Source organism: Rhizobium sp. C104, from assembly GCF_022354505.1.
In the GTDB taxonomy this organism is placed as follows: domain Bacteria; phylum Pseudomonadota; class Alphaproteobacteria; order Rhizobiales; family Rhizobiaceae; genus Rhizobium; species Rhizobium redzepovicii.
In genome coordinates this window covers 172,934-230,604 of sequence record NZ_CP092348.1, presented here as the reverse complement: position 1 = coordinate 230,604, position 57,671 = coordinate 172,934, and the positions used below count along the sequence as shown (strand labels likewise).

At 57.6% G+C, this 57,671-nt stretch carries 49 protein-coding genes and 3 pseudogenes (1 of these 52 cut by a window edge); 25 read left to right on the top strand and 27 right to left on the bottom strand.

The annotated features are described in order from the left end of the window. Nucleotides 1–70 precede the first annotated feature (70 nt). Both MF410_RS02185 and MF410_RS02180 read left to right on the top strand, forming a co-directional pair. On the top strand, nucleotides 71–1,051 hold the full coding sequence (locus MF410_RS02185) for an NAD(P)-dependent oxidoreductase (RefSeq protein ID WP_097626443.1): 981 nt from the start codon (nucleotides 71–73) through the stop codon (nucleotides 1,049–1,051). A gap of 48 nt (nucleotides 1,052–1,099) precedes the next feature. Further along, on the top strand, nucleotides 1,100–2,089 hold the full coding sequence (locus MF410_RS02180) for a substrate-binding domain-containing protein (protein ID WP_097626441.1): 990 nt from the start codon (nucleotides 1,100–1,102) through the stop codon (nucleotides 2,087–2,089). 59 nt (nucleotides 2,090–2,148) lie between these two features. Here MF410_RS02180 and MF410_RS02175 read toward each other — a convergent pair whose 3' ends face one another. Beyond that, complete coding sequence (locus tag MF410_RS02175) at nucleotides 2,149–3,027, bottom strand: LysR family transcriptional regulator (protein ID WP_097626439.1); 879 nt, start codon at nucleotides 3,025–3,027, stop codon at nucleotides 2,149–2,151. Between the two features lie 131 nt (nucleotides 3,028–3,158). Here MF410_RS02175 and ampC point away from each other — a divergent pair, with 131 nt between their 5' ends. Together ampC and MF410_RS02165 are read left to right on the top strand one after the other, a co-directional pair. Next, a complete protein-coding gene (gene ampC / locus MF410_RS02170) occupies nucleotides 3,159–4,313 on the top strand; it encodes a class C beta-lactamase (protein WP_097626437.1) in 1,155 nt (384 codons plus the stop codon). 316 nt (nucleotides 4,314–4,629) lie between these two features. Then, complete coding sequence (locus tag MF410_RS02165; protein WP_097626434.1) at nucleotides 4,630–5,586, top strand: NAD-dependent epimerase/dehydratase family protein; 957 nt, start codon at nucleotides 4,630–4,632, stop codon at nucleotides 5,584–5,586. Between the two features lie 381 nt (nucleotides 5,587–5,967). On the opposite strand, the gene MF410_RS02160 is transcribed toward MF410_RS02165, so the two are convergent. The 5 genes from MF410_RS02160 to MF410_RS02140 form a co-directional block, all read right to left on the bottom strand. Next, entirely contained in the window at nucleotides 5,968–6,993 is a 1,026-nt protein-coding gene (locus MF410_RS02160; protein ID WP_239620127.1) for a glycosyl transferase family 2, read from the bottom strand. Between the two features lie 82 nt (nucleotides 6,994–7,075). After that, on the bottom strand, nucleotides 7,076–7,288 hold the full coding sequence (locus MF410_RS02155; protein WP_239620403.1) for a glycosyltransferase family A protein: 213 nt from the start codon (nucleotides 7,286–7,288) through the stop codon (nucleotides 7,076–7,078). A gap of 37 nt (nucleotides 7,289–7,325) precedes the next feature. Then, on the bottom strand, nucleotides 7,326–8,516 hold the full coding sequence (locus tag MF410_RS02150; protein WP_097626430.1) for a glycosyltransferase: 1,191 nt from the start codon (nucleotides 8,514–8,516) through the stop codon (nucleotides 7,326–7,328). Next, nucleotides 8,516–9,817: an ABC transporter ATP-binding protein gene (locus MF410_RS02145; RefSeq protein ID WP_097626428.1), complete on the bottom strand. Its 1,302-nt coding sequence runs from the start codon at nucleotides 9,815–9,817 to the stop codon at nucleotides 8,516–8,518. Before MF410_RS02145 ends, MF410_RS02150 begins: the two co-directional genes overlap by 1 nt. After that, the gene (locus MF410_RS02140) at nucleotides 9,814–10,662 is read right to left on the bottom strand and encodes an ABC transporter permease (RefSeq protein WP_097626426.1); all 849 of its coding nucleotides are present in this window, start codon (nucleotides 10,660–10,662) and stop codon (nucleotides 9,814–9,816) included. The genes MF410_RS02145 and MF410_RS02140 overlap by 4 nt, the downstream gene beginning before the upstream one ends. Nucleotides 10,663–10,777: 115 nt before the next feature. On the opposite strand from MF410_RS02140, the gene MF410_RS02135 reads away from it, so the two are divergent. Then, on the top strand, nucleotides 10,778–13,816 hold the full coding sequence (locus MF410_RS02135) for a trifunctional glycosyltransferase/class I SAM-dependent methyltransferase/polysaccharide deacetylase (RefSeq protein ID WP_097626424.1): 3,039 nt from the start codon (nucleotides 10,778–10,780) through the stop codon (nucleotides 13,814–13,816). 95 nt (nucleotides 13,817–13,911) lie between these two features. On the opposite strand, the gene MF410_RS02130 is transcribed toward MF410_RS02135, so the two are convergent. Continuing rightward, nucleotides 13,912–14,853: a glycosyltransferase gene (locus MF410_RS02130; RefSeq protein ID WP_239620124.1), complete on the bottom strand. Its 942-nt coding sequence runs from the start codon at nucleotides 14,851–14,853 to the stop codon at nucleotides 13,912–13,914. Between the two features lie 1,650 nt (nucleotides 14,854–16,503). On the opposite strand from MF410_RS02130, the gene MF410_RS02125 reads away from it, so the two are divergent. Further along, the gene (locus tag MF410_RS02125; RefSeq protein ID WP_012558648.1) at nucleotides 16,504–16,710 is read left to right on the top strand and encodes a hypothetical protein; all 207 of its coding nucleotides are present in this window, start codon (nucleotides 16,504–16,506) and stop codon (nucleotides 16,708–16,710) included. Between the two features lie 481 nt (nucleotides 16,711–17,191). Here the strand turns inward: MF410_RS02125 and MF410_RS02120 are convergent, their stop codons facing one another. From MF410_RS02120 to MF410_RS02095, 6 genes are all read right to left on the bottom strand, one after another. Beyond that, nucleotides 17,192–17,440 carry a hypothetical protein gene (locus MF410_RS02120; protein ID WP_003590747.1) on the bottom strand — a complete coding sequence of 83 codons (249 nt, stop codon included), beginning with the start codon at nucleotides 17,438–17,440 and terminating at the stop codon, nucleotides 17,192–17,194. A gap of 102 nt (nucleotides 17,441–17,542) precedes the next feature. Further along, nucleotides 17,543–18,250, bottom strand: a complete 708-nt coding sequence (locus MF410_RS02115; protein ID WP_097626420.1) for a TfuA-like protein — start codon at nucleotides 18,248–18,250, stop codon at nucleotides 17,543–17,545. Further along, nucleotides 18,247–19,437 carry a YcaO-like family protein gene (locus MF410_RS02110; RefSeq protein ID WP_179867134.1) on the bottom strand — a complete coding sequence of 397 codons (1,191 nt, stop codon included), beginning with the start codon at nucleotides 19,435–19,437 and terminating at the stop codon, nucleotides 18,247–18,249. The genes MF410_RS02115 and MF410_RS02110 overlap by 4 nt, the downstream gene beginning before the upstream one ends. Nucleotides 19,438–19,600: 163 nt before the next feature. Then, entirely contained in the window at nucleotides 19,601–20,026 is a 426-nt protein-coding gene (locus MF410_RS02105) for a helix-turn-helix transcriptional regulator (RefSeq protein WP_003590742.1), read from the bottom strand. Between the two features lie 170 nt (nucleotides 20,027–20,196). Further along, nucleotides 20,197–20,829 (bottom strand): class I SAM-dependent methyltransferase, encoded by a 633-nt coding sequence (locus MF410_RS02100; RefSeq protein ID WP_097626416.1) that lies wholly within the window; start codon nucleotides 20,827–20,829, stop codon nucleotides 20,197–20,199. Between the two features lie 228 nt (nucleotides 20,830–21,057). Further along, a complete protein-coding gene (locus MF410_RS02095) occupies nucleotides 21,058–21,405 on the bottom strand; it encodes a hypothetical protein (RefSeq protein WP_165503943.1) in 348 nt (115 codons plus the stop codon). Here MF410_RS02095 and MF410_RS02090 point away from each other — a divergent pair. Next, a pseudogene (locus tag MF410_RS02090) lies at nucleotides 21,302–22,187 on the top strand (DUF6030 family protein). The gene MF410_RS02095 and the pseudogene MF410_RS02090 overlap by 104 nt on opposite strands. A 27-nt stretch (nucleotides 22,188–22,214) precedes the next feature. Here MF410_RS02090 and MF410_RS02085 read toward each other — a convergent pair. Next, nucleotides 22,215–22,523 (bottom strand): hypothetical protein, encoded by a 309-nt coding sequence (locus MF410_RS02085; RefSeq protein ID WP_239620119.1) that lies wholly within the window; start codon nucleotides 22,521–22,523, stop codon nucleotides 22,215–22,217. A gap of 270 nt (nucleotides 22,524–22,793) precedes the next feature. Between MF410_RS02085 and MF410_RS02080 the strand changes: the two genes are divergently transcribed. The 12 genes from MF410_RS02080 to MF410_RS02025 all read left to right on the top strand — a co-directional run bounded on the left by MF410_RS02080 (nucleotide 22,794) and on the right by MF410_RS02025 (nucleotide 34,063). Further along, on the top strand, nucleotides 22,794–23,867 hold the full coding sequence (locus MF410_RS02080) for an endo-1,4-beta-xylanase (protein ID WP_097626410.1): 1,074 nt from the start codon (nucleotides 22,794–22,796) through the stop codon (nucleotides 23,865–23,867). Nucleotides 23,868–23,898: 31 nt separating this feature from the next. Beyond that, entirely contained in the window at nucleotides 23,899–25,050 is a 1,152-nt protein-coding gene (locus MF410_RS02075; RefSeq protein ID WP_003590733.1) for a glycosyltransferase, read from the top strand. Then, nucleotides 25,050–25,556: an acyltransferase gene (locus MF410_RS02070; protein ID WP_003590730.1), complete on the top strand. Its 507-nt coding sequence runs from the start codon at nucleotides 25,050–25,052 to the stop codon at nucleotides 25,554–25,556. The genes MF410_RS02075 and MF410_RS02070 overlap by 1 nt, the downstream gene beginning before the upstream one ends. After that, nucleotides 25,553–26,455: an exopolysaccharide glucosyl ketal-pyruvate-transferase gene (pssM, locus tag MF410_RS02065; RefSeq protein ID WP_239620117.1), complete on the top strand. Its 903-nt coding sequence runs from the start codon at nucleotides 25,553–25,555 to the stop codon at nucleotides 26,453–26,455. The genes MF410_RS02070 and pssM overlap by 4 nt, the downstream gene beginning before the upstream one ends. 150 nt (nucleotides 26,456–26,605) lie before the next feature. Further along, nucleotides 26,606–28,108 carry a lipopolysaccharide biosynthesis protein gene (locus tag MF410_RS02060; protein ID WP_003590726.1) on the top strand — a complete coding sequence of 501 codons (1,503 nt, stop codon included), beginning with the start codon at nucleotides 26,606–26,608 and terminating at the stop codon, nucleotides 28,106–28,108. A gap of 31 nt (nucleotides 28,109–28,139) precedes the next feature. Beyond that, nucleotides 28,140–29,171, top strand: coding sequence for a polysaccharide pyruvyl transferase family protein (locus MF410_RS02055; protein ID WP_097626406.1), 1,032 nt, complete (start codon nucleotides 28,140–28,142; stop codon nucleotides 29,169–29,171). A 12-nt stretch (nucleotides 29,172–29,183) separates the two neighbouring features. After that, nucleotides 29,184–30,005, top strand: coding sequence for a galactosyl transferase (locus tag MF410_RS02050; RefSeq protein WP_097626404.1), 822 nt, complete (start codon nucleotides 29,184–29,186; stop codon nucleotides 30,003–30,005). Between the two features lie 83 nt (nucleotides 30,006–30,088). After that, nucleotides 30,089–31,033 (top strand): glycosyltransferase family A protein, encoded by a 945-nt coding sequence (locus tag MF410_RS02045; protein ID WP_097626402.1) that lies wholly within the window; start codon nucleotides 30,089–30,091, stop codon nucleotides 31,031–31,033. Between the two features lie 24 nt (nucleotides 31,034–31,057). Continuing rightward, the gene (locus MF410_RS02040; protein WP_097626400.1) at nucleotides 31,058–31,942 is read left to right on the top strand and encodes a glycosyltransferase; all 885 of its coding nucleotides are present in this window, start codon (nucleotides 31,058–31,060) and stop codon (nucleotides 31,940–31,942) included. Next, complete coding sequence (locus MF410_RS02035; RefSeq protein ID WP_097626398.1) at nucleotides 31,939–32,922, top strand: glycosyltransferase family 2 protein; 984 nt, start codon at nucleotides 31,939–31,941, stop codon at nucleotides 32,920–32,922. The genes MF410_RS02040 and MF410_RS02035 overlap by 4 nt, the downstream gene beginning before the upstream one ends. A gap of 209 nt (nucleotides 32,923–33,131) precedes the next feature. Continuing rightward, nucleotides 33,132–33,590 (top strand): glucuronosyltransferase, encoded by a 459-nt coding sequence (locus MF410_RS02030; protein ID WP_097626396.1) that lies wholly within the window; start codon nucleotides 33,132–33,134, stop codon nucleotides 33,588–33,590. After that, a complete protein-coding gene (locus MF410_RS02025; RefSeq protein ID WP_097626394.1) occupies nucleotides 33,587–34,063 on the top strand; it encodes a glycosyltransferase in 477 nt (158 codons plus the stop codon). The genes MF410_RS02030 and MF410_RS02025 overlap by 4 nt, the downstream gene beginning before the upstream one ends. A 93-nt stretch (nucleotides 34,064–34,156) precedes the next feature. Here MF410_RS02025 and MF410_RS02020 read toward each other — a convergent pair whose 3' ends face one another. The 4 genes and pseudogenes from MF410_RS02020 to MF410_RS02005 all read right to left on the bottom strand — a co-directional run bounded on the left by MF410_RS02020 (nucleotide 34,157) and on the right by MF410_RS02005 (nucleotide 40,212). Further along, complete coding sequence (locus MF410_RS02020; RefSeq protein WP_097626392.1) at nucleotides 34,157–34,852, bottom strand: SGNH/GDSL hydrolase family protein; 696 nt, start codon at nucleotides 34,850–34,852, stop codon at nucleotides 34,157–34,159. 154 nt (nucleotides 34,853–35,006) lie between these two features. Beyond that, nucleotides 35,007–36,315, bottom strand: a pseudogene (locus tag MF410_RS02015) (HlyD family type I secretion periplasmic adaptor subunit). 15 nt (nucleotides 36,316–36,330) lie between these two features. Then, nucleotides 36,331–38,100, bottom strand: a complete 1,770-nt coding sequence (locus MF410_RS02010) for a type I secretion system permease/ATPase (RefSeq protein WP_097626388.1) — start codon at nucleotides 38,098–38,100, stop codon at nucleotides 36,331–36,333. A 492-nt stretch (nucleotides 38,101–38,592) separates the two neighbouring features. Beyond that, nucleotides 38,593–40,212: a right-handed parallel beta-helix repeat-containing protein gene (locus MF410_RS02005; protein WP_131711328.1), complete on the bottom strand. Its 1,620-nt coding sequence runs from the start codon at nucleotides 40,210–40,212 to the stop codon at nucleotides 38,593–38,595. Between the two features lie 686 nt (nucleotides 40,213–40,898). On the opposite strand from MF410_RS02005, the gene MF410_RS02000 reads away from it, so the two are divergent. Then, complete coding sequence (locus MF410_RS02000; RefSeq protein WP_097626384.1) at nucleotides 40,899–41,609, top strand: Ig-like domain-containing protein; 711 nt, start codon at nucleotides 40,899–40,901, stop codon at nucleotides 41,607–41,609. 120 nt (nucleotides 41,610–41,729) lie between these two features. Here MF410_RS02000 and MF410_RS01995 read toward each other — a convergent pair whose 3' ends face one another. The 5 genes from MF410_RS01995 to MF410_RS01975 all read right to left on the bottom strand — a co-directional run bounded on the left by MF410_RS01995 (nucleotide 41,730) and on the right by MF410_RS01975 (nucleotide 48,464). Next, entirely contained in the window at nucleotides 41,730–42,434 is a 705-nt protein-coding gene (locus MF410_RS01995; RefSeq protein WP_097626382.1) for a hypothetical protein, read from the bottom strand. Next, a complete protein-coding gene (locus MF410_RS01990; RefSeq protein WP_097626380.1) occupies nucleotides 42,434–44,710 on the bottom strand; it encodes a polysaccharide biosynthesis tyrosine autokinase in 2,277 nt (758 codons plus the stop codon). The genes MF410_RS01995 and MF410_RS01990 overlap by 1 nt, the downstream gene beginning before the upstream one ends. 47 nt (nucleotides 44,711–44,757) lie before the next feature. Continuing rightward, nucleotides 44,758–45,459: a sugar transporter gene (locus MF410_RS01985; RefSeq protein ID WP_097626378.1), complete on the bottom strand. Its 702-nt coding sequence runs from the start codon at nucleotides 45,457–45,459 to the stop codon at nucleotides 44,758–44,760. Between the two features lie 82 nt (nucleotides 45,460–45,541). Then, nucleotides 45,542–46,753 (bottom strand): polysaccharide biosynthesis/export family protein, encoded by a 1,212-nt coding sequence (locus tag MF410_RS01980; protein ID WP_097626376.1) that lies wholly within the window; start codon nucleotides 46,751–46,753, stop codon nucleotides 45,542–45,544. 286 nt (nucleotides 46,754–47,039) lie between these two features. After that, nucleotides 47,040–48,464: an O-antigen ligase family protein gene (locus MF410_RS01975; protein WP_097626374.1), complete on the bottom strand. Its 1,425-nt coding sequence runs from the start codon at nucleotides 48,462–48,464 to the stop codon at nucleotides 47,040–47,042. 304 nt (nucleotides 48,465–48,768) lie between these two features. On the opposite strand from MF410_RS01975, the gene MF410_RS01970 reads away from it, so the two are divergent. Together MF410_RS01970 and MF410_RS01965 are read left to right on the top strand one after the other, a co-directional pair. Then, nucleotides 48,769–49,368, top strand: coding sequence for a transglutaminase-like cysteine peptidase (locus MF410_RS01970; protein WP_097626372.1), 600 nt, complete (start codon nucleotides 48,769–48,771; stop codon nucleotides 49,366–49,368). Nucleotides 49,369–49,635: 267 nt separating this feature from the next. After that, nucleotides 49,636–50,961 (top strand): UDP-glucose/GDP-mannose dehydrogenase family protein, encoded by a 1,326-nt coding sequence (locus MF410_RS01965; protein WP_003590689.1) that lies wholly within the window; start codon nucleotides 49,636–49,638, stop codon nucleotides 50,959–50,961. 96 nt (nucleotides 50,962–51,057) lie between these two features. On the opposite strand, the gene MF410_RS01960 is transcribed toward MF410_RS01965, so the two are convergent. Continuing rightward, complete coding sequence (locus MF410_RS01960; protein WP_097626370.1) at nucleotides 51,058–51,852, bottom strand: metallophosphoesterase; 795 nt, start codon at nucleotides 51,850–51,852, stop codon at nucleotides 51,058–51,060. A gap of 642 nt (nucleotides 51,853–52,494) precedes the next feature. Between MF410_RS01960 and MF410_RS01955 the strand changes: the two genes are divergently transcribed. Continuing rightward, nucleotides 52,495–52,746, top strand: coding sequence for a KTSC domain-containing protein (locus tag MF410_RS01955; protein WP_003590684.1), 252 nt, complete (start codon nucleotides 52,495–52,497; stop codon nucleotides 52,744–52,746). An 80-nt stretch (nucleotides 52,747–52,826) separates the two neighbouring features. Here MF410_RS01955 and MF410_RS01950 read toward each other — a convergent pair whose 3' ends face one another. From MF410_RS01950 to ung, 3 genes and pseudogenes are all read right to left on the bottom strand, one after another. After that, the gene (locus MF410_RS01950; protein WP_097626368.1) at nucleotides 52,827–53,432 is read right to left on the bottom strand and encodes an alpha/beta hydrolase; all 606 of its coding nucleotides are present in this window, start codon (nucleotides 53,430–53,432) and stop codon (nucleotides 52,827–52,829) included. 11 nt (nucleotides 53,433–53,443) lie between these two features. Then, entirely contained in the window at nucleotides 53,444–54,376 is a 933-nt protein-coding gene (locus MF410_RS01945; protein WP_097626366.1) for a VOC family protein, read from the bottom strand. 130 nt (nucleotides 54,377–54,506) lie between these two features. Continuing rightward, a pseudogene (ung, locus tag MF410_RS01940) lies at nucleotides 54,507–55,213 on the bottom strand (uracil-DNA glycosylase). A gap of 234 nt (nucleotides 55,214–55,447) precedes the next feature. On the opposite strand from ung, the gene MF410_RS01935 reads away from it, so the two are divergent. Then, complete coding sequence (locus tag MF410_RS01935; RefSeq protein ID WP_097626362.1) at nucleotides 55,448–56,872, top strand: phosphomannomutase; 1,425 nt, start codon at nucleotides 55,448–55,450, stop codon at nucleotides 56,870–56,872. 37 nt (nucleotides 56,873–56,909) lie between these two features. Continuing rightward, nucleotides 56,910–57,671, top strand: partial view of a mannose-1-phosphate guanylyltransferase/mannose-6-phosphate isomerase gene (locus MF410_RS01930; RefSeq protein ID WP_097626360.1) — the 5' portion only. 666 nt of this gene lie beyond the right edge of the window; the window shows 762 of its 1,428 coding nt (coding positions 1–762); the start codon lies at nucleotides 56,910–56,912; its stop codon lies beyond the right edge, outside the window.

The window sequence follows — 57,671 nt, the reverse complement described above, 5'->3', positions numbered from 1 at the left end:
CTATTTTGTACGACAAATACAGATTGACGCCGGAAACGCGGGCATATTAGCTGTTACTGGGGAGAGAGGTATGCTGATCCTTGTCACCGGGGCTACGGGCAAGGTCGGGCGGCGCTTCATTACTGGGCTGCTTGACGAGCCGCGATTTTCCAAAGCACGCATTCGCGCGCTTTGTCATAATCGTGTGTTCGAGGAGACCGACCGCATCAGTGTGGTGAAGGGCTCGATCGCCGACAGCAATGTCGTGGCAGCGGCAATGGACGGCGTCACCCATGTCGTGCATCTCGCCACCTGCAAGGAAATCCCGGCCGACGTGATGGATATCACCGTCAAGGGCCTGTTCTGGCTGCTCGAGGCATTCCGCGCCAGCCCCACGGCCAAGCAGTTCATCCTGATCGGCGGCGATGCCGGGATCGGACATTTCTTTTATCGCCATGACGGGCCGGTGACCGAAAAGACGCCGCATCGCGCCTATCCCGGCTGCTACGCGCTCTCCAAGGTGCTGGAAGAAGTGATGCTCGAGCAGTTCGCCATCCAGTATGGCATCAACACCTGCTGCCTCAGGGCGCCCTGGATCATGGAGAAGGACGATTTCAAATACACCCTGTCCTTCGGCGACGATGTCTTCGGCGGGCCGGACTGGAAGACGCTGGTGCCGGCTGATGATGCCGAGCGTTACGCGCATGATGGCACGGTGCCGCTGTTGCGCGATGCCGACGGGCGGCCGCTGAAGCGCAATTTCGTGCATGTCGACGATCTCGTCGCGGCAATCCTTGCGGCAATCGACAATCCGCGCGCCAAGGGCGAGCTTTTCAACATCTCGATGGATCGGCCCGTCGATTATGGCGAGGTCGCCGCACACCTTGCCCGCACGCGCGGGCTCGGCTCGGTCGATATTGCAAGCCAGTTTCACTCGAACTGGATGGACAACAGCAAGGCCAGATATCTCTTGGACTGGAAGCCGGTCTACGATCTGGAAAAGCTGATCAATTCGGCTTGGGACCACCAGCGTTCGAAGGAGGAGCCTCGGGTCGTCTGGTATCCAGGTTGATGACGCGGCGGGTGCAGAAGCGCTCGTCTTTTTCAATGGGAGGAAGCTATGAGGAAGGCATTATTGCTTACAGCTGCAGTTATGGCGCTGACGGCCGGACAGGCCTTGGCCGCCAAGAAGCAGCTGGTCATCGTCGTCAAAGGCCTCGACAACCCGTTCTTCGAGGCGATCAACCAGGGTTGCCAGAAGTGGAACAAGGAAAACGCATCGGCCGAATATGAATGCTTCTACACCGGCCCGGCATCGACCTCCGATGAGGCCGGTGAGGCGCAGATCGTCCAGGATATGCTGGGGAAGGCCGATACCGCGGCAATCGCCATCTCGCCGTCGAACGCCAAGCTGATCGCCCAGACGCTGAAGACCGCCAATCCGAGCGTTCCAGTGATGACGCTCGATGCCGATCTTGCTGCCGACGACGCGGCGCTGCGCAAGACCTATCTCGGCACCGACAACTATCTGATGGGCGCCAAGATCGGCGAATACATCAAGAAGGCCAAGCCGAAGGGCGGCAAGATCTGCACCATCGAAGGCAATCCCGGCGCCGACAACATTCTGCGCCGCGCCCAGGGCATGCGCGATACGCTGAGCGGCCAGAAGGGGCTGGCGGCACTGAAAGGTGAAGGCGGCTGGACGGAGGTTGCCGGCTGCCCGGTCTTTACCAATGACGACGGCGCCAAAGGCGTGCAGGCGATGACCGACATCCTTGCCGCCAACACCGACCTTGATGCCTTCGGCATCATGGGCGGCTGGCCGCTGTTCGGCGCCCCGCAGCCCTACCGCGACCTGTTCAAGCCGATGGCCGACAAGATCGCCAAGAACGAGTTCGTCATCGGCGCCGCCGACACGATCGGCGACGAAGTGGCGATCGCCAAGGAAGGCCTGGTCACCGCGCTGGTCGGCCAGCGGCCGTTCGAAATGGGCTACAAGGCGCCAACCGTGATGATGGACCTGGTCGCCGGCAAGAAGGTCGACGATCCGGTGTTCACCGGGCTGGACGAATGCACCAAGGATACCGTCGACACCTGCATTCAGAAGTGACCTCGGCATTCCATCAATGATGCGGCTCGGAGCGCCCACGCACGTGGGCGCTCCGATGATCATACAGCGCTCACCTGCGCACCGATCCAGTCCGAAAATGCCCGCATCGCCGTCGTGACCGGCCGCGACTGCAGGCGCGTCAGCCAGTAGCTGCCGAGCGATATGGCGGTAGCGAAAGGCTGGACGATCGCGCCTGAGGAAAGATGCCTTGTGAACATCGATGGCGGCGCGAGCGCGACGCCGAGCCCCTGAAGGGCCGCCTCCATCATGCCGACAGAGGAATCGAAGACGATGCCGGCATTGACCTGCGCCGCCGGGGGAACGCCTGCCGCCTGAAACCAGCTGCTCCACTCATCCGTCCGGTAACTGCGCAGCAGCACCGCCCCGGCAAGATCTTCAGGCGATTGCAGATGTTCCGCCAGCTTGGGGATGCAGAGCGGCGAGAGCGGCGCTTCGAACAGGCGCTGCGCCTCCGTTCCATGCCATGAACCGCTGCCGAAGCGGATGGCGAAATCCAGCCCTTCGGCGGCCGGATCGACCCGGTTGTTGTTGGTGGACATGCGGAGATCGATAAAGGGATGCCGGCGCCGGAAATCCGCAAGCCGCGGCAACAGCCAACCGACAGCAAATGTCCCGACTACGCCGAGGAACAGCAATTCGCGCACCTGCCCGGCTTCGATCCTGTCCAGCGTCGTCGCCATCTGGTCGAACGAAGCCGTCACTGTCGGCAGCAGCGCTTCGCCCTCGGCGGTGATTTTCAAGCCGCGGGGAAGACGCTGGAACAGCGCCACCCCCAATCGCGTCTCCAAGCCTTTGACCTGCTGGCTGACCGCCGCCTGAGTGACGCAGAGCTCGATCGCCGCACGGGTGAAGCTCAGATGCCGTGCGGAGGCTTCAAAGGCGCGCAGGCCGTTCAAGGGGAGGAATTGCCGAACCATGTGAGCCCTAGATTTTCTTGTGGCTGCTGCGAGATATCATCATTTGTGATTGCAAAATAGCGCCGTTAAACGTCGTCCCCATGCGCTTTTGCGCTTGTTTTTGCTGCCATGTCGATTGGAGGATGACGGTTATGAAAAGCATCGGGATGAGAATTTTATCGGCCTTTTTGCTCTCGGCCGGCGCCGCCACAAGTGTTTTTGCCGCCGACGAGACCAAATTGAAGGCGATCACGGATGCGGCGATCAAGCCGATCATGGACAAATACGCCATCCCCGGCGTTGCCGTCGCCATCACCGCCGACGGTCAGGACCACATCTTCAACTATGGCGTCGAATCCAAGGACACCGGCAGGCCGGTGGCGTCGACCACGCTCTTCGAACTCGGATCGATCAGCAAGACCTTCACGGTGACGCTAGCATCCTACGCGCAAGCGAGCGGACAACTCTCGCTGTCGGACAAGGCCGGCAAATTTCTGCCTGGAATGAAGGGCAAGCCGTTCGGCGATATCGCCTTGATGCATCTCGCCACCCACACGGCGGGCGGATTTCCGCTACAGCTTCCCGATGAGATCAAAACCGAAAAACAGCTGCTCGGCTATTTCAAAGCCTGGCAGCCCTCCTATGCGGCTGGAACGCAGAGAAGTTATGCCAACCCCAGCATCGGCATGCTCGGCTATATCGTCGCGAAAGCCATGCATGGGGATTTTGCGGCTTTGATGCAGGACAAGCTGTTTGCCGGGCTCGGCTTGAAACGCACTTATATCGATGTGCCGAAAGCGTGGCAGGCCGATTATGCTCAAGGCTATAAGCGCAGCGGCGAGCCCGCTCGGATGACACCGGCCGTTCTCTCATCCGAGGCCTATGGCGTCAAATCCACTGCGGGCGACATGATCCGCTTCGTCGGCGCCAATATGGGCCTAGTCAAGCTCGACGAAAAACTGCAGCAGGCGATCACCAACACCCATATCGGATATTTCACAGCAGGGGCGATGACCCAGGATCTCATCTGGGAGCAATATGCCTATCCCGTCGCGGTGAACGACTTGCTGGAGGGCAATTCGCCCGCGATGCTGAAGACCATGCCGGTTTCGGAACTGCGACCGCCGATGCAACCGCGCGACGATGTGTGGATCAACAAGACCGGCTCGACGAACGGCTTCGGTGCTTATGTCGCCTTCATCCCCAGGGAGCGGCTCGGCATCGTCATCCTGGCCAACAAGAACTATCCCAACGAGGATCGCATCGCCGCAGCCTATCAAATATTAACAGCGCTCTCGGCAGACTGATCGGAAAACAGGCCGAGCGCCCCGCCTCAGACGCAACTGCAACAGTTGAAATCGTGCACCCGGCTACCGACGATGGAGCCAGACCTTAGCCTGATGCGCCAGCCAGGGCCCTCGTGATATAAAATGGGTTGCCATCGACGGGGCCCACCCTTCCGCAAGTTTCCGATGTCGAATCCGGCGACACTACTTTAAGTAACACGTGTAAATAATTAAGATTAATAAGCGAGTATTTTCTAGAACATTTCTAATCAATTGCCACGCCTTAAAGGTGATGCTAATAAACACTCACCTTCTTAACGTCACAAGGCGCGATGCAATGAAAAGCGTATTGATTTCTGGCGGGGCTGGATTTATTGGCTCGCATTTGTGCGACCGGCTTTTACTTAGAACAGATGTCGAAAAACTGGTTGTTGTTGACAATCTCTGGACCGGACTTTTCGACAATATCGCCCACATCAGGGATCCCCGCTTCCACTTCGTGAAGTCGGACGTCGAGACGTTGCGCAGCTCAGAAAAATTCGATGAAATCTACCATCTTGCCTCCCCGGCATCGCCGCCATGGTATATGAAGGAGCCGAAGCGGACGATTTCCGCCAATCTTCTCGGGGCATTCCGGCTGCTGGAGCTTTTGAAGAAAGGTGGACGTTTCGGCTTCACCTCGACCTCCGAAGTTTATGGTGACCCGCTGGTGTCGCCGCAGCCGGAATCCTATAAGGGCCAGGTGGACTGCACCGGACCGCGCTCGTCCTACGACGAGAGCAAGCGCTGCACGGAATCGCTGCTTTTCGAAATGCAGCGCACCGAGGGGCTCGACCTCAAGGTCGTCCGTCCTTTCAACATTTATGGTCCGCGCACACGGTCCGATGACGGCCGCGCCGTCTCCAACTTCATCACCCAGGCGCTGGCGGGCCGGCCGATCACGGTATTCGGCGACGGCAAGCAGTCGCGCAGCTGGGGTTATGTCGATGACGTCGTCGACGGTTTCGCCCGCTATTTCTGGATCAATGAAACCGACTACAAGGGACCTCTGAACGTCGGCAATGATCGCGAGATTTCGGTGCTCGAAGTCGCGCAATATGTGTCCAAACTGGTCGGCGGCGTGCCGATTGTCTTCGAGCCGTCACCGCCGCAGGACCCGACCAACAGGCGGCCGGACCTGACCAACGCCAATTACGTCATGCCCGAGTGGTCGTGCAAGATCAGCTACGAGCAGGGCGTGGCCATGACGCTTGACTGGTTCAGGGACCAAATGAAAGCGCACGCTGCAGAATAACGAGCATATGCTGGTGGATTTTGGCTCGACCTATGATCTCAATAGGTCGAGCTACGCTACTTTAACGCTCCTGGCGCGGCCCCATCCGGCGAGATTGGCGAGGCACATTCGCCAAAAACCCACCCTCTCGTTCCAACTGCACCGGCCGATCCGGCAAAGCCGTTCACAATATTCGGCACCGACCATGACACTCCGATGGCTCACGCATTCAGTGATCTCGCTGATGCGCATGTGCGGGCGCTTGAGCGGTTTGTTGATGGACTTGACTCGGCGGCCATAAACCTTGGGACCGGACGTGACGTATCCCTGCCCCGCGGCGGGCGCATCGGCAGGCCCGGTAGGGCGTCTGAACCTGGCGGTCGGCTGTAGCAGCGTCGGTCGCTACGATTTACTCGTATTGTCATAGAGTGCTGAACGCAGTTTCGCCTGCATCCACTGGAGGTGCTGTTCGATCATATGCACGTGGAAACTCGGGTTATTGAGAGTATTCAACGTAAAGTCGGACAAATGCGGGGTAACGTTGAACGGCTGACCCCGCCATTCGGCAAGCGCCACAGGAAGATATTTATGTATTGCCTGGCGGTTCAGCCACGGACGGAAATGCCGTGCGTCCCACGGTTCGGCGCCGATCCGATGACCCATGTCACAAACGTGTACCGTCCCAATCACGATGCGAGCAGCGAGGGGTCGGCGTTCCGCCAGCACAGCTTCGGCTGCCTCAATGCCTTGGTCCAGATTGATCTCGAGCACGTCGATTTCATCAGTGAAACCTGTCGGATCCGGCGGAAGCCGCCAATCCTCACCCAACACTTCAGCGGCGCCGCGAAGGTAATGATATCCATTGCACTGTCGCTCTACTTTTTCATAGAGCCTGCGGAGGCCCGCCTTTTCCAACATTTGGAGGACGCGGGGGCCAGCCTTGACGAGGGGGTCGAGGACAGAACCGGCGCGGGTAGCGATGGTCCTTTGCAGACGCCTCTTCCACCCTTTTCTTCCGGTAAACCGATGGATCGCGAGCAGCCGCTGTATGTCGGGGTGCTTACGAGCCATCAAGGCATCGGAGCGTCCCTCTTGATACCTGCGCACCATCTTTCCGGTGAGTGTCGTCGTTTGATGTTCGAGATGATAACCCAATGCCTCGGGAGCAAAACGAATTGGAACTCCTTTTTTGATCAGGCGCAGACCAAATTCGAAGTCCTCTCGTGCACGGGCGAATTGAGGATCGAGCCCGCCCATTGCGTGAAATAGTTCTGCATTCAGCGAAAGGTTTCCTGTCAGCACATCGGTAAAGGCGAACTGATGTCCAGGGCGGGACACGCGTTCGAAGTGCCTCGTCCACCACGCGCGCGCGCTGAGGCGGAAGCGATCCTTTGCAATGTGCGGAAGTGGCGGGTACGGCCCCATCACGACGCCCCCAGGGTGGCGCTGATGTTCAACGGCATGCGCCCGAACGAAGTTTTCCCGGGCTCGATGTCGTCATCAAGGAAGATCAATAAACGGCCGCTCGCGACCTGCGCCCCGCATTGCGGGCGAGTGCCGGACCGACGCCCGGCAACGACAGGGTCCGAAGCGGAACGCGGGTGCGAAGCGACGAGAGCATTGTCGACGTGTCGTCCTCACACCCGTCCGCCACAACCAGGACTTCGAACGCTGGGGTCCCATCTCGCTGAGCGTCGAGCCTGCTTAAAATCGATCTCAGCATAGCAGCACGATTATGCGTTGGTATGATAACGCTGATGTCAACCACGCTTATGCCCTGCCTCCCCTGCTCGCGCCCTCGCCCGCGCCCTCAGATATCGAACCGGGCCGCTCACAGCACCTCTGACCTGCGTTAAGGCGTCGTTGTAAGGCAGGCTGAATTGGTGTGTCCGTCGAGGTTGAAACAATCGCCGAAGAAGCCTGCTGTACGAACGAAACATACGAGGGATCGCACGCGGGTTTCCCTCGAACAGGAGGGCCTTCGTCAAGATGGCGAACGATGCAACCTCGTAGCCATACATCTGCTGCTGCAGTTCCTTGCTTGAGCGACGATGGCGGTGCCAGTTCAGAGCCTCGGGATCGTAGATGATCCGATATCCGGCTTCGAGCACACGCCGGAACATATCTGTGTCGCCACCAGCCAGACTGAGCGTTCCAGCGTCGAGAGCCTCGTCGAACCACCCCACCGCGTCAACGATCGTTCGGCGCAATGCCATGTTGACACCGGCACCCGCATGCCATCCGGTGAATGGGTCCAGGTTATAGGCATCATAAACCTGACGCCTGAAACCACGGCAAAAACCGCCAAAATGCTGAAAGGCGATCTGCGAGTCCGTTTCCAGCTCTGCCGCCATGGTAAGACCGGTTACGGCCAGCACGAGGGGGTCCTCGAAATTGCGAAGCAAGGTTCTAAGCCATAGCGGGTCCGGAACCGCGTCGTCGTCGATGAAGGCGACGACGTCTGCTTCTGTGTTGCGTAGGGCAGTATTGCGCGCGACGTCAAGACCAGGACGCGGTTCGCGCAGATATCTCACAGTGTCGAAGCGCCCGACTAAATCTCGCGTGGCCTCGTTCGATGGGGCATTGTCGACGACCAGAATATCGGCCTTATCGGGCATAGCCAAAAGCCCGGTGAGGCACCGCTCCAGATCCTCGGTACGATCGCGCGTGCAGATCACCACGGACGCTTTCGGCAGCTGACTTGGAGTCGGCGACGGATCAGGGAGGGCCAGCCGATGCCTCAGCCAAGCTTCGAAGACCGACGAACTGGCCGCAGACAGAATCCGGTCCTTAATTGGCATCTTGCCGCCATCGCTGTCGAAAGCGATCACAGCCTGGCCGCACGGACGACCGGCCACCCGGATCAGCACAAGTGCACCCTGATAGTCATCGGTCGGTTCAAAATCTGGCGGAAGGTCAAGAATGTCGATGTCTCGAACCGCAAGGCGCATCAGGAGTTCCGATCCAAGCTGTGCTGACCCAATAAGCCGTGGTCCGGCGAGGTCGCGGTGGGGCGCGACTGCACCTGCTGCCACTGTGTCGGAGGATTCAGCATACCCTTTCTTGGGCCGGGGCCGGTCACGGCGAGAGGATAGACTTCGGCGTGATAATCGTAAACTTGCTGCCAGTCCGCCGAAAAAAGGCCCACCGTAACGCGATAGTCGCCCGGCGCCAGGTCGACACGATTGAGCGTTGTTTCGATGCGCACCGTGTCCGTGTCTACGACAGGGGCGAATTCGGCCAACTTGCTGTCGGTCTCGAAGCAGCACGTATCGTCCGCCGCGTAGATGCCGATGACGATAACCGCGTTGCGATCTCTGGTAGCGCCAACATAGGTCAGTGAAATCGACAGCCGGTCGCCCACAACGATGGTACTTGTCGGCGTGCTTTGCTCGTTCAGCAACACGACGGCTGTGATCTGGAGTTCGCCATTGCCGAACCGGCTGACCTGCGGCACAAGTTCGACGGGCAGTTTCGTCACGGCGAACGGTTCGTGCTGGACGCTCGCGACCTTCGCCTCGACAGCCGAGGTATAAAGCGGGAGCATTTCGTCGATTGGTCCGTAGCCCACGACGCGTCCGCCTCTCAGGAACAGCACGTGATCACAGATTTCCCTTACCTGCGAGACGTCGTGAGACACGAAGAAGATAGTGGCGCCGCCGTTCAGTATCTCCTTCACTCTTGCAATGCACTTCTGCTGGAAGGCTTGGTCGCCGACGGCGAGGGCCTCATCGATAAGCAAGATATCCGGGCGCACATGGACTGCCACGGCGAATGCCAGGCGCATGCGCATCCCGGTGCTATAACTGCGAACCGGGTTCTCAACGGCCGCCTCCAGTTCGGCGAAGGCTACGATCTCGTCAAACCGCTCAGCAACCTCGGTCCGCCGCATTCCCGCGATAACACCCAGCAGGAAGATGTTCTCGCGCCCCGTCAAATCGTCGGTCAGGCCCGCCCCGATGTCGAGCAAGGCACCAATTCGACCCCTCACCTTGATCTGCCCTTCGTCGGGACGACCAACGCCGCCGATCAGACGCAGCAAAGTCGACTTCCCGGCACCGTTTAGTCCGACCACGCCGACAGCTTGCCCAGGCGCGACCGCAAAGCTGATGTGGCGCAGGCCCCAAAAACTTTTCGACTGTACCACGGACCGTCCGGACAAAAGGTAACCCTTCAAGGTGGTGGAACGTGCACCCCCTTGCGGACGGTAGCGCTTGCCGACGTCGTGGACGGTGATGGCGCCTTGTCTCATAGTTCATCCACAAGGCGTGCGCTGCCACGCTCGACCAGACAAATGCCGGCAATGAGCATCGGCAAAGAAACCAGCGCAGTCTTCCAATAGATATCAACGGGAGGCCAAGCGTGTTCGACGAAAATGGCGCGGTAACCCTCGAGAATCCAGGCCATCGGGTTCCAGGTGTGAATTAACGCCATCGGTTCACTGGCCTTAAGTGGGCTGTAGAACACGGGTGTCAGGTAAAAACCCAGCATCAAAATTACGCCTACCAAATGTTGAGTATCCCGGAAGTGGACATGCGCAACCGCAACAAGATAGGACAGGCCCATCATAAACAGCGCTTGCGCAAGGAAGACGAGTGGAAGTGCGACGACGCTCAAAGTCGGGGCCCCGGTCTCCATAAACGAGATGATGAAGAGGAGTGGCAGAGCGAGTAGAAGGTGCACTGCCTGTGTGATGACTGCGACAACAGGAAGTATCCCGATCGGAAAGCCCGGCCGGCGCACCAGTTCGCTGCTGCCGGTTATGGAGGTCGTCGCTGCGGGCACCGCAGTGCTGAGCCAACCCCAGGCCAACACGCCGGAAAAGACGAAAGTGGTGTAATGGGGAATATCTAGCGGCAGGACCTTGCGAAAGAGCAGCGAAAAAACCAGCAACTGGCTCAATGGCCGCATCAAGGACCAGCCGAGGCCAATTGCGGACCGTTGATATCTCATCTTCAGATCGCGTGTCAGAAGTTCCAACAGCAAATCGTTCCATTGCAGACAGATGTGGATCAAGGGCTTCCACTGATCACGACGCCAGTATTGGTCCCGTCGCTTCGCGCGATCAAGCGCATCATCCTTGAGATGTTCAGGCATTTAGGCTCACTCTTGCCACCGGTTAAATACACCTTGCCTCAAAGTAGTAAAGATCATCATACTCGCGAACTGACAGGGTACACTAGCGTGATCGTTATCGTAGGAAGCAACAATTATGCCGATGGTTTCCATCATTACACCGGCGCATGAAGCGGAAACAACGATTTCTTCGACTTTGGAAAGCCTGATAGCGCAAAGTCATGCCAACTGGGAATGCTTCATCATTGACGATGGCTCAACCGATCAGACCGCTGAGATCGCGGACCGTTTCGCGGCTGGGGATACGCGCTTCCATGTGCTGCGGCAGGAGCAGAGCGGCGTTTCAGCTGCTCGCAATGCGGGACTGGCACAAGCGAAAGGCGACTGGGTCGTCTTTCTCGACTCCGACGACGCGCTGGCACCCTTCCATCTCGAAACCATGCTGAACCACACACGAACTTTGCCGCAGGCCGACATTCTGCATTGCGGTTGGCGCCGTCTGAAAAATGGCGCTCCCTGGTGGCAGTCTCACCCCGCAGTAAAAATGGACAATCCGTTTGCCGAAGCAGCGCGCTATTGCCCTTTCGCGATCCACGCCGCCTTGCTTCGCCGGTCCCGGCTTGCAGAAATCGGCGGCTTCGATCCAGAGATGACGATGTGCGAGGACTGGGACCTGTGGCAGCGCCTCGCTCGAGCTGGCGCCGAATTTGCGCCGGTCGAAGGCCTGATGGCTGACGTTGGCGTAGAGGCCGGTTCGCTGTCGTCAAACAGGCTTAAGCATCTCGATTTTGGTCTTAAAGTGATCCGGCGCGGCCACCATTCCGATCCGCGCATAGCCTATCCGGTGCCGGCGCTCGCCCAGGGAATCACAAAAGCTGGGCTGGGAATGGCGTGCTGGTATCTTGCGATCTGGCTTGTCGGCGCCTCAATAGGTCAGGGCGACAATCCTGGCGAACTGCTTGAGCGGGTGGCAGAGCCTATCCCGCCTGACGCCGACGTTTACACGCTCTGCGCAATAATGATAGACGGGATTGTGGTCGGCGCCTTCCCCGACGAGCCGATTTGGCCCGGACTTTGGTCGAAGATCCAGGGCAAGCTTCCGGACCTAGAGGCTTGGCTCAATCGGCATGCTCCCCAAGAAGCTTTTGGCTCCCTGTTAATCCGTGCACTGGAGCGAAAGATCGCTGACCAGCTGCCAGCCAACCTGCCCGCCACGATCGGAACAACAAGAATACAGCCAATTGATTTGGATCGACCTATCGTCGACCTTATCTTGCCCGGCATTGAGCGGTTGCGCTGTTGCATCTGGCGAGGTTCGACGCTGCTCGGGCAACTGGAGTTTGTTGTCTTCGGAGCAATCGAAGCGGATGCTATACGAAGCCGACTTCGGACGGTGTTCGGCCCGGAGGTCGACGATCTGACGCACCCGTTGTCAGAAGATGGCTTCGTCAATCTTGCTGATGAGGAGGACCGGCGCGCCCCCTCCGCCAGCATGGCAGCGCGAAGCAACAGCGGAGCAGCTCAAAAGACGCTGAAGCTCATGGCGAAAATATCATATTGGACCGGAGCTAAGGCCGTAACGGGTTGGTGGAACAGGAAGGAGCCGACGCCAACACCTGTCGACGCGATATCAGGCATGGCGCATGCCGGGCGCGCCGAATTCGATCGAATCGTTGAAGAGGAAATCCAGCGGGCGGTTGCAGCCTCAACGCAGATCTCCAGGGAGACGCCGTCGAAAAAAACCGGCCCAGTCGGCGATGAGGTGCCGAGATACGATACGGAGGCGTACTGGGAGGAGCTGTTTTCCCAGGTCGACCCTTGGGATTACCAAAACAACTATGAGACTGTGAAATATCTTCAAACACTCTCGGTGTTGGACGATCGACGCTTTTCAAACGGCCTCGAGCTGGCCTGCGCGGAAGGAACCTTTACACGGATGTTGGCCTCCCGCGTCGACAACCTGCTGGCGACCGACATTTCGGCGTCGGCAGTCGCTCGAGCGGCCTCGCTTCAGGACCATGATTCCGCGGTAGCCTATCGGCAGTTGGATCTTTTGAATGACGAGCTGGAAGGGCCTTACGATCTCATCGTCTGCAGTGAAGTTCTGTACTATTTCGAGAACAGAGAAAAACTCCGGCAGATAGTCGATAAGATTGCGGGCAGTCTTCGCACCGGTGGTTGGTTCGTTACTGCCCACGCCAACCTTCTGATTGATATGCCGCATGAGACAGGATTCGGGTGGCCGCATGAATTCGGTGCGGTCGGCATAGGCGAGATGTTTGACCAGCATCCGGATTTAACTCTCTCGGTCGAAGCCAAAAGTCCGCTCTATAGAATCCAAAGGTTCGAGAAGGTGGAACACGGGGGTTTCCTTGAGCCGACACGCGTGGAAGTAAACACAGCGCAGCCTTTGCCTCTTCAGGTCGCCAGCCAGGTACGCTGGAGAGCGGGACAAGTTGTGGAAGCCGCCGCCGACTGGAACGATGTCCCGATCCTGATGTATCATCAGGTTTCGGACGACGGTGCTGAACAGCTGGCACGATACCGCCAGTCTCCGGAGGCTTTCGAAACTCAACTGGCATTCCTGCGCGATGCCGGATGGCGCGGGATGACTTTGGACCGGCTGCTTGCTTGTTTCGACGAAGGTGCCAAACCGCCAGAAAAGACATTAGTCCTGACCTTCGACGACGCTACGCGCGATTTCATGACGCATGCCCTCCCACTGCTACATCGATACGGCTTCCCATCCTCACTCTTTGTCCCAACCGGGAGGGTCGGCGGCTCTGCAATATGGGATTCGGCCTATGGATCGCCGGCTCCACTGCTAACGTGGGAGGAACTTGCGGCAGTCGCAAACAGCGACGTGACGCTGGGTGCCCACGGTGTCCGGCACGTGCGCCTCTCTGCCCTGGCACCGGAGAGCCTGTTGCGAGAGCTTGCTGGCTCCAAAGCTATGCTTGAAAAACGCCTGGGTCGAGAAGTGCTGGCGGTCGCATATCCGTACGGCGACTTCGACCCCGCTATCCGGGACATAGCCGAACAATGCGGTTACCGGATTGGGTTAAGCTGCGTCGGTGGCACGGTGCGGGCGGATGCCGATAAACTCGCATTGAAAAGACAGGAGGTTTTTCGCGGGATCACCCAGTCAGAGTTCGCAAATCTGTTAGTTGGCTGAGACAAGAATGGGGTAGTCCACCGTCCAACCCGCATCGTACTTTGTTCCCAGAGCAAAGCGATGATTGGGATTTGGAGAGAAATTAGGTTCCTGCTTCAGCCATGATCGAGCCTTTTTTTGAGGTTCGCCATTGCCTTTGCTCTCGCGTCGACCACAAGCATCTCGGCAGCAATGGGCTTGTCATATCGCGACATGGTAGCCACAAGTCCGATGAGCGCGCGGTATTGGCCTTGTTCAACCGCCCTCTGGGCGAGCCACCGGCCACAGCGGCTTAAGCCTGCCCGGATCGCAAGAACCTTTTCCGGGTGCCTCTTTAGCATTTCATCCGCGACCAAAATCCAGGACCGAAGCATTCGCGTCAAATTTGCTGACATGTTGTCGGGGGTTTGGCGATAACCGACAAGATAATCTGGAACCACTGCAAAATGCGAGAGTTCAGCGGCCAGGCAGTAGAAGAGATAATCTTCACATCCCTGCGCCTTGCGCTGTTGGAGCGAGGAGTCAAATCCTCCTGTCGCGTCGAGGACAGTCCGCCGTACGAGTGGCGAGCTTCCATTTCCAATGAAGTTTTGAGCAAGTACGCCGTCGAGCGCATCTCCCTCGACGGAAACTTCATTGCTCCGGTAAATAACGTAATTGTTGTGATCTATCATAGCGTACCAAGTGTAGACCAGTCCGACTTGTGGGCCTCCTGACTCCAATGCCGCCAACTGTCGCTCAATTTTATCGGGTGACCAGAGGTCATCAGCATCTAGGAATGCCACCAGGTCGGCGGAGGTAGAGCGCCAACCCGCATTTCTAGCAGCAGCGACCCCTGAATTTCTTTGCTTCAATACTCGCACGCGCGGATCGATTTTAGCGATTTCATGCGCAATAGCCAGGGTATCGTCCTTCGAACCGTCGTCCACCACGACGATATCGAGCGCGCGATGCGTTTGATTGCGAACGCTGCTGATTGTTTCAGCCAGAGTTCCTTCCGCGTTGTAGGCCGGGATTACAACAGCAACAGTTACTTCACTTCCTGCCGATTTCTTCAAGCTCTCAACTCCGAAGTCCACGCGATCGCAAAGAGGTTACACCAGGATGGACGTTTGAGTTTCCATAAATGGACTAATGGTTATACGACAACGATATTTCTAGCCAGCACCTGTTGGTAGTCGATAGATTGCCGCTACAAAAGCGACGCGGCCGCCAAAAAGACGGTTACCATCTACCTGTGAGGAAGCTGATCTGTATCCATCCCGCCTCGCCGAGACGCCGGCCGGGGCAACGGTACTCCGTTCCGCATCGCTCAGGCCTCGCATCTGCGGTGGATCAAACGGTATACTCAGTCGCGCGATCGGCGTTCTCGCCGGCTGAGGCCGCCCGAAATGCGATCCACAGACCTCTCGACATCATCAAGTTGATACAGGAGGTCGGTTGCGGATCCGGTGCTGCTGGCTTACCGCGTGCACAAAGGCAAAGTCGCCGGCTGCTCTTAGAAATGATGGATGGTTGAGAATGCTCGTCGGGGTGAGCTTTCCATTTGGCGACCCTTGAAGGATACTATGCTCGGAGAACACAATTAAAGTAATTGTATAATTACCCCAATAAAAATCTTAGACAAGATCGAATTTAGCTGCAATCATACCTACGCACTGTGCAAGCATTTCTACCGGAGGACCCGCCACCCACCCCGGCGGGTTCTCTGCTTTGCTTCCCGGACGCTTGCCGCAAATGCGATTGCTGTTGCCTTTGTATCGGCATAGAAAATATTGCTTTGAATAATGGTATCGCCCGGCAGAGATCTGCCTGATGAGATAAACTCACATTCTTCTAACTGTAGACTGGAGGCCCGCCGCCAGCGCGGGCGATATCGGCAGCTATATTTCAAAGGCGATCCCGACGCCTACCTATGCATCGATGTAATTTTACCAACAACCGATGTCACACAGTCGATATCGACACATGTTAGCCACTAATAAACCGCAAGAACCGCAGTACAATACATAGCGCGATTATATACGCATAAAATTTAAGCCATCTTTTAATTGATATTTAAATACAACCTCCATCTGAAACTTATTATTTAACCTTTTGATAAAAATTTTCTTGATCACTCCGATTAGCGGCCGCAGGTTATTCTGTCTCTAATTACTGCCGTCCTCGGGTTCCAGTGTTTATCAGGGGGCAAAAAGTCAGCTGAAGCCGCTTCCCACCTCGGGTTTCAGCCGCCCCGCAAACTTCGCGGCTACACCGGATGAGGATCATACTTGATGGCTCGGCAGTCACGGAGATGACCGCACGCCGGAGCGTTGCCGGTGCCACCAATGACGGTCCCGTGACGGCAGTGGAGATATATGATGGCGCAACATGTCGCCAGATCAGATGGTTAGACCGCAAACACAGCGCAATTCCGCCGGCAGCAGTGGGTCTGTCCGTCTCAACCGCAGCGCATAGGTTCCGGCATGTCCGGCCGAGATACCGACGCCAAGCCGCGGCGTCAGCCTCGTTCGCGATCTTCCGACACGAAGCGACCGGCCTTCTTCGAGCCCGTCCCGTTGAACACGCCGAAGGCGTCTTATGGTGCGCCACACCTGTGTCGAAATGGTCGCACCTCGACAGGGAATTAACCCTTCATAAAGCATTTGCTTGCTCAACTTATAATTTGTGTCATGGTCACTGTAAGTAGTGAGGGAGCCGACCTGATGAGTGATATAGCATCGCATATTCCGGAATTTGGTTACGATGAACGCGTGATGATTTGCCGGAAGCAGATCGAGAAGGCGGTTTATCAGTTCATTGCAAATACGAAGGTCGAAGGGTGCGATCCGGCGGAAGTCGCAATGGCCATCGCAGACATTGCCGACGATTACATTTTACTCCTGGCCCAGAAGCGCAATTTGACCCACTGAGATCAGGGATCGGCCGTCGATCGGCCGATCGCGCAGAAGCCATGTGAACGCGAAGTCGCGCCGCTTCCCTTCCCGGAAGCAACGTCGAGGATACCGTAACTCTTCGCTTGTAGCCGAACAGCGGATCGTTTCAGACAGATCCTGAGCAACGCTTCGACCATCCGTAGCCCCAACAACCCGAACCTCTCCAAACAGCAGTTGAGATGGATTTGCCCAGGCGTGAGCTTGAGCTCTTTATCTCCCGCGAAGGGATCGAATGGTTCCCCGCGCGCCGCCTCCATAATCGTACAAACATAACCGCGAAAATCGATGTTGATTTTCGCGGTTATGCGCAAGTTTGAAGGCGTGACGCATCGCGCCGAGCGACGCGCGATATGTCCTTTGTCTAATGCATATCACCCGGAACGCTGGACACTTCCGGGCGACAGGCATTAGAGCGGTTCAACTGTTATGGAAGCGCAGAACCGCTCCAGTCGTTTGGCTAGTGACAGCTCACACTCACTTGCGGAACCGGCGAGCTCAATTCGGCCAGTTCCCTGGTGAAGCCTTCCCCCACCTCCTGCTTCACCGCCTCGAGCGCCAGATCGAGGCAATTCGTCGCGAATTGCAGCTTGACATCGTCAGCGACCTGTCGCGCGTAGGCTATCATCCGTGCCAGCGCGATGAGTTCGTTCAGACCATCTTCCGCCCCTTGGTCTGCATTTGCCTTGGCAATTGATGTCACGCCCATGAGCATTTCTCCAACGAATTGAAGTAATGATACGCGCGCAGAGGTGATTGAGCCCGTGAAAAAAGCGTGACACAACCATTGGTGAGAATTGCTGCTTTCGATTTACAATGCAGAACGCGTACTGAACGCGGTTGCATGCAGCTTCCAGGGCAGATCGGCGTTCGAGCGGATGTCACGAGCGTCCTGCACGGCTTTCAGCAATTCCAGGGCATCGATGCGTTTTTGATCGACAGAATTCGAAAGAAGCGTCGCCAGCAGCTGCGGACGGTCCGGCTCGGCTATACCGGCGCATTGCTCGACGATCGCCCGCCACGTCCTCTTCTTGAAAAAGATCGCGTTTGCCGCATCTTCGAGCCACTCGCGCAGGCCAGCTGCGAGCAGTCCGCTATCTGCCATCGCATCGAGCGTGGCGGTGACATTGACGAGCGGTATAGTCAGCGGCTTGCTGCCGAGCGCGCTCGGCGCGTGCATGAGTGCGACGGCGGCATCGTCCAGCAGCCGACCGGTGCGATAGTCTTCGAAAATGCGGCCGATCCCAATCATCCCGAACGGATGACATTCCGCAGCCCGCAAGGCGCCCATGCTTGCTGCCCCGAGAACGGCCACGCCAAGCGAGAGAGCATGGAGAATTTCCTTGTGCCAGACCGGTGCGGCATATTCGAAGCCGCCGTCGATCAGGCCGATGACGTTGGCGCCCTGTTCCACCTGAGCCAGGACATCGCCTTGCATGGCGGGCGGCAGGACGCGGACCGCCTCGCCGGCGAGCGATGCCGCATCGTGAAGACTGGGACCTGCGAAAATGATCTTCAAAACCCGATCGCCTTGGCCAGAGCCCTTGTTCCAAATCGCCGGGCGCGCTCCCCCTCCGGATTTTCGAGCTCGGGGATAACAATCTTGACGACGCTGAAGGGAAGCGTGTCGTCGCTGAGGCGGACTAGGATGACCGAAGCGATCCCTCGGTTGCGCAGAGCGTCAAGCACTTGTTGCAGCAGCTCCGGCAGATTCCGTGCCCGATAGCCTGCCGCGCCGTCATGGCGGAGGCCGGCAGGCGGTGCGGCAACCGCATCGAAGGCCCGTCGCATCAGCGACGGAAGGGATCTTAAGAAAGTGGCAGGAGAAATATCGTCCCTGGCGCCGCTGATATAGGTCAGCCGGGATTGCACGGCTTCCGTCACCGCCCGAATGGCCGCCCGCACGGGAGACGGGTGCGCCCCGGTGCCGCCGGTCACCTCGACGAGCCGAATGTCCCTGTCAGCGTGACCATGCCTGGAGCCTGGAATTAGCTCCCTAGGACCGAGCATCGCGGTGAAACAGGGGATCGCGATGTCGCTGGTGATATCGAACAGCCGGAGCGCCAATCCCGATGCTTCGATCTTGTCGACCAGCCCGTTAAGGGCACCATCCTCAAAGCCGCGGGGATCGACGCAGCCGGCATAGAGATTGGCTTCCCCACCCACCTGCCACAGCACCTGAGCGTCACGCTCGATGCGCTCCAGGACGCCATGAAAAATTGCCTCCTCGACACTGTTTCCCGAAGCCAGGCCATCCGACGACATCCAGTATCGCGCGTCCCGCGTCCGGTCGAGCAACACCGCTTCGAAGGGAATGTGGATTTCGTCGCCGCTGAGGATATTGATACCAGCAACCCATTCGGTTTCGTCATCCGGCCCGAGATCGGGTTTATGGACGGCGGTCAGGCAGCTCAACCTGTCGACTTGGTAGCCCATCGCCTGCAGGCGGGAACAGGAACCGTGGACGCGCTTGACGAAGGGTTCGCCGGCAACAGCCCGTTCGAGGGCCTCCATGACAGTGGATACCTTGGCGTCCAGATCGGTCAGGCCCTTTCCTTGAGCAATCACGATCGACCGCGAATTCGGGGCATAGGCGCACCAGACGGGAATTCCGATGTCATCCAAGCCGGTATGTCGCGCAACCCTGGTAATGCCGAACCTAGCCAAAAAGGGTTCGACGCGGGAAAGAGTCTCTCCCGGCGATATGATCCTGTCGGAATAGTGGGCCGGATGTAGGGCTGAATTCATAGCGCCCCGGCATAGATATGGGCCGTCATCAACAGCCCCATGACCGGACGGCTGAGCAGTCACCATTCGTCTCGATCAACCGCAGATCGCCGAATGTTTGCAGGCGATGCACCATCCGTCCTCAGCCGTTTACAACCGGATCCTGCAAATCACCGTCGATCTCCGACAAGCCGGCGACGGCCAGACTTTTGGCCAATGCCACCAGTTTTTGCCTGATATTCGGATCCTCGATAGCGATGAACGCCTTGTTGAGCGCCAGCCCCTCCTTCGAGGACAAAAACTTGTTCAATTCGCTCGTCTCGCCTTCGATCGGTCCGGAGCCACCGTTCTCGAAGAAAAAGCCGATAGGCACGCGAAGAATCTCGGATATGCGCTGAAGGCGGCTGGCGCCTATCCGGTTCGTTCCTTTTTCGTATTTCTGGATCTGCTGGAAGGTAATGCCCAGAAGTTCGGCCAGACCATGCTGGGTCATCCCGAGCGTCTTTCGCCGCACCCTGACGCGGTTGCCAACATAGACGTCGATCGAATTCGGGGATTTAGCCTTCATGTGAATAAGTCTCCCACTTTATCAGCATGCCAGCCGTATAATGGAGAGTTTAAGCAAAAATGCAACTAAAAGTAAATATTTCGTAACGATTTTTTTCAGCGCTGCTCACAGTATAAACAACCTGCGCTCGCGCACTGCTGTTCGAAATGACGGCCGCTTAGAAACCGCCCCTAAAGAGGCTTTTGAGCCACGGCGATCATCGACTTAGCCAAGACGGGAATTCTTCCGACATAACGAAAACGGACGTTATCGAAGCCGGCATCCAGCAGCAGCATGCTCAAGGTGTCTTTCGACCAGAACTTGATATGCCCATGATCCTTCAGCGGCATGAAGTGATCATCCATTTTCCCCATCGTGGCGAGTGCAAGGTTCTTCAGATAACCGTGATAGGGCGTCGACATCACGGCGACGCCGCCCGGCTTGACAAGATCGTACACCGTCGAGGCGAATGCCCTCGGATCGTAGACATGCTCGACAACCTCCAGGCTGATGACGGCGTTGAACGTGCCGTACTCCCGGGAAAGATCGTCATAGGCCGAGCCGACATTCAGCGGCAGTTCGGGATAGTTGATATTGGCCTTGGCAATACCATCGCTGGAAGGATCAACGCCAACGACATAATAACCCCTCTCCGCAAGAGCAGCGGCCGCGCCGCCCGTACCACATCCCAAATCAAAGACGTCGTTTTTCGCAGAACCGTCGAAATGGCTCTCCAGCGCGTCAAGCACGGCGGGCAAGATGTAGGAATGCGCGGTTGTCGGCTTGGCATGAACATAGGTAGTTGCGTCTAATTCGACGGACATGTCCCCCTCCGCAATTGCGCGGCAGACACTATCGAAGAATACGTCCAAAATTTGATGAGATCCACCAAACAGCAAGGATATAAAAAGATATAATCCGGAGTTTTATAATTAAAAACAAAATCTATGCGCGAAATATTAAAAATTCGACGAACAAAATACACAAGAGAATACAGAATCTCGGAAAATACTTTAAATAATTCAATGGATTCATTGAATTCAAGACAACGATCAAAAGCAATATCTCGAAGTTACGAAAGCACCAGACCAGCGGCGACTGCTTTCATAGAGCCGCACGAGCTGTTCCCGATTGGATGGTGCTGCGTCTTCACCGAATTTGCCGCGCCCATCCTGATGGCGAGGGCATAAAGGCGCCCAATTGCCGACACGAAGCCAAAGATATTTAACGGATAAATGTATACTGCTGGATTTAGACAGCCCGATCGAAATCCTTCTCGGACCGGAGAAGACAAGCTTGCCCGATAATTCGTCGTCCGCAAATGCGAAACAGCCATTGGGAAAACCGACGATTCCCGTGGTCTTCTGGTTGCTGCTGACGATCTCCCTGTCGCTGGTCATGGGAACGGTGCTTCTTTCCAACGACATGAAACACTTGAAGACGGTGGGCCATTATTTTGGCTTCGATCTCTTTCCCCTGTCATTAGGCCGCCCTCCCCAAAGCCTTTCCCCGCCCGACGCCGCCCGCCGCCTTTACGCTTCCGTTGCATCTTATCGACCCGCCGGTGGCGCAGACCGTGTCGACCTTTCTACGCACGTGGCGAATATCCGGGCCCGCAATGTGTGCAGCTCTGCGCGATGCCGGTATCGAAACCAGCGATTGGGCGGCGGCGAGCTTCAACGCCGATACGTTCGAATGCTTTTTCGAACATGGCGTCAAGCGGGAAAAGGATCAGCTTCCGAGTTCCATCTTCGTCATCGTTCGCGGCGACGCCGCCGGCGTGATCAGCAATATGCGGGTGAAAATCATCAATCCCGAGACGGAGCAAAACGGCCAGCTCGATCCCGCCATCCTGCGAATCTTCGAAACCATGTTGCGGCAACCGCAATGGCTGGATTTTCACGAGACGTTGAACGCAATCAAGAATCTGAAAGACATCAAGGAAGACGGTTTCGGAGCCAGCATCAACTTCGCCCGTGAGGTGCTCAATCCCGGGCGCTATAATTTCACGCTGTCGCTGGATGCGACCTCCGGGCCCCAGAAAAGAACAAGAAGCTATTTTTCCGACAGAACATGGCTTCCATCGCCCGAACCGACGGTCGAGCCCAACGTGCCACCGGCACAGCTATCCACCCCTGCCGATGCCGAGGCACCCGCAAGAAATGCGGACCATCCGCGTTAGGATCTCCGGAGATTATGCGTCGGTTTGTCACGCCATATAACTTGCATCGTCGTGATGCGTGGCCAGTCTCCTGTAAAGCTCTTTCAAACTTTCCGCGCTCGGCCGTTCGGTGCCGTCTCCGCCCGCCAGGCGCCAGAGACGCTCGACATTGAGGTCCTGCGTGACCTGGGCAAGCTCATCGCTCAGTGAGCGAATAGCTGCCGCCGATCGACGCAACCGCGAGGATGTTCTGATCAGTGCTGCAAACAGGATGAGAATGATGCCGACGACACCCAGGACAAGGGCTGTGAACTGCCGGCCGTCGAGAAGGAATAGGTCGTTTCGGACGGTCGCCATAAAAAAAGCGGCATTTTGAAATGCCATATGAAAACAGCTCATCGGATAGCTAAACCAATATTCCATCGCGGGCGCCCTCCAGAACGGTTTATATCTTGGAGCAAGCTGGAAAGTCTAGCAGATACCGACAATATCCCCTAGTTCGACAGTATATTTGAGGTTGCATTACTCTACTGAATTGAAACACAGACCCGCGATAGATCGTTGCCGGCGAGCCTGGCCCGTTAAATTCCGCCGCGGACATGAAAAAAGCCAACAGTGAGAGATAGAATGAATAGAAGACGTTTCCTCGCCTCGATTCCGCTTGCTCTGTTGTATGCCAATGCGGGCGACGTCCTCGCACAGGTGCCTCCGGCGAAAGGGTTGCGCGCCGTTGCCGACAGCAAGGCGTTCCGATTCGGATCGGCAATCGACCTGCAGGACATAAACGACCCAATCGCTTCCGGGATCTACACCGACAACGTCAATTCGATAACGCCCCGAAACGAGCTGAAATGGAATGCGACGGAAAAGAGACCGGGTGTATTCAGCTTCAAGAATGCCGACCTTATGGTTGCATTTGCACGCAAAAATAACATGAGGGTTTATGGCCATACGTTGATCTGGTATCGCGTCCCGGAGTGGGTGTCTGAGATCACCGACGCAAAGACGATTCAGGCGACGATGAACCGTCATATAAAACAGGTTGTCACTCGCTATAAGAACTCGATCGACGCTTGGGATGTGGTGAACGAGCCGTTGGAATATGATGCGCCGGATCTGCGAAATTGTGTTTTCCGACGCCTTCTTGGCGACGACTATATCCGTATGAGCTTCGACATGGCACATCAGGCCAATCCCGGCGCGACGCTTGTGCTCAACGAAACGCATCTGGAGAAAAAATCCGACGTGTTCGAACTGAAGCGCGCCCGCATCCTGAAAATCGTCGAGGACCTCGTCGCCCGGAAAACGCCGATCGGCGCGGTCGGGCTGCAGGCGCATTTCCGGCCCGGCCTCGACCGAATCGATCCGGAAGGAATGGGGCGCTTCTGCGCCGCGCTGAAGGACATGGGGGTCGGCGTTTTCATCACCGAACTCGATGCGTCCTGCCACTTCCTCAACCGCGACAAAGGCTTCACGCCGGCGTCATACGGCGGTATTTTCAGTGACGTGATCACCGTGGCGGCCGAGCGTGGCGACTTGAAAGGCGTGACGGTATGGGGCATGTCGGAAAAATACGCCGAGCCCGACGAGAAGGCGGCCGGTCCCGACGCGGCTTGCACCAAGCGCGTTAATCTTTACGACGAAAACAACACGCCGAGAAGTGCAGTTGATGGCATCCGACGGGCAATAGAGGCGATGTGATGCGCAAGACAACGGAGACATCGACAGATTCATGAGAAAAGCCGTTATTTACGTGGAAAAATTTTTGCCTGCCAGCCAGGCATTTGTTCTCAATCAGGCGGTGGCATTTCGTTCCTTCGAAGCTGAAATTCTTGCCGGGTCCCGAATTTCTTCCGCCCATACCAAAAAATCCACTGTTCCGGTTCATGACATCCGTCGGTCTCCCGTTGCGAGGGCTGGTGAACTGCTTCTGAAAATCCCCCAGATCGGCCTCCCCTTTCTCTTTCCCGCGATCGGCAATGCCGATGTTATCCACGCCCATTTCGGCAAGAACGGTTATGTCATCGGGCCCCTGGCGCGCGCCGCCGGCAAGCCGCTGGTCACGACATTCCACGGCTTCGACGCCACCTACGGCGGCGATCCGAAAAAGCCGGGCGGCTTCAACCAAGTGCGCTTCTTCGCCAAGGGACGCCGGGAGATGGCCGGCTGGAACAGCTGGAATATCGCCGTCTCCGATTTCATCCGCGACCGGCTGCTGGCGCTCGGCTTTCGCGCCGACCGGGTCTTCCGCCACCACATTGGCATCGATCTCGACCTCTTCAAAATGGAACCGCGTCCCCGAAAAAAAGGACTGGTGGTTTCCATTGCCCGTTTCGTCGACTATAAGGGCCACCGCTTCATGATCGACGCGCTGTCGCGCGTGGCGGCGACCGGCACCCCGGTCGAATTCGTCATGGTGGGTCAGGGACCGCTGAAAGAGGAAATCGAGGCGCTGGCGCGTCGTTCCTTGCCAAGCGTCACGATCCATGAAAATCTGTCGCAGACGGAGATAAGGGATCTGCTCGCCAGTGCGGAGCTCTATCTTCATGGCAGCGTGACCCTCGACAATGGTCACGCTGAAGCGTTCGGCCTCGCCAATCTAGAGGCGGAAGCCGTCGGAACTCCGGTCGTCGCATTTCGCTCGGGAGGCGTGGGCGAAGCGATCGAAGAGGGGAAAACTGGTTATCTCGTGGAGGAGCGGGATGTCGCAGGAATGGCCGAAGCCGTCGGAAGGCTGCTCAACGACCAGTCCCTGTGGACAGCCTTCAGCGCGCGGGCACCGCTTCTGGTGGCCGAGCGCTTCGACTTACGTCGTCAGACGGGGATGCTCGAGGACTATTACAGTTCCGTGCTAGACGAATTTTCCAGCCGGGGTCGGACTTGATGGTGCAGACAGGAAAGAAGCCGAAGTGGGGACTGAACGTATTTCGTCCGCTGCGGAACAGCATAGTGACGGCCAAGTGGCTCTATTATACGAAATTCTGGGGTATGGACATCGATCCGACGGCGAGCTTTTCCCTAAGCGTCCGGTTCGACAAGACCAATCCGAAAGGCCTTCATATCGGCGCGGAAACCTATGTCGCCTTTGAGGCAGCGATCCTGACGCATGACCTCACGCGCGGGCTCTACCTTCACACGCGAATCGGCAAACGCTGCTTCATCGGCGCCCGCAGCATCATTCTGCCCGGTGTTGAAATCGGCGACGAATGCGTTATCGGCTCCGGCTCGGTGGTGACCAGGAGCGTGCCGCCGCGTTCGCTCGTGGCGGGCAATCCGGCAAAGATCATCCGCAGCGACATCAAGATCATTTCGCGTTACGGCCGCATGGCACGCGAAGACGAAGCGGTCTCGCAGATCGTCACGCATTTGCCGACTGGAGAAGCACGATGAAGATGTTTGCCTATCGCGGGAAACACGAGAATTTTGGCGACGAGCTCAACCATTGGCTCTGGGAGCGGCTGCTGCCCGACTTCTTCGATGATGACGAAGGTCAGCTCTTTCTCGGCATCGGTTCGATCCTCTACGACAATTTCGATCCGAACATGCAGAAGATCGTCTTCGGCTCAGGTTATGGCGGTTACACCAACCCGCCGAAAGTCGACGGCAACTGGACCTTCTATTTCGTGCGTGGAAAGAAGACCGCCGAAGTCCTCGGCATCGATCCGAGCTACGCCATCGGCGATTCGGGCATCCTGACCCGCTGTTGCTGGGATGCAAAAAGCATCGAGAAGCGCTACCCGGTCTCCTTCATGCCGCACTACGAAAGCGCCATGTACGGCAGCTGGGACAAGGTCTGCGATCTCGCCGGTATTCACTATATCGATCCGCGCTGGTCGGTGGAAAAGGTTCTGACCGAAATCAGCGCATCACATAAGGTTGTGTCGGAAGCGATGCATGGCTGCATTATTTCGGATGCGCTGCGCGTTCCGTGGCGGGCGATCCGCCCGATCGCGCCGGGGAACAGAGCCAAGTGGTATGACTGGGCGAGTGCGCTCGATCTGGAGATCGATTTCGACCCGATCGGCCCGTCGAACCTCGTCGAGGTCGGAGCGTCGCTGGTGCGGAAAAATACCACCCTGTTGAAGAACATTACATTCCGTCACCGCCGCATTCGCCAACTGACCGGAAATTACGTCTTCGGATCGACGGTCAAGACGTTGCAGCGGGTGGCGGAGAAGCCGGGCCAGCTCAGCACAGACGAGTCGATCGTAAGAGCACACGATAGAATGCTGGTCGAACTGAACCGGCTGAAGCAAGATTTTTCCAAGAAAACGGCAAGCGCCCTCTAAGATCGCAACCGGTTTCGTGACGAGGCAATAAGGCATGATGCTTTTCGACTCCCTCAATACCCTCTGCGCCCGCAAGGGCCAGAAGCACCTTGAATGTGCATGTGGTCCGCTCAAATGGTCGATATCCTCGATCTCGGGAGCCGTTCGCCCATGAGCAGTGTGACCGACCGACTGATTCAAGGCAGCATGTGGCTGAGCCTGTCCCGCGCCATCGTCAACGGGCTTTCGGCACTCAGCACCTTTGTCCTCGCCTGGTATCTCGTACCGGCGGATTTTGGTCTCGTCGCCATTGCAACGACGATCCAGGTCATCTTGAGTTCGGTCACCGAGCTTTCGCTCAATCAGGCGCTCATCCGCCACGAGTCTCCGAGCGAAACGCACTTCAGCGCGGTTTGGACATTGAGCGTGACGAGAAGCGCCATATTGGCGCTGCTGTTTGCCGCCGCGTCCTATCCGATTGCCGAGTTTTACAACGAACCTCGTTTGACGAGTGTGATGCTTGCTCTGAGTTTCAGCCTGCTGCTGAGCGGTCTCGCCAATCCGCGCCGCGTCATGCTCCAGCGCGATCTGATCTTCTGGCAGGAATTCGTCCTCAACGTCTCGCAAAAGCTCGTCGGCTTCATCGTGACGGTGGCAATTGCTGCGATCTACCAGAGCTATTGGGCGCTCGTGATCGGCACGCTTGCCTATCAGGTGACCAATATCATCGTCTCCTACACCGTTTTGCCGTTCTGGCCGCGCATCACCTTCCGCCATGCCCGGGAGCTGTTTTCGTTCTCGGTGTGGCTGACGGCCGGACAGATCGTCAATACGCTGAACTGGCGGATCGAGTATCTGCTGATCGGCAAGATGCTCGGCGCCACGCAGCTTGGTCACTATACCGTCGGCAACACGCTTTCGACGCTGCCGACGCGCGAGGCGACAGCGCCGTTGAACCAGACGATTTATCCGGGCTTTTCCAAGGTCCGCAACGATCCGGTCCGGCTTATCGCAGCCTATCAGCGCGCGCAGGCGCTTCTGGCTGCGGTGGCGCTTCCGGCAGGTATTGGCATGGCGGTTGTGGCTGATCCGATGATGCGGTTGGCCTTGGGAGAGAAGTGGGCTCCCGCCATCTTCATCGTCCAGGCACTCGCATCGGTCTTCGCCCTGCAGACGCTCGGTTCGCTCGTCCAGCCGCTGGGCATGGCGAAGGGCCATACCAAGATGCTGTTCATCCGCGACACGCAGATGCTGGTGGTTCGCATTCCCATCATCATCGCCGGCCTGATGATGGCCGGGCTTCCGGGCGTCGTGTATGCGCGTGTGTTCACGGGTCTGATTTCCACCGTGGTCAACATGCTTCTCGTCAAGCGGCTGATCAATCTGCCGTTCTTCCAGCAGCTGGCGGCTAATTTCCGCGCGCTTGCGAGCGTCGCCCTGATGGCCGCAGGCGTCTGGGGATTGTCGCATATCCTGAACACCCCCACCGACAAGCCGGCGCTGGCCCTGCACCTCGCCATCCTCGTCGTCACTGGCGGTATTCTCTATATCGGTTCCAGCTTTGTCCTTTGGCTCGCAATGAAGAAGCCAAATGGCCCGGAAACCGAAGTTCAGCGTATCGTCGTCAAGTTTCTGTCAAAAGCCAAACGTATTGCCGTTCCCAAGTCGGCTTAAAGCTAAAACGAACATTAACAAGTGAGGCAGAATGACCAGCCTATCCAGATCTGAGCTGATCGCAAAACTCAATGGCATGATCCATGATTGCCTGAAGGACTATGTCTCGCGCGACGAGCCGCTCGCGATCCTAGACTTCCCCGACATCCGCAATTGCGGCGACTCGGCGATCTGGCTGGGTGAGATGGCCTATCTCAACGATCGTTTCGGCAAGCGCCCGGACTATGTTTCCAGACTATACGACTTCTCAGCGGAAGAGCTGAAACGCCGCGTTCCCACAGGCCCGATCTTCATTCACGGTGGCGGCAACTTCGGCGACATCTGGGTTGCCCATCAGGATTTCCGTGAAGCGATCATGGAACGTTTCCCCGATCGGCAGATCATCCAGTTCCCGCAGTCGATCCACTACAGTTCGGCTGAGCGCATCGAGCAGTCCAAACGCGCAATCGGGCGCCACAAGAATTTCGTGCTGCTCGTGCGCGACGAAGAATCGAAGGAATTTTCCGAGAAACATTTCGACTGCACGGTGCGCCTATGCCCCGATATGGCTTTCGCCATCGGCGCGCTTCCGGAACGGGCGACGCAAATTCCCGTGCTCGCCATGCTGCGGGAGGATGCGGAACGGGTTGGCGGCACCGATCGCAATATCCCTTCCGACATTCCTGTGGAAGACTGGATCACGGAATCAAAACGGAAGGTGAATATCGCCAAGAAGCTTGGAGTAGCTTCGGCCTATCTCGCATTGAAGCCAAGCGAAGTTGCCTTGCGCAGGCTGGACGCGGCCGCGCACAACCGCTTCGAACGCGGCATCAGCCAGATCTCGCGTGCCCGCGCAATCATCACCGACCGCCTGCACGTCCATATCTGCTCGGTGCTGCTCGGCCGTCCGCATGCCGTACTCGACAACAGCTACGGAAAGATCCGCCGTTTCATGAACGCGTTCTCCGGCGGAACGGATCTTTCCTACAAGGCAACTTCGCTCGAAGACGGGATCGAGTGGGCGCGTCACCAGGCAGCCAATCGGCGTATCGATAACAGAGAAGCTGTGAGCTTGCGGGCTTAAGGGGGTTATTCGATGCCACTTGTCACCTTCATTATCCCGGTCCGACATCAGGACAATGCCCGCGACTGGAGCAAGCTGAAGGCGAATCTCAGCCAGACCGTGGCCTCCATTTCCAACCAGACCAATGGAGATTGGCGCGGAATCATCGTGGCCAACGAAGGCGCCGATCTGCCTGATCTGCCGGAGAAATTTTCCGCCGTGCGCGTGACTTTTCCGCCGAACGACCTGCATGAACTCGGAAAGGGCAGCAAGGAGGACTTCCTTGACGCCTTCCGGGCAGACAAGGGCCGGCGCGTCCTGAGCGGCATGTTGACCGCCGCCGATAGTCGTTTTTTCATGATCGTCGACGATGATGATTTCGTCAGCTCCCGGATCGTGCAGCACGCATCCGAAAATCGGGACGCCAATGGGTGGACGATCGACCATGGTTATATCTGGGACGATGGCGGCAACTTCCTGTTCGGCCATGATGATTTCAGCCATCTCTGCGGCACATCACTGATCATTCGGGCCGATCTTTACGAACTCCCCAGCCGCTTCGAGGATGCTTCGCTCGACTGGATCAAATCGATGCTGGGCAGCCATGTCCGCATTGCGAATATACTGTCCCAGCGTGGAGCGCCGCTGACGAAACTTCCCTTTCGCGGGGCGGTCTATCGGGTTGCCCATGGCGGATCGCATAGCCAGGCACCGAGCCTGCTGCGGCAGTATTTCCTGAACCGCGGCGTGCTCACCAAGCCGCGGCGCTGGTTGCGCAATCTTCGCAAGCTGAGGGTACTCGGTGAAAGTCACAGGCGCGAGTTTTTCGGCAAAATACGGTCGAACCCCGCTTAGGCGCCGATCCCGTTCAAACATCGCACAGGCAGTCAAAATATGAGACTTTTCGCTTTCGACTTCACCAAGAGGGTTGGTCACTGATGTCGGATCTATTCGTCAGCGTAATCTTTTCCTCCTACAATGGCGCCAGCCGCCGGCTGCGCCATACTTTGGATTCCTTGGTGCGCCAGGAGCTTCCGCATGATCGATGGGAACTGATTGCTGTCGACAACAACAGCAATGACGACACGTTTGATCTTTTGACCTCGTATAGCGACAAGCTCCCCATCACGATCCTGCAGCAGCGCAAGCCGGGAAAGTCCGGGGCGCTGAATTTCGCTCTGGATCGGGTGAAGGGCGATCTCGTCGTCTTTACCGATGACGATGTTCGCGCCGAACCCAACTGGCTGAAAGCCATCGTCGACTGCGCTGCCGCCCACCCGGGTTATGGCGTCTTCGGCGGCAGAATCGTCCCCGATTGGGAAAGAGAACCAAAAGACCCTTTCATCGAGTGGATCCCTATGGGCTCCACCTTTGCGATCGTCGATGAAACGCAGAGCGGGCCGTGTGACCCGACAAAAGTCTGGGGTCCGAATACGATCATTCGGCGGGAACTGCTGGGATCCAGCGTGCGCTACCGCGAAGATATCGGTCCTCTTCCCGGAAAGTTATTTGCCATGGGTGAAGATGCGGAAATCATCATTCGCCTGGCGGCAAATGGCGCCAAATCCTACCGATGCGCCGAAGCCGTGGTTCATCACTGGATTCCTGCATCGAGCGTCACCGAAGATTGGGTGCAGAAACGCGGCGAGCGTCTTGGCTATGGCATGCCGGCGCTGTTTCCCGACGAGGTGCCTGGAGGAGTGAGGTTAAGCGGCGTTCCGCTTCCGACCTGGATCGAAAGCGCGCAATGGGCATTCCGGGCAGGCACGCTTTATCTCTTGCCGCAATCCAAGAAGCGTTTCTGGGCTATCTGGAAGTATTACTACATGCGGGGGTATCGTGCGGGAATTCGCCGATATGCGCCTCAGACGCTGGCGCGGTGATCGATTGATCCAGGAGGCGGTAATTTGAAGCTCTCGGTGCTCATCAATAATTACAATTATGGTCGCTTTCTCGGCCCATGCATCGATAGCGTGCTGTCGCAGACCTACCCTGACTTCGAAGTGGTGGTGGTCGACGACGGATCGACGGATGATTCCCGCGAGATTCTTGCCTCCTACGGGGATCGGATTCTGGCTGTATTAAAGGAGAACGGCGGTCAGGCCTCGAGCTTCAATGCAGGTTTTGCTGCCGCAAGCGGCGATATCCTTTTTCTCCTCGACGCCGACGATACGTTTTTGCCCGGGAAACTTGCGCGGACCGCCGAGATCTACGATCGCAACGAGATCGACTGGTGTTTCGACCGGGTGACGACCGAGGAAGGCGACCAGCCTTCTGCAGAACTGCAAGTGACGCTCTTCGACAAGCGGGACACGCTTCGCAAGGGCGGCTTTCCCTCGCTTCCGGTGCCGACATCGGGCCTGAGCTTCCGCCGCAGCCTGCTCGCCCAGATATTGCCAATGACCGTCGCGGCAGACGTCGTCCTCAGCGACAATTATATCAAGTTTGCCGCAGCCTATCTCGGCCGCGGCGCCATCGTCGAAACACCGCTGACCTTCCAGCGCATTCATGCGTCGAACCGCTATACGGGCACAAGCCGGGCAAAAACGCTGCGCCCGCGGATCATGATCGCGACAGGCCTGGAACTGGCGCGCCGATATGATGGGCTGCAGGCACTCGGCAAGAGCCTGGTGGCTGGCGGCATTGCCGAGACGACATCGCTGCTGAAGCTCAGGAGCGAAGCGCGCAACACGGTGACCGGCGGTCCGTTCGGCGATGCTGCCGCAACCGAGGTGGCCCTGATGGCGGCGCGCAAGCGTTTGGCAAATATGCTGCGGAAAGGACAGGCATGAACCAGCAGGAAACCTTCCCGCACTCGTCCGTCGGCACCGATCAGGCAGGTGCTGCGCCGTTAAAGATCGCCGTCGGGGTGCTGACCTATCGGCGTCTGGACGGAATTGCCAAGCTGCTTGACGTCATGACGCGCCAGATCAGGCACCCGGCCCGCCCCTATCATCTCACCATGGTGATCGTCGACAATGATGCGGCCGGCAGCGCCAAGGCAACGGTGGAAGGCTTTGGACAGACAGGCGCCTACGACCTGATCTACGTCGTCGAGCAAAACCAGGGCATCCCTTTTGCGCGCAACCGCGCGCTGGATTCGGCACCGCCCGGCACCGACCTCTTCTGCTTTCTCGACGATGACGAATGGCCGGACGACGGCTGGCTGGACGCCATGCTGGAGACCCGCGAGAAAAACCGCGCCGATTGCGTCTACGGCCCCGTCCAGCCGGTCTATCCCGAAAACCCGCCGGAATATTTCATCAAGGCCAGGGTATTCGAACGCAGGAAGAACACCGACGGCCAGCGCATCGGTTATGCGGCCTCGAACAACGTCATGTTCGACTATCCGCTGATCCGCTCATGGAATCTTCGTTTTGAGGAAAAGATGCGCTTCACCGGCGGCACGGATTATCTGTTCTTCAATCAGGCCATCCGCCGCGGCATGCAGATTTTCTGGGCTGACAAGGCCCTTGTCTATGACATCGTTCCCGCGAACCGGATGACCTGGAAATGGGTCTTGCAAAGACAGTACCGACTAGGCAACACCTTCGCCGTCAGCGAAGTTCTGCATGGCAACCTCAAGCGCCGGATCTATCGCGCCGCCTATGGCGCCACGAGGGTCGTGCTCGGACTGGTCATGCTGCCGGCGATCTTGATTTCACCTTACTGGGGCATGCGCGCCCTCACCCATGTTCTGCGCGGCGCCGGCATGGTTAATGGGATCCTCGGACATGCCTATCAGGAATACAAGCCCAATGCCGCCCACTGATATTATTTGCGGAAGCGCTCTTGGAGACGTCCTGGCTGTTACTATGTTTCAGCCAAAAGCATCATGCCTAATAACATCGATGAACTTGATGGCTTCAACCAGCCGGGCGAAGAATGGTACACTCCTGCTGAACCATCGTGACACAACCGCTGTTCGGACAGAACGGTTTTTCTCTCTTACCGCCGGTCAATCATAGGAGATGCCTGTCTATGACTGAGAAAAGATTAAAGGTTCTCGCTGCCTCGTCAGGCGGCGGCCATTGGGAGCAGCTGATGGCCATGCGCGGCGCGTTCGAGGGCTGCGATATCGTCTTTGCAACGACCATTCCCGGATTGCTTGCCAAATATGATATTCGCGACGGGCTGGTCCTTCCCGATTGCAACCGCGACTCGATTACCATGTCGATCCGGTGCTTTTTCAGCGCCTTCGCCATCGTTATCAAGCAGAGGCCCGATGTCGTCATTTCCACAGGTGCCGCGCCCGGGCTTTTTTGCCTGCTTGCCGGCAAATTGACGGGCAAGCGAACGATCTGGATCGACAGCGTCGCCAATGTCGAGAAGCTGTCGTTGTCGGGGAAATTGGCTGGCCGTATCGCGACGCTGTGGCTGACGCAATGGCAACATTTGTCGCGGCCTGATGGCCCCCACTACGCAGGAGCTGTGCTTTGATCCTTGTCACCGTCGGAACGCAGCTGCCGTTCGATCGCCTCGTCAAGGCTGTCGACACTTTCGCAAAGGAACTGTCCAGACCGGTTCTGGCGCAGATCGGCAAGGGCACCTACACGCCACAGAATATGAAATGGATCAAGAATATCGAGCCGGCGGACTTCGACCGGGTCTTTTTCGATGCAAGCGTCATCGTCTCTCATGCGGGAATCGGCACTGTGCTGACCGCGAAACGTTTTGGAAAACCGATCATTCTCGTGCCCCGGCAGGCATCCCTCGGCGAGCATCGCAACGATCACCAGCTTGCCACGGTAGGCCAGCTCGCGGGCCGGCCAGGCATCTATGTCGCGCATAGCGACGATGATCTCAGGAACTATCTTCTCGACGATCTGGACAGCCCCTCTCACGAGGATCCGTCCGAGCTTGGACGGGCTTCGCTGGTCAACTACCTTAAAGGCTATCTCGCGACAGTCTGAACCGGCAACGCGCTAAAGAGCGTCGCATCAAATTTGATTCATGCAACGAGCTTCGCCGCCTTGCGGACGGCGCTATCGGCAAGCAGGGAGCTTTCATTCGTTGCAATTGCCGCCGGCAATATGTTTGACAAGTTCCGGCACGATGATTTCGGCTGCAATGTCAGGCAGGGGATGGGCGCCATCAGGAATTGCCGCGGCCAGATCCCCCGGCGTCAGACGCTGCCAGTTCGGCCGGTGGTCGACAAACTCGAGACCGCGTTTTTCTGCTTCCGCCCGATGGGCCGAGATGTAGCTGCCAACAAACGGACGGATCAGTCCACGCAGTCCCGAAAATGGATTCATCGCCATGACGATGATCCGCGCTTGCGGCAGGCGCTGCCGAAGCTGGTCGAGGATGTCGCCGATATCCTGTCGGCTTTGCGCAAGCGACACGAACCGCTGCAATGCTGCGTCGTTAGCGTAAAGCTCGATCAGAACGACATCCGGCTGTTCGGCAACGACGCGATCAATCTGGGTCAGAGCCCAGAGCGACGTCTCCCCACTCTTTGCAACGCTCTCGATTTTCACCGGCCTCTGCAAGCAGGCTGCAAGCCTTGTCTTGAGAGCGGGCTGCCACCCTCCTCGGGCCGTCAACGATGTTCCGAAAGCTACTATTTTCAACGGCGAGGAATTTTCGGCATAACCGCTTTTCGGGGCCGAGAGCATCACCAGACACGCCAAAAGCAGAAGCCATCCATAGGTCGGTCGTCTCTCGATTGGCAGCATTCGCCAAAGCCGCAAACTTGTCATGGAGGAATCATATCTCAGCGGGACCGGTAGGTCACGCGTCAGAACTCCGGCTGGACGGGCAGCCATGCCCTTCTTCAACCAAGCTGCAGCCGCCTTGAGACAATGTCATGACGATGACCGCTCACGCCGCTTGTGACGCGGCACGGCCGCGCCATCACTCCTCACGAAATACATGCTGCATCTGATCGGTCAGCGGCTTCGTCAGATAGGAAATAACTGTTCTGTCGGCGATCTTGATGAAGACTTCGGCCGGCATGCCAGGATAGAGCTTTATCGACTTCAGCTTGGCGATGCTTGCAGCCTCCGGCTTGACGCGAAGGGGATAATAGCTGATGCCCGTCCGCTCATCCTTGACGACATCGGGCGCAATCGACGTGATCTCGCCGCGTACATCAGGCGTCGTGCGCTGATCAAAGGCGCTGAACCGCACGTCGACGGGCTGGCCGACGTGAAGCTGGTCGATATCGCGCGTAGCGACTTCTCGCCTCAACGGTAAGATCTTCATTTTCGGGAACGACGAGCATCAGGGTCTCACCCGGATTGACGACGCCGTTGACCGTGTGAATGGAAAGCTCGTGGACACGCCCGCTGAGCGGCGCGACAATGTCGAGACGGCGGAGTTGATCGAGCGCGGTTCCGCGGCGCTCTTCATTTTCGGCGATCTTCGCCTCGACGTCGGTCAGTTCCTTGGCGATCTCCGAACGGCGATCCTCGTCCAGCTGGAGCGACTGGCGATCGATCTCGATTGCCTTGCCTTCGGCCTCGGCCTTTGCAGCGATTTCCTGGCCGCTATTGCCCTGAAGGTCGGCGCGGGCGCGCTTGAGTGCATTCAAACGCTGCAGCGTGACCAGCCCCTTCTTGTAGAGCGTATCGACGCCTTCGAGCTCTTGTTCGATCAGGCTGAGGGAATCATTGGTGGCGTTGATCTGAACGACCAACCCCTTGATCTGCTCGGCCAGCTGGTCTTTGCGCGACGCCAACTGGCTCTTCATTCCCACAAGCGCCGACCTGCGGCTGTCGAACAATTTCGTCTCGCCGTCGAGCAGATCCCGCGCCGCGGTGCTGGATGTCAGATCGCTGATGTTTTCCTCGACATCGAATGACTCGGCGTCGATCCGTTCGGCCTTCAGACGGGCACGGCGCGCATAAAGCTGAGCGAGTGTGCTTTCGACGATCGAAAGCTGTGCTTTTGTCGTCGTGCCATCGAGCTGTATCAGGATCTGTCCAGCCGTCACATGGTCATTTTCGGAGACCAGCAGTTTCGACACGATACCGCCGGTCAGGTGCTGGATCTTCTTGACGTCGCCGTTGACGACGACCACGCCTTCGCCGATGACGGCGCTCGACAGCTCCGTCGTCGCCGCCCAACCACCGATGCCGCAAACGAGAGCTATCGACAACACGCCGACAAGGGCGACATGGCGATTGAGGGAGCGCTTGGATTCACTGATGACTTTTCTCACAATCTTCCTTCCGGCCTATTCAGCCGCATTCATGCCGTCGACCACGACCTTGAGCTGAGCCACGCGATCGGCAATCGGCGTACGCGCCGCCGGTTCCGGCCGGCTGACCCGTGCCAGAACTTCCTCCTTCGGACCGAATGCGATCATTCGGCCGTCCTGCATCATCAGCACGAAATCGCAGACCGCCAGAACCCCGGACCGATGCGCGATAACGACGACGATGCCGCCGCGTGCGCGCACGCTCATGATCGCGGCGCTCAGCGCCCGCTCGCCTTCCTCATCGAGGTTGGAGTTCGGTTCATCGAGCACGACGAGGAAGGGCTCGCCGTAAAGCGCTCTTGCAAGCGCGATACGCTGTCTCTGGCCGGCCGAAAGTGCCGCACCCCCTTCACCGATTTCGGTTTCGTAACCGTTCGGCAGACGAAGGATGAGATCGTGAACACGCGCCGCCCGCGCCGCGGCGACCACTGCCTCCGGCGACATCTCCTTGGCGAAACGGCAGATATTCTGTGCGACGGTTCCTGAGAACAGTTCCACGTCCTGCGGGAGATAACCGATATGCCGGCCAAGTGCGTCGCCATCCCACTGGTCGAGTGCTGCGCCATCGAGGCGAATGGATCCCCTGACGGTCGGCCAGATGCCCATCATCGCCCGCGCCAGCGACGACTTGCCGGAGGCGCTGTAGCCGATAACCCCGAGGGCGCTTCCTGCTCTCAGCCCGAAGCTGACATCGGAAATAACCAGGCGCTGGCCTGCCGGCGGCCCGCTTGCCAGCCCCTCGACTGTGACCTGCTTGGAAGGCGCTGCGAGCGCCAGCGGTGCCGGGATTTCCGGAATGGTTTTCAGCAGGTTCGCAAGCCGCGCCCAGCTTTGCTGGGCGGAAACGAAACCGCGCCAATTCCCGATCGCCGCCTCCACAGGCGCCAGAGCGCGCGATGTCAGAATAGAGCCCGCGATGATAATGCCTGAAGAGGCCTGCCCTTGAATGACCAGGATCGCGCCGGTCGCAAGTGTTCCCGATTGCAGAGCAATCCGGAAAATCTTCGACAGGGTCGCATATCCGTTGCCGACATCCGACGCCTGCCGGGTGATGAGCCGATATTCTTCGTTCTTGCGGTCCCAGATTTCAGCCATGGTGCCCGCCATGCCCATGGCGTGAATGACCTCGGAGTTGCGGATCGAGGTCTGCGCGAAGGCATTGCGCATATTGGCGGCGTCGGACTGCTGTTTTGACAGCGTCCGCGTTCCCTGGTTGGTCAAGAACGTCAGGATGGCGAGAACCAGCGATCCACCGATCGCAATATATCCGATCGCCGGATGAAACAGAAAGCAGATCACGAGGTAGAAGGGAAGCCACGGCAGATCGAACATCGCCGTCGGGCCCATGCCGGACAGGAAGGTTCTTATCTGGTCGAAGTCGCGCAACGGCTGAAGCCCGTCCCCGCCGATTTTGACCTTCAGCGGCGCCTTGATGAGCGCCCGGAACACCCGTCCGTTCACCATCTCGTCGAGCGCACCGGCAACGCGCACGAGCATCCTGCTCCGGAGAACCTCGAACGCGCCCTGGAACGCATAAAGAGCCAATGCAAGTATCGCGAGGGCAGCCAGCGTCGGTATGCTTTTGCTCGGAATGACGCGGTCATACACCTCAAGCATGAAAAACGAGCTGGTAAGATAGAGAATATTGATAAGCGCGCTTGCTATGCCGATGAAGACAAGTCCCCCCTTGCACTTCCGCAAGGCTTTGGACGGCTCACTGGCATCGGTCGCTGAACTCTGAAACACGAATTAAATCCCTCTCTACCGCATCGCATACAGACAAATAAGCCTGCGTATATCGCAGCTACAGGCCTATCAAGGCCAGACAATGACATAGCTACTTCGAACGTTCGACACTGGTGCCGAAACCCGCTGACAAGTCCAAAGCTTATTACATGAACCCCACTGAAAAATTACCGAAAATCCCCATTTATAGCGAATGATTTCAGAGGCCCTAGCTTAACGCTACGCTAAATATATCGGCCTAAGCAAGGGAAAACCGCAAATCGCCCAATAACGGTTCAAAGAGATGAACATGACGCGCCCATAGACGCGAGATTTACTGGGTGATTAACTATAAATTCAGTCTATAGTTTGTTCTGATTATGACCCGCAGACATATTTTGCCATCTGCCATCTCGCGCTTTCGACAGCCTGGCAGCAAGCATCGGCATTGAAGCCGGGAAACGTCAACCGGGCGAACACGATCGATTGACGCTGTCTCAGCGTTGGCGGGCTTCAGACCAACAAGTGCGATGCTTGGCTGGAATGAAACGCATCGACATTGATGTAGATACCCAGCGCGTCCGTGTCGATGTGCGAAGCACCGTCGGAAATTTTGTACTGGAAGGATTCGCTGACGTTCCCGTGAAGGCCGACGAGTTTTGCCGCGTCCACGGTGTAGGTGTAATCGCCATCACTCTCAATATGGATGACACCGTATTTCCCCGTAACCGTCAGCCCATGTTTATCCACGGCATTGTCGCCAAAGCGACGCAACAGCACACTGCCATTGGCAGCACTGTCGTTTTCAAGAAGGTTTCCATGATATGCGCTGCCGGTGTCGGCCGAAATCTTCAAGTTGTCGTGGACAGCGACAATTTTTGGGGCGGCGACCGACGGCGTGGTCGCGACCGGCGTTTCGGTCGCAGGCACTGGAGTGGTAGTCTGCGGCGCCGGCATTTCCGCAGGGTGTTCGACGACCGGTGCAACAGGCGGCTGCTCATGGCTCGTTGACGTATCGCTATTCGTGCCGCCGGCGCTGTCGAGTTCGGCCTGCGCTTGCTCGAATGTTTTGTTGTCGCCGACAAAGAACGTGTTTTGCGCAGCGATTGTGGCGGGCATCGTCAGCGTCGATACATCGCTGTCGATGATATTGTCATAGAAGGAGCCCGATGCTGGCCGGTCGACCTTAAGCGCCGAGGAGGACAGATCGTCAAAGACATTGTCATGAACATCGATATTCTCGCGAATATAGACGGGATTGCCGGCGGCGCTGACCAGAACCCCATACACCCCGTCATGGACATAATTCCCGCTAATATCGTAGTTCTTCGCATCGCCCTGATCGCCAAGGCCGATGCCGTAGGACCAGCTGTAGCCGCCATATCCCGAGATGTCGTTGTCGTGGATGGCGATGTTGGTGCCAGCCTGTGCGCTCAATCCGAAGCCGCCGCCAACGAGCGTATTGCCCTCGACCAAAGCATCTTGAGCTCGGACCAGTACCAAAACACCTTTGGCGCTGTTGGTTTGCGTTTGCTCCAGATGATTGTCCTTGACGAGAATATTGCTGCTGTCGTTGAGCTGAATGGCGTCTGCGGCACTTCCCTGGCTGTTGGTGACGGTGTTGTTGATCAGGGTGACGCCCTTGACCTTTTCCATCCAGATCCCGTCGGAATGGACACCGGTCAGCGTGCTGTTTTCGATGGTGATGTTCTGGCTGCTTTGGAAGCTGACGGATCCGGGCTTTCCGGCAAGGCCGGTATTGGTCACCTCGACATTCCGTACGACCCAGTTCGACACGTTTCCTGCATATATCGCGTTCGCTCCAGTGTCGGCGATCTTGATATTCTCGATAACGATATTCGAGGCCTTGGAACCATGGATGCCGTCATTGCTGCTGTGAATGACCGGGGCGTCGCCAAGACCGTAGCTGCCAATGGTGATCGGAGCCGCAACGCTGCCGGAGTATTTCAAATCGAATTGCTCATTGAACACGCTTCCGGCAGCGAGCAGGACACTGTCGCCGGGGTTCAGCCTCAGGGATTCGACAGCGGACAATGTCGCGAAAGCTGAGTTCTCCGTGGTTCCGCTGTTATGATCGGATCCTGTCGCTGAGTTCACGTAGTAGACGGTCATGCTTTGATCTCCCCAAGGTAATGGGAATCTTCTAAGCGTGGACCTCTCTCTGGCGGCTAAAATGAAACACTAAAATTCTTTCTATCTGCCGTTATTCTTCATCGTCAGACGCATTTTCTTCGTCGCCGATGTATTTCTATGGCGTTAAAGTTGCAACGCATGACAAGAATGTATTTTTACTAGAAAGCAATTCGATGGAAGCCCATTTTCCGTAACCGACGGATTGCCGTGATCATGTTGCTACAACCAGGCAGGTTGTTCCTCAGCCTACCCCAACTATGAGAATGACAGTGATGACCTTAATAGGATGTGAGAGAGGCTATCGAGAAAACATGACAAAATCACCAAAAGAGATTGCTAGCCCGATGTGATTATTTGACAATTTCATCTGCGGGGAAGTGACGTCCTGTATTCCTATTGATTGCTTCCGAATAAAACTTCTTACCTTGTGAAGAAATATGTTCAATTTTCCAATATGCCGCGTATTCACTTATTATTAATGCGCCGATCAGCCGGCGTTTCGCCCAATTACTCCGATTGTATGTGTGCCATTATTGCACACCGGGCACTCCAATGTTAATCTCAGGTTAATCTCAGCCTTGACTCTCTGTATTAATATATCCTTAATCGCACCCGTCGCTAAGGTTAAAATTGGCCAGCGAAGATCAATTCAAGGAGAGACAACAATGGCTATTCACGCAACCGACGATACTGCCACATTTCTAGAAACCGATGTCATCTCTGGAAATCTGCTCAGCAACGATTCATCCGACAACGGTCACCTATTCCTCCGCGCATTCGACCAGCAGAGCGTTGGCGCCAAGCAGGGCAACAGCCAGGTCACCGAGATCCAGGGCGATTACGGCACCTTCTTCGTCAAACCGGACGGCAGCTACACCTATGTCCTGAGCGATGCTGCCAAGGTCAACTTCACCAATGGTGAATTGCTCCAGGAAAAGGTCTCATACAAGATCTCCGACGGCAGCGGTCATACCGATGTCGGCCTGTTCACCCTGAACATTCAGGGCGTAACCCAGGTCAAGCCGATCGCTGTCGACGACCACTACAGCTTCACCGAAGGCAGCCCCATCGCCGGCAATGCTCTCGACAACGACATTCCCGGCGACAATGGACATCTCTTCCTCCGTCAGTTCGCCGGCACGAACGTCAACGGCAATCCGAGCGCAACGACCGACGTCGCCGGGACCTATGGCACGTTCCATGTCAAGGCGGACGGTTCATTCACCTACGATTTGGCAGCGGATATCGCTCCGGGCGATCACGTCACGGAAACCATCCAATATTACAAGATCTCCGACGGCGAAGGTCATACGGATGCCGGCGTTCTGACGCTCAATATCACGGGCACGGACTTTGTCTCGGGCGCCAGCGTCTAATCGTTCACCAGATAATCAATAGACGACGCCCGCCGCGCAAGCGGCGGGCGCTATTGCCCTTAAAGCCCTGGTTGACGGCGGTTCTGACTCTGCAGCTGTTCTCCTTAGAATGGCCGACGATTACTTGCTGCAGCGCTGCCGGAATCGGGCTGTCGCTCCATCCCCAAGCCCTGCCCAGGTTCGATCGAAGATAGGGCGGAGTTGTGGGCTGATCTCTCTAATAGCGGCGTTGACCCTGCAACGATCGCCAAGTTTCAGCATCGTCACGAGATCGCTATTAAGCGCAGCCTTTGCCGTTGATAGCGTTGCATTCGTAAAATCGTTCCAGAAGTAAAACCGCGTCAGAATCATCGACTCGTCGTGGGGCGCCAGAGCGACGGACCGCTTCATCATTTCCGCAACCGAAAGCGGATCTTCAGCAATCACGGATTGGACGGCGGCGAGACGAAGCCAAAAATTGCTGTTCGTCGGCATGCACGAGAGCGAATGTTGCAGGTAGTGTCGGGCGCTCGATGCCGCGGCAGCCCAAGCGTCGTAATTGACGTTGACGTTCTGCCGATCGAGTTGCGCCAGGACAAGTGTTACACCGGCGGCGACAATGTCGGACCGACAATAATGTCCATCGACAATATCGATGGTCCGCGCCGCATATTTGGCTTCAACATCATCGGTGACAGTCTCGCCGTGCTCGAGCCTTTCAGCGACGATAGAGATACTGGCGGTTTTTATCGAAGCGTACAGCTCTCTACCGGCCAGCACCGCAAAGACTGCGGTGACGACAAGGAAAACAATCCGTGTGACCGAAACGAACGGGCCGCGAGGCATCAGCTTTCAGTGTAGTATCGCGAGTAACGCTTATAATAATACTCACTGGAGCCGAATGTCCTGTAAAGCTTCATCTGCGACGGATCGACCTTGGTCAATATAGCGCCGACGCATTTCGCATAGAGCTCCGGCTCCGACAGCAGCGTCGACTGCACGACCTTGCGCGATGTCTTTCCCCACTCGATAACGAAAACCACTGCATCGAGCTTCGAGTTGATAGCGCGCGCATCGACGACGGGCGCCAAAGGCGGCAGGTCGACGATAATGTAATCGAAGCTTTGACGCGCAATTTCAAGAAGCTGGTCCATGCCGCGTGACGCGAGCAGCTCCGACGAATGCGGGACACGATACCTTGCAACCGTTGGAAGAAATGCAAGCTTTGTCTTGGGATCAAGAAGGATCAGATCCTTGAGCGGACGGCCATCGACGATCGCCTCGAGCAAGCCGGCCTCGGCATGACGACCAATTGCTCGGGTCGCACCGGGATTGCGCATATCGCCGTCGATCAGCAGGCAGCGGGCACCTTGCATTGCCAGAAGCTTGGCAAAATTGATTGATGTCGTCGACTTCCCCTCGCCGGGCAAGCTCGACACCACACCGATGACCTTGCAGCGCTGATCGGCCGCACTGAGGTCGATCGCAATCTTGGCGCTTCGAAGCGTCTCGGCAAACGCCGAGAGCGGGTGCTCCTCGACGTAGGTCGTGGTCTTGCTACCCCTGGCGATGCTTCGCGGGTTGCTCGGATCGACGAGCGTAGGATCATCGATGTTATCGTCAACCAGCGGCATGACGCCAAGCGATTCAACATCGAGCACTTCCTTGACGTCATCACCGGTGCGGAAGAACCGATCGCGGAACTCTCGGAAAGCGCCTATGCCGCTTCCGACCGCACATCCGAGGAACATCGCAAAAGCGACGACAAGGGCTCTCTTCGGAGCACTCGGCTTCGTCGGAGTCTCTGCCATGGTGATGATGCGCGCAGCGGTAATCGGGAAGCTCTGCTGCTGAATGGCTTCCTGGTAGCGCGTCAGGAAACTCTGATAAAGATTCTTGTAGGTGTCGCGCGTGCGCTCGAGTTCGCGAACCTGCACCTGCGTTTCACCGGCCGTCGCGGCAACGCCAGTCGCCTTCGTGACACTGTCACGCAAAGAGTTTTCCCGTGACTGCGCGACCTGCAGCTCGCTTTGATAGCTCTCGGCGATGCGGTTCAACTCATCGAACATGAGTCTCTTATATTCTTCCATCTCCGCACGAAGCCGAACGGCCTGGACGTGATCGGGACCAAGTCGCGCCTCGATTTCGGTCTCGAGCTTGGACGCCTCGAGATATTTCTTGCGCAGGTCGTTGGAAATGGAGCTGTCGAGCACGTCGGTGACGATCGCGTCGGTTTGCTTGGCGTCGATGATCGATTTGACGCGCGCATACTTTGCCTCGGCCTTCGCCGTCTCGGCCTGGGCATTGATCAACTGCGTGTTGATCTCGGAAAGCTGCTGCTCGCTGATCAGGGTACCGGATCCGGCCTCGACAAGCCCATGCTCGCTGCGGAATTTCTGAACCGCAAGGTCGGCATCAAGCGCCTGCTGCCGCAGCTCTTCGATACGCTCCTGAAGCCATTCGCCGGCCCGGCGTGTCGCCTCGTATTTCGAATTGAGTTTGTCGACTAGGTAGACGTCGGCAATGGCCGCGGCGATCTGACGCGCCATATCGGGCGACTGCGAGGTATAACTGACATCGAGAACGTAGGATTTGCCGACACGTTCGACATCGATATTACCGGCTACAGTTTCCGCAGCGTACCGCCGCAGCATTTCCCGATCGGGCGCGACTGCTGCGGCGTCGGCAAACCATGATTTGAAATTCACCATCGACTTCAGCGTCGCGACTGAAAACAGCGAATTCCGCTGGGCGTTGAACACCGGATCGTCGACCAGTTTCAACTTATCGACCACGGCATAGGCGATCGTGTCCGACTTCAACAGCTCGACCTGGCTGAGTACGGTCCCTTCGTCATCGTCCATCTGGCCGAAAGCCGCCAGTTGGTTGATCACCTGGTTATCGCTGCGGTCGATCAGCACGCTTGTATCGGCGGTGTAGACCGGCACCGACGTCAGCACATACACAACGCCGAGAATGGCGAAGGCGAACGCGCAAGCCGCAACCATCCGCCACTGTCGGCGGGCAATCGCGATGAGCTTGTCGAAATCGATGAAATCAGCGTCGTTTCCTGCATCGCGGGAGGGGTCGATACGCGGGGTAAGTTTATCTGGCGATAGCAATTTCGATCTCCAACAAATCAAGCGCTAAGATCTAAGGGCAATTCCAGCTATTGTATGACCGCGACGCTCGGACTCGTCGACTGCGTCGTGTCGGAGGAGGATTGGCCTCCCCCATTTGTGCTGACAATCGTAATAGTGCTCGAAGACGAGTCGTCGCCGGCATTCGAAACTTTCAGCGTACCCGCAGTCGTCGCGGCGCCGTCAAAAGGCGTGCCATCGTCAGCGCCGGGGCCAGTTTGGCCAACCTGCCCGTCATTGCCGATGCCAGATGCGGCAGCGGCGGAGCTTGCACCTGGACCGAGCGCCGCGGTCCCGCCTTCGGCAAGGACCTTTGCAAAGGCGGCGAGTAGCGGGGCAAGATTGGGATCGGCGCTCGCAGCCTCGGCGACCGCCTTTTCGATCGCCAGCTTGGATAGCGGGTCCGTCACCTGACAGCTGTTTGCAGCCCGACCAAGACCCGAGCCGATGGCCGCCATCTGTGCGGCATTGGCTGTCTTGGCCTGCTCGATTACCGGTAATAGAGCCTCGCCGCTACTGCCGACCAGCGCACGAACGAGTGACGATAGAACCAGCGGATCAGACATGTCGAGCAGAATGGCCGGATTAGCCGTAAACGCGTTGACATCGACGGTAGTGAGATTTGCGAGGCGCACGCAAGCGGCCGCCAAGGCGCTTGAATTCATGCCGGCAAACATCGCAACGGCAAGTCCACTATATGCAAGCTTACGATAAACACCAAACCTTGCCATATCGGTGGTTCCTTCATCAAATCCGCTATGGAAAATACCACGCGGCGTTGGTCATCTGCGAGCAACGCCGCCTATATTTCAATCAATTTCCGAGATCCTGGACCGCGTTGCGAGTATCGTTCGCATCGTCGGTCACGCCTGCCACAGTGGACGATACCGAGTTTACGATGTCAAGGAACTTGACCAGTTCAACCGAGTCCGAATTGGAAATATAGATAATATCCTTGTCTTCCATCTTGAATTGCTGAACCGCAAACAAGGTCGCCGGATCGCGCAGATTCGCGCGGACGATCACTGGAACCGTCTCACCCGCAAATCGCGTCGTGTCGACGTTCATCGACTGAACCGTTTTCTTCGGGACCAAGCGATAGAGCAAGACCTGAGCCGGATCGGCGCGGTCGTCGCGCAAACCGCCCGCCTTGGCGATCGCTTCTCCGAGGGTCAGGTCGGATTCTTCGAAATCGAAGCGGCCGCTGACGCCTGCGGCGCCGAGCGTGAGATAGGTGCGGCGCTCATGATCGATCGAGACCGTATCATTCGGCGCGACATAGATATTCTCCGCCGGATTCTTCAACAGCGTATTGTAGGCGACGGTTGCCGTCTTGCCGCGACGCTGCAGCGTAACATTCGTTTCGATATTGTTGGTCGTCAAACCGCCGGCGGCGGAAATGACATCGAGAACACGCTCTCCGGCCGGGCTGATCGTGATGCGCTGAGGATTGTTGACGTCACCGAGCACCGCCACCTGACTGGAGCGGTTGGTCGTCGTCGTGATGACCACCTGAGGCTCGATCGCGCGGCTCGCCAGCCGGTCCTCGACATCCTGCTCCACGGTCTCCTTCAGGCGACCGGCGGCCGGAACGCGACCGGCATAGGGAATCGTAATCGTCCCATTTCTATCGATGGTCTGCTCTGGCAAGGAAATGTAATTGCCGGGTCGACTGCCGGCATCGGACGGAATGAAGAGACCGCCGGACTGAGCTTCGAAGATGGCAACCTGGACGACGTCGCCATAACCAAGCGGAATTTCAGGCGCCCCGCCGCGACCACCGCCAAATCCTTTGAAGGACGTCGGCTGGGCAGAGGTAAAATAGGGCAGAACGTTCTTGCTGAGATCGATCAGGGCGTAGTCGATGCCGACACGACGCTCCTTCGTTGTCACTTTCACTGCCGCATCTCGATCAACATCTTTGTGATCGGGACCGGATCTTGGCAACGATGTGCAGCTTGCCAATATAGTGGTTAGCGCTACAACAATGGCGACGCGTGTACTACCGATACGAGAACAACCCATAGAATAACCTGTGTTGACGCCCCTGAAGCTACTGCCCCGCAATCTGACAAAATACAAGACAAACCCCGATCAATAACACTGAAAGCCGATTAACATTCCCCTAACTGTGGCAGGCTGGCAACGCCGAGCCTCTGAGGAAGCGAATAACGACCCAGTTTAACTTTTCTGGCGCCGTAAGAACCCGAGGGCTAGACCCGCTATAAAATTTCTTGCGTTTCAGAGTCAACAGTTCGCACCTGCACAATCGCTATTTTTCAAAAACCTTCATAAACCATCTGTTTAAATTTTAGCGGCTGAGCGGCCGCTCATATGCCACATCCGCGTCTCCGTTGCTCCGCCCAAGGCTTATGGCGACGACCGCACTGAGGAAGGCGGAATAAAACACGGCAAAACCCGGTATTTGCAGCGAGAAATCGACGGCCGCATGAAGCGCGACCAGTACCGTTGCCGCCAGGCCAAGCAGCACAAAATGCCTGAGACGCCGCCTTTGGGCGAACCCCTGCCGAAACACCTTGGCAAGGACCGCGAAGGCAAGGATTGCCGTGACCGGGAACAAAACCCCGAGGCCCAGGAATCCTTCGAGATAGAAATTATGCGCTCGGTCGAAGATCCCGAAAATTCCGCAGGCCGAGTCGCGGTAGGCAGGAAATACGGTCCGGAAGGTTCCGAGGCCGGTCCCGGTCAACCAATGATCCAAAATAGCACGCCATATGCCCGGCAGAATGCAGAACCGATCATCATCCTCGAGCCGACGCTCTTGCGCGCGCAAAATCGCCTGCCCTGCAAACACCGACAGCAGCACGACGATGAAAACGATCGCCGAGAGGAGTTTCAGCATCGAACGCCATTGCGGCGCCGGTTTCAGATAACGCCGCGAGCCGTTCCAATTCATGGCCAGCCATGGAAAATAAATGAGGGCGGCAATAAAGGTCGCGAATATGCCGGCGCGCGAGCGGCTCAGCATCAGTGCGGTGAAGCATGCGCAAAAGAGCAGCATGTAGATCCACGATTTTAACAGAAGCGTGTTTCGGCCCGGCTCACCGGGCGGGTGGTTTGAACAGGAACGGGCGATGTCTCTGACCAGGGTCAGCATCAGCAGCGTTCCAAGCCCGAGGAAAGTCGCCGCGGTATTGCGGTTGACGAACACCGCGGTCAGGCTGTCGAGGTAGGCCTGTTTCTCCACGACGATCAGGATGTTTGGGAACAGTGTAAACTGGATCAGGCCGAACACAGCGATGATGCCCGCTGAAAGCCCGAGGACGGTCAGCACTTTCCTTGCGCGCCGATCAGTATCGCATAAGAGAAGCCCCGTCAGGAAGGTGACGAAAGGCAGCGCCACCGAGAGGATCGAAGCCAGCGTGTCGGCCGGCGCGACCGAGATTGCCGCGTACTCGACACCTGCCAGGTCACGAGCAGGCCCCCAGGCCGGATTTGCCAGCCAGTTGGAAGGCAGTTCGATGGTCTGGATGAACGTCCAGCCTGTCACCGCGACGAGCACCAACAAAGCGCTGCTGAAGACCCATCTGCTCTGTCTCGGCTCTCCGAACAGCAGTGCAGAAATGGCGCCAAGGGCAAACATGCCGATCGCGGCAAAGGCGAAGGGAAAGGGCGTAACGCTCCCGAACGGAATGAGCGTCAGTATAACGAGGCCGATAAAGGCGAGCAGAAGAGCTTCTCGCAAGACCTGCCGATTGATGAGGTTGGATAACATTCGATTTCCTCACCAGCGGGCAGCAATAACGGAATTGCAACCAACGCGCTTAATATGCACGTACTAACATAAGTTGCATATCAATGGCTTGCGTGTTAAAGTGCAACAGAATTTCACATCGTTTAAAATTGTCGCGAAAGACTTAAGCCAATCGAGACAAGGCCCGGCTATGCTCCGTCAAGCAGCAGGAACGGGACAGACGTTCTGCGGTCAATACTTGGCAGATCACTAAATCGCCATGCCATTGACTGGGACAAAAGGCAAGCCTGATCTCAATCGGTTGCCCTGAACGGGGATTTAACAGATGAAGAAAACATTCGTTACACTTCTGGCACTGGCCTTTACAGCAGGAAATGCCTGCTCGGCATTTGCCGCCGGTCCCGCAGGTTTTGCCCGCGGCCTTAATGGTAATTCTGCGGTCAATTATATCTCTGAAAAGGGCAAGATCATTCCGCCCTTCGCCCAGGTATTGTTCTGCGCCCAGAACCCGGCCGAATGCCGTGACAACAACGGTGTCTCGGTCATCGCGCTCACCGATGAGCAGATGCTGCAGCTGAAAACCGTGAACGGCGCCGTCAATCGTACGATGATCGGCAGGAACGATTCCCGCAGCGAATTGAACGGCGACGTCTGGAAGGTGAACGTCCGCAGCGGCGACTGCGAAGATTTCGCCCTCACCAAGCGCAGCCGGCTGATTGCGATGGGCTGGTCGTCGCGCGCTTTGCGGATTGCGACCGCCTATACGCCCTCCGGCGAAGGGCATGCCGTCCTGGTGGTCAGGACTGATAAGGGCGACCTCGTACTCGACAACAGGCAAAGCAGCATCAAGAATTGGCGGGACACCGATCTGCGCTGGGACAAGATTCAATCGGGAACAGACCCCTATGTCTGGTACCGGCTGTAATAGCGGACGCAGCAAAATAAACCGAACGTACCTCCTCGAAATCGAAGTCGAGCCGCTCTGATGGACGGCTCGACTTGTCATATCGCCCACATAAACCTATGCTTTTTGCTATCGGCAGGGCCACCGACACAAAGCTGCGGCGCCCAAGTTCGATTTCCGATGTGGGTATCAAGCGATCTTCGATATTGTCTTTTCGCCCAGATTAAGTATGACGGACGCCATGCTGCGACGCAGCATGATGTCCTACTCTAATGATTTGAGGGAATTATGCGCATCACGATGATTGGATCAGGCTATGTCGGCCTCGTTTCAGGCGTTTGCTTTGCGGATTTCGGCCACGACGTCATCTGCGTAGACAAGGATCTGAGTAAGATCGAAGCCCTTCGCGAAGGCCGCATTCCGATCTACGAGCCGGGTCTGGAACAATTGGTCGCCGAAAATACCAGCACCGGCCGGCTGTCGTTTTCGACGGATGTCGGGGAAAGCGTCCGTAGCGCCGATGTCGTCTTCATCGCGGTCGGCACGCCATCCCGGCGCGGCGATGGCCACGCGGATCTTTCCTATGTCTACGCCGCTGCGCGCGAGATTGCCACTTATGTGGAAGGCTTCACCGTTATCGTCACCAAGTCGACGGTGCCGGTCGGCACCGGCGACGAAGTCGAGCGCATCATGCGCGAAACCAATCCTGCGGCGGATGTCGCCGTCGTTTCCAATCCGGAATTCCTGCGCGAAGGTGCGGCGATCGAAGATTTCAAGCGTCCTGACCGTATCGTCGTCGGGCTGAATGACGACCGGGCGCGCGAAACCATGACCGAGGTCTATCGTCCGCTTTACCTCAACCAGGCGCCGCTGGTCTTCACTACCCGCCGCACCTCGGAACTGATCAAATATGCGGCCAATGCCTTCCTCGCGATGAAGATCACCTTCATCAACGAGATCGCCGATCTCTGCGAGCGGGTCGACGCAAACGTCCAGGACGTCTCGCGCGGCATCGGTCTCGACGGCCGTATCGGCGCCAAGTTCCTGCATGCCGGCCCGGGTTACGGCGGCTCGTGCTTCCCCAAGGATACGCTTGCCCTTGCCAAGACGGCGCAGGATTATGACGCGCCGATCCGTCTCATCGAGACGACGATCTCGATCAACGACAATCGCAAGCGGGCGATGGGACGCAAAGTCATTTCTGCCGTCGGCGGAGATATTCGCGGCAAGAAGATCGCGATCCTCGGCCTGACCTTCAAGCCGAACACCGACGACATGCGCGACAGCCCGGCGATTGCCGTCATCCAGACCCTGCAGGACGCCGGCGCCAAGGTGGTCGGCTACGATCCCGAGGGCATGGAGAACGCCCGCAAGGTTATCGAGAACATCGAATATGCGAGCGGTCCCTATGAAGCGGCCGCTGACGCGGATGCGCTTGTTATCGTCACCGAATGGAACCAGTTCCGCGCGCTCGATTTCAATCGTCTGAAGCAGTCGATGCGCGCCCCGGTCCTGGTCGACCTGCGCAATATCTACCGCAGCGACGAGGTCCGCAAATACGGCTTTACCTATACCGGCATCGGCACCAATCTCTATCAGGAATCAAACGCCTGACAGGGTCTGGTGAACCGCTAATCGTCGTGACGCCGCGGAGCAAATGCCGCGGCGTTTTGGTTTTTGGCGCGCTGCACCAAAAGGCCTGAATGCGCTTTAGTTGAGGAGCCCGACCCGCGTTCCTTTTATCGTCAGCACGGTCAGCCGGCCCGTCGCCGAGACCGCGGTGTCGATGCCGATCCGTTGCGGACCGAATGTCGGGGTTCGCGCCGGGGTATGCCCATGGATTACCAGGACGGGAAGCTGCGGCCCGTTATCCAGGAAGGGTTGGCGAATCCACATCAGGTCGCTGTCCTTCTGTTTCTTAAGGTCGATGCCCGGTTTGACACCAGCATGGACAAAGACCACCCTACCCATCCGCAGCATGATTGGCAGGGATTCCAGGAATTGGATATGCCGCTCGGGGATCATGTTGCGAATGACCCGGGCAATCATTTCGCTTCCGGCCGCCGACTGCAGCAAGTGCTCGATATCGATACCGTATGAGTGCAGTGTCTCGGTCCCTGCAAAACCGAGCCATTCAAGAATGTGCGCCGGTTTGCGATAGAGCTTTACCAGTTCCGCGTCGTGATTGCCGCAAAGCGCGAAACGCTGAAACCCCGGCGGCGGGCTCTTACTCAGGAACTCCAGCACCGCACTCGAATCAGGACCGCGGTCGACATAATCGCCGAGCATGACGATAAGTTTCGGCCCCGGAATGCGCGCTGCGTCCTCCTCGATGCGGCGATGCGCCTCGACGAGCTCCTTATAACATCCGTGAATATCGCTCATCGCATAGACCGCAGCGAACTCGCCCTCGGCAAACGTCAGCCGAGCGCGTCCTTTGCGGTTGCCGGCCAGTATCCGTATCTGTTGTCGCCACGGCCCGAGATAGTTAAACATGTAACCCATATATGAGGTCCGACAGCCCTCGAGGGTGTCGGAAAAGCTCCAGTTCCTGCCCATCCTTGCATGGGTATCAGGCTCAGTGTTCAAAAATATTGGCCCGATCACGGCCTCAGCGAAATTGTAAACCCCGCGTGAAGAGGCTATCGGGCCGTCGCTCGTGAACCGACAGCACTTTTCCCGCGTCGTCGATCGCTGCCGGAACGGTCTCCTCCCACCGAACACTGAGCCTCGCGTCGAATCACCCAATCCTCACTTGATCCCTTCCGGCTTTCATGCGGAGCGGCTTTCGCAGGCACATCGTGCTGCCCCTGACGCAACGTCCCCGCGACAGCGAAATTATGATTGCGAGAAACGCAATTTGTATTCGGCCGTTTTAGAAGGACATCACGGTCAATATCGCGCTGTATTTTGGTAGATGAGGGTTAATTGAGCGTTAAGCCGTATTATTCGTTCCAGCAGCGGCTGTGTCGGCCGCTAGTTCTCCAAACCACAGAACTTCCGGCGATCGGATTTCCACAGGCGACACCTCCGAAAAAGCTGCATAAATCAACTATAGCGAGAGCCTGTAGAAAAAAATGAACGCTTAAGCTTATCACGCTTGACGCTACTGCACCGGCGCATGATGATGGCGCATTGCGAGCGTGAATGACATTCTTTACCGGGATTCTCAGATCCAAAACTGCGGGGTGCAAAGTGGAAACTGCGGTTGATTCGAAACTTATCGAGGCGATCAGCTACGACGAAGACAGCCGGCATCTACGGGTCTATCTGACAAACGGTCAGAGGCGGGAATATGAAGGCGTCCCCAAGGGCGTTGTCGTCGGCTTGACGATGGCGGAATCCCCGGGAAATTTTTATATGACGGCAATCAGGGGCAAATATCCTCCCCGCCCCTAATGTGATCTTCATTTCAGCTAAAATGCGAGACCGGCATCACCGGCCCCGCAAATCAGCGTCACCGACCGCGGCACATTCCATCAGTAGCCGCTGAAGAAATCGCGAACTGCATTGATCTCGAGCGGCGCAATCTCATGGCCGCCGGGATGCCAGACCGTTCTGACATCAGCGCCGCGATCCTTCAGATGCTCCGACAGCGCCTCGGTCATCGGGGCGGGAGCAATCGGATCGCGCTGCCCGGCCGTGACCAGCACCTTTCTCCCCGCAAGAGTTGCCTGAGCTTCGGGCTGAAATGGAATGAGCGGGTGCATCAGAACTGCGGCGTCGAATATGCCTTTTTCGATCAGCACATTGGCGAGAATGTTTGCGCCATTCGAAAAACCCAGACCGAGAATTTGGGAAGCCTGGTGCTTCTCAGCCAATGCCTTGACATAGGCGGCCATCTTCTCCGTCGCCCGTGAGAGGTCGGCCATGTCGTAGACCCCCTCCCCGGTGCGCCGGAAGAACCGCGCCGCACCATGTTCGGAAACGTCGCCGCGTGGCGAGAGAACCGTCGCTTCGGGCAGCAGGCGCCGGCCGAAATCGAAGAACTGGTTCTCGTCGCCACCGGTGCCATGCAGCACCAGCAGGATGGGTCTATAAGGTGCACCGGCATGCAGCCGGTGCACATATCCAGTTTCGGTCATAGCGCCTCTCCTTACGCTTCGAGCGGCTGCAGGTGCTGCTCGAGCAACGCGCGAAGATGGGCGTGCTGCTGGGGCAGCTTCAGGGCTTCGCCGAGATGGGCCGTATCCTCGTCGCGGTTGAACCCCGGCTCATTGGTCGCGACCTCGAACAGCACGCCGCCCGGCGTGCGGAAATAGATCGCCCAGAAATAATCGCGGTCGATCACCGGGGTCACCTGATAGCCGGTGTCCATCAGCGCCTTACGCACTTCGAGCTGCTTCTCGCGGTTTTCGACGGCGAAGGCGACGTGGTGAACGGAGCCAGCACCGGGAAGCGCGCGGGCAATGTTCGGCATAGTCTCGAGATCGATGAGATGCGCGCCGTTGCCGTCAGGCTTGATCAGCCGCTTGACCCCATCCCGTTCCTCGGCGACCTCGTAGCCCATGAACCTCAGGAGTTCGGCGGTGGCGCCTTCATCCCTGAGCCGCATCGCCACGGAATGGAAGCCGCGGATGGCGTGGTCTTCGCTGATGCCGCCATGGGTCCAGGCCATACGCGCATCGTCCTTGACCTCGACCAGCGCAAAGCCGTCACCGTCAGGACCCGAAAAGTTCAGGCGCTTCTCGCCGAAACTTTCCTCGGCCTTCAGCCCGCCAATATTCAACGCGCTGAAACGATCGCTCCAGAAGCCGAGCGAGCCTTGCGGAACGGAGAACACCGTCGTGCCGACCTCCCCGGTGCCGGGACGGCCCTGCGCCATCTGCGGGAACGGGAAATAGGTCATGACAGTGCCGGGCGCACCGGTCTCGTCGCCATAATAGAGGTGATAGACATCAGGCGCGTCGAAATTGACAGTCTTCTTGACGCGGCGCAGTCCAAGCGCATTGGTGAAGAACTGATTGTTGGTTCGGGCGTCCTCCGCCATCGACGTGACGTGGTGCAGACCCTTGATTTGATCGAGCATGTGAGACCCCTTTTCTTGTCTGCAATTTGCAGGCTTTCGATGGGGCTAAGATGCGCGCTGAAACTCCGGGGAACAGACCCCCAGACCAAAACGCATTGTCTTCTTTTAGTGAACGAACACCGGCTTGCGTTCACACCTCGACATCTTCGGGATCGGCCGGCAACTGCCAATCGATCGGGGACCGCCCGCGCGACTGCAGGAAATCATTCGCCTTCGAAAAATGCCCGCAGCCGAAAAATCCGTTATGGGCCGAAAGCGGCGAAGGATGCGGCGCCCTGAGCACGAGATGCCGCGTCGTATCGACAAAAGCCGCCTTGCGCTGGGCATAGGAGCCCCAGAGCATGAAAACGACGGCTTCGCACTCGTCGTTGACTTTGCGGATGACGGCGTCGGTGAAGCGCTCCCACCCCTTGCCCTGATGGGCGGCCGCCTGCCCTTCCTCGACAGTCAGCACGCTGTTCAGCAGCAGCACGCCCTGCCTTGCCCAATGTTCGAGAAAACCGTGACGCGCCGGCGCTATGCCAAGATCCGTCTGCATCTCCTTATAGATATTGATGAGCGAGGGCGGGATGCGCACGCCCGGCCGCACGCTGAAACACAGCCCATGGGCCTGCCCCAGCCCGTGATAGGGATCCTGCCCGAGAATGACGACCTTGACGCTGAAGATCGGCGTCAGGTCGAGGGCGCGGAAATATTCACTGCCCCGGGGAAAATGCGCTTACCGCCCTGCTTCTGCGCGACAAGAAAGGATTTGAGCTGCTGCATATAGGGGCTTGAGAACTCCCCAGCCAAGGCGGCTTTCCAGCTCTCTTCGAGACTGACTGATGTATCGCTCATCCAGCAAACCCTTCGCATATGCCGAAACAACGGACACACGGTTCTAACAAAATCGATCTACGCTGCAATGCCTGTCGGCTCGGCAATGGGTCCAGGCAGATAGAATTGGCGAAAGAAGGTTGCGATGGCTGTCCGAGGCACGGCCGTCCGTGTTTAACTATATGACGGCTTTGGTATTTACGCCGGCTGGCAGCCTGAGTAGAACCTTATGATAAACCGGAGACATGTCTTCAAATGAAATTCGGCACGAGCGGCCTTCGCGGACTTTCAGTGGATCTCAAGGGACGCGCCTCTGCGCTTTATGCGACGGCGTTCGGCAGATATCTGCTGCAGACCGGCAGGGCGCAACTCGGCGACGCCATTCTGATCGGCCGCGATTTTCGCGATTCGAGCCCCGATATTTCGGGAAATTGTGCCGGCGCACTCACCGCACTCGGCTTCCGGGTATTGGACTGCGGCAATGTCCCGACACCCGCCCTTGCCCTCTATGGCCTCGAGAGCAACGCTGCATGCCTGATGGTGACGGGCTCGCATATTCCGGCAGACCGCAACGGCATCAAGTTCTATCGCCCGGACGGCGAGATCGACAAATCGGACGAGGCTCATATCACCGCATCGGCGGCCGAGATCGAGCGAACAGGTGAGACCGTTGCAGAGGCCCCGGCTGAAACCGAAGATCATGAGGCGATCTGCCGTCAGCTGTTTTTCCAACGCAACGCCGACCTGCTGCCGCAAGGCGCACTGTCCGGCTTGAAGATCGGCGTCTACCAACACAGCACCGTCGCCCGTGATATGCTGGTTGACGTTCTCGCCCATTATGGCGCCGAGATCATTGCTCTTGGACGTTCGGAGAGTTTCATTCCCGTCGACACCGAAGCCGTTTCCGACGAGACGATCACGCTAATGAAACGCTGGGCGTCCGAGCACAAATTCGATGCGATCGTCTCGACCGATGGCGACGGCGACCGTCCGCTGGTGGCAGACGAAACCGGCATGCCGCTGCGCGGCGATCTTCTCGGCCTTGTCGCAGCCAATTTTCTCGGCGCCGGCACGGTCGTGACGCCCGTGACCTCCAATTCCGGCATCGAGGCCGCTGGCTCTTTCGCTGTCAAGCGCACCCGCGTCGGTTCGCCTTTCGTCATCGCAGGCATGGAAGAGGCCGTAGCCGCCAGCAAAGATCATGTCATGGGCTTCGAAGCCAATGGCGGGCTGCTGACCGCAACCCCTTTCGATATCAACGGCAGATCCGTGCGCGCCTTGCCGACGCGCGACTGTTTTCTCCCGATGCTTGCAATCCTGTCGCTCGCCGCCCTTCGCAGGCAGCCGCTTTCGGCCGTTGCCGCCTCCTACCATCTGCCCTTTGCCGCCGCCGATCGCCTAGAGAATTTTCCGTTGGAGACGAGTGCTGCGCTGATGGAGCATCTGCGCGCCTCCGGTGAAAACCTTGCCGCTTTCCTGCAGCCGATCGGCGAGGTGGCGGCGAAATCCGACATAGACGGACTTCGCGTGACGCTGAAAGACGGTAGAATCATACATTTTCGCCCCTCCGGCAATGCGCCCGAAATGCGCTGCTACGTCGAAGCCGGCAGCGAAACCGCAGCCCTGGATCTGCTGAAGGCTGGGCTCACCCGAATAATGCACTGGGCAAACGCCCGCTGAACATGCCACGAACAAGCTTTTTTCAAGGAACCCGCCTATGACGCAGAAAATCGTTCCCGTGATCATGGCCGGCGGCAAAGGCACGCGGCTCTGGCCGCTTTCCCGTGCCACCGCCCCGAAACAGTTCATCCAGTTCGTCGGCAATAAGACGTTGTTTCAGGAGACGCTCGAACGCGTTTCCAACCCGGAGCTCTATGAAGCCCCGATCATCGTCACCAATGAGGAATTTCGCTTCCTGGTCGCCGAGCAGGCCCGTACGCTGGGCATTCCGCTCGCCGCGGTGCTGCTTGAGCCGGTCGCCCGCAACACCGCCGCCGCGGTGGCCGCCGCCGCTACCCTTGCCGCCGAGCTTTTCGGCAAGAACACCATCATCCAGATGCTCGCCTCGGATCACGAGATCCTCGCCGACAAGAGCTATTTCGATTGCATCCGCATCGCCCGGAATGCTGCAGCCGACGGCAAGCTCGTTACCTTCGGCATCAGCCCCACCGAGCCGGCAACCGGCTACGGCTATATCGAAATCGGCGATGCGCTTGAAAATGGCGCCCACAAGGTCAGCCGTTTTGTGGAAAAACCGGCATTGGAAAGGGCCGAGCAGATGCTTGCCGACGGCGGCTTCTATTGGAACTCCGGCATCTTCATGTTCCCGGTGGAGGAACTCATCGCCGAGCTGCAGGAATATGCGCCCGATGTGCTGAAAGCAGCGAGCAAAGCCGTTTCCAAGGCAAGCCGCGACCTCGACTTTACCCGTCTCGACGCCGACCATTTCGCCAAGAGCCCCGATATCTCAATCGACTAC

Coding starts and splice junctions, on each gene's coding strand:
- MF410_RS02145 (WP_097626428.1), bottom strand. CDS start 9,817: ATGAGACAAGGCGCCATCACCGTCCACGACGTCGGCAAGCGCTACCGT.
- MF410_RS02155 (WP_239620403.1), bottom strand. CDS start 7,288: ATGCTGAGATCGATTTTAAGCAGGCTCGACGCTCAGCGAGATGGGACC.
- MF410_RS01985 (WP_097626378.1), bottom strand. CDS start 45,459: ATGGCAAGGTTTGGTGTTTATCGTAAGCTTGCATATAGTGGACTTGCC.
- MF410_RS02180 (WP_097626441.1), top strand. CDS start 1,100: ATGAGGAAGGCATTATTGCTTACAGCTGCAGTTATGGCGCTGACGGCC.
- MF410_RS01965 (WP_003590689.1), top strand. CDS start 49,636: ATGCGCATCACGATGATTGGATCAGGCTATGTCGGCCTCGTTTCAGGC.
- MF410_RS02030 (WP_097626396.1), top strand. CDS start 33,132: ATGACTGAGAAAAGATTAAAGGTTCTCGCTGCCTCGTCAGGCGGCGGC.
- MF410_RS02055 (WP_097626406.1), top strand. CDS start 28,140: ATGACCAGCCTATCCAGATCTGAGCTGATCGCAAAACTCAATGGCATG.
- ampC (WP_097626437.1), top strand. CDS start 3,159: ATGAAAAGCATCGGGATGAGAATTTTATCGGCCTTTTTGCTCTCGGCC.
- MF410_RS01950 (WP_097626368.1), bottom strand. CDS start 53,432: ATGACCGAAACTGGATATGTGCACCGGCTGCATGCCGGTGCACCTTAT.
- MF410_RS02060 (WP_003590726.1), top strand. CDS start 26,606: ATGAGCAGTGTGACCGACCGACTGATTCAAGGCAGCATGTGGCTGAGC.
- MF410_RS02005 (WP_131711328.1), bottom strand. CDS start 40,212: ATGACCGTCTACTACGTGAACTCAGCGACAGGATCCGATCATAACAGC.
- MF410_RS02100 (WP_097626416.1), bottom strand. CDS start 20,829: ATGTCCGTCGAATTAGACGCAACTACCTATGTTCATGCCAAGCCGACA.
- MF410_RS02150 (WP_097626430.1), bottom strand. CDS start 8,516: ATGCGCCTTGCGGTTCGAGACATCGACATTCTTGACCTTCCGCCAGAT.
- MF410_RS02035 (WP_097626398.1), top strand. CDS start 31,939: ATGAACCAGCAGGAAACCTTCCCGCACTCGTCCGTCGGCACCGATCAG.
- MF410_RS01945 (WP_097626366.1), bottom strand. CDS start 54,376: ATGCTCGATCAAATCAAGGGTCTGCACCACGTCACGTCGATGGCGGAG.
- MF410_RS02050 (WP_097626404.1), top strand. CDS start 29,184: ATGCCACTTGTCACCTTCATTATCCCGGTCCGACATCAGGACAATGCC.
- MF410_RS01935 (WP_097626362.1), top strand. CDS start 55,448: ATGAAATTCGGCACGAGCGGCCTTCGCGGACTTTCAGTGGATCTCAAG.
- pssM (WP_239620117.1), top strand. CDS start 25,553: ATGAAGATGTTTGCCTATCGCGGGAAACACGAGAATTTTGGCGACGAG.
- MF410_RS01955 (WP_003590684.1), top strand. CDS start 52,495: ATGACATTCTTTACCGGGATTCTCAGATCCAAAACTGCGGGGTGCAAA.
- MF410_RS02095 (WP_165503943.1), bottom strand. CDS start 21,405: ATGACCAGCGACAGGGAGATCGTCAGCAGCAACCAGAAGACCACGGGA.
- MF410_RS02070 (WP_003590730.1), top strand. CDS start 25,050: ATGGTGCAGACAGGAAAGAAGCCGAAGTGGGGACTGAACGTATTTCGT.
- MF410_RS02105 (WP_003590742.1), bottom strand. CDS start 20,026: ATGAAGGCTAAATCCCCGAATTCGATCGACGTCTATGTTGGCAACCGC.
- MF410_RS02135 (WP_097626424.1), top strand. CDS start 10,778: ATGCCGATGGTTTCCATCATTACACCGGCGCATGAAGCGGAAACAACG.
- MF410_RS02175 (WP_097626439.1), bottom strand. CDS start 3,027: ATGGTTCGGCAATTCCTCCCCTTGAACGGCCTGCGCGCCTTTGAAGCC.
- MF410_RS02000 (WP_097626384.1), top strand. CDS start 40,899: ATGGCTATTCACGCAACCGACGATACTGCCACATTTCTAGAAACCGAT.
- MF410_RS02185 (WP_097626443.1), top strand. CDS start 71: ATGCTGATCCTTGTCACCGGGGCTACGGGCAAGGTCGGGCGGCGCTTC.
- MF410_RS01970 (WP_097626372.1), top strand. CDS start 48,769: ATGAAGAAAACATTCGTTACACTTCTGGCACTGGCCTTTACAGCAGGA.
- MF410_RS02140 (WP_097626426.1), bottom strand. CDS start 10,662: ATGCCTGAACATCTCAAGGATGATGCGCTTGATCGCGCGAAGCGACGG.
- MF410_RS02045 (WP_097626402.1), top strand. CDS start 30,089: ATGTCGGATCTATTCGTCAGCGTAATCTTTTCCTCCTACAATGGCGCC.
- MF410_RS02125 (WP_012558648.1), top strand. CDS start 16,504: ATGAGTGATATAGCATCGCATATTCCGGAATTTGGTTACGATGAACGC.
- MF410_RS01975 (WP_097626374.1), bottom strand. CDS start 48,464: ATGTTATCCAACCTCATCAATCGGCAGGTCTTGCGAGAAGCTCTTCTG.
- MF410_RS02075 (WP_003590733.1), top strand. CDS start 23,899: ATGAGAAAAGCCGTTATTTACGTGGAAAAATTTTTGCCTGCCAGCCAG.
- MF410_RS01980 (WP_097626376.1), bottom strand. CDS start 46,753: ATGGGTTGTTCTCGTATCGGTAGTACACGCGTCGCCATTGTTGTAGCG.
- MF410_RS02120 (WP_003590747.1), bottom strand. CDS start 17,440: ATGGGCGTGACATCAATTGCCAAGGCAAATGCAGACCAAGGGGCGGAA.
- MF410_RS01995 (WP_097626382.1), bottom strand. CDS start 42,434: ATGCCTCGCGGCCCGTTCGTTTCGGTCACACGGATTGTTTTCCTTGTC.
- MF410_RS01960 (WP_097626370.1), bottom strand. CDS start 51,852: ATGGGTTACATGTTTAACTATCTCGGGCCGTGGCGACAACAGATACGG.
- MF410_RS02085 (WP_239620119.1), bottom strand. CDS start 22,523: ATGGCGACCGTCCGAAACGACCTATTCCTTCTCGACGGCCGGCAGTTC.
- MF410_RS02020 (WP_097626392.1), bottom strand. CDS start 34,852: ATGACAAGTTTGCGGCTTTGGCGAATGCTGCCAATCGAGAGACGACCG.
- MF410_RS02080 (WP_097626410.1), top strand. CDS start 22,794: ATGAATAGAAGACGTTTCCTCGCCTCGATTCCGCTTGCTCTGTTGTAT.
- MF410_RS02165 (WP_097626434.1), top strand. CDS start 4,630: ATGAAAAGCGTATTGATTTCTGGCGGGGCTGGATTTATTGGCTCGCAT.